The sequence below is a fragment of the Rhizobium freirei PRF 81 genome (assembly GCF_000359745.1).
Classification (GTDB): Bacteria; Pseudomonadota; Alphaproteobacteria; order Rhizobiales; family Rhizobiaceae; genus Rhizobium; species Rhizobium freirei.
Genome location: NZ_AQHN01000011.1, coordinates 226,867 through 281,836, shown reverse-complemented (window position 1 = coordinate 281,836; position 54,970 = coordinate 226,867). Strand labels below are relative to the sequence as shown.

General features: G+C 61.0%; 59 protein-coding genes (1 of these 59 cut by a window edge). 27 read left to right on the top strand and 32 right to left on the bottom strand.

Going from position 1 to position 54,970, the window contains the following annotated elements:
- Window positions 1-843, top strand: partial view of an MBL fold metallo-hydrolase gene (locus tag RHSP_RS05335; protein ID WP_037149732.1) — the 3' portion only. The gene continues 66 nt to the left of window position 1, outside the view; only the last 843 of its 909 coding nucleotides appear in the window; its start codon lies beyond the left edge, outside the window; the stop codon is at window positions 841-843.
- A gap of 7 nt (window positions 844-850) precedes the next feature.
- Here RHSP_RS05335 and RHSP_RS05330 read toward each other — a convergent pair whose 3' ends face one another.
- Entirely contained in the window at window positions 851-1,783 is a 933-nt protein-coding gene (locus RHSP_RS05330) for a DUF1499 domain-containing protein (protein WP_037149729.1), read from the bottom strand.
- Between the two features lie 241 nt (window positions 1,784-2,024).
- On the opposite strand from RHSP_RS05330, the gene RHSP_RS05325 reads away from it, so the two are divergent.
- Both RHSP_RS05325 and RHSP_RS05320 read left to right on the top strand, forming a co-directional pair.
- Window positions 2,025-2,441, top strand: coding sequence for a hypothetical protein (locus tag RHSP_RS05325; RefSeq protein WP_037149793.1), 417 nt, complete (start codon window positions 2,025-2,027; stop codon window positions 2,439-2,441).
- A 99-nt stretch (window positions 2,442-2,540) separates the two neighbouring features.
- Window positions 2,541-2,822, top strand: a complete 282-nt coding sequence (locus RHSP_RS05320) for a hypothetical protein (RefSeq protein ID WP_004110136.1) — start codon at window positions 2,541-2,543, stop codon at window positions 2,820-2,822.
- 27 nt (window positions 2,823-2,849) lie between these two features.
- On the opposite strand, the gene ppdK is transcribed toward RHSP_RS05320, so the two are convergent.
- From ppdK to RHSP_RS05285, 7 genes are all read right to left on the bottom strand, one after another.
- Window positions 2,850-5,516, bottom strand: coding sequence for a pyruvate, phosphate dikinase (ppdK, locus tag RHSP_RS05315; RefSeq protein WP_004110135.1), 2,667 nt, complete (start codon window positions 5,514-5,516; stop codon window positions 2,850-2,852).
- Between the two features lie 137 nt (window positions 5,517-5,653).
- Window positions 5,654-6,979 (bottom strand): hemolysin family protein, encoded by a 1,326-nt coding sequence (locus RHSP_RS05310; RefSeq protein ID WP_004110134.1) that lies wholly within the window; start codon window positions 6,977-6,979, stop codon window positions 5,654-5,656.
- A 139-nt stretch (window positions 6,980-7,118) separates the two neighbouring features.
- Complete coding sequence (locus RHSP_RS05305; RefSeq protein WP_004110133.1) at window positions 7,119-10,580, bottom strand: chromosome segregation SMC family protein; 3,462 nt, start codon at window positions 10,578-10,580, stop codon at window positions 7,119-7,121.
- A gap of 132 nt (window positions 10,581-10,712) precedes the next feature.
- A complete protein-coding gene (locus tag RHSP_RS05300) occupies window positions 10,713-11,402 on the bottom strand; it encodes a DsbA family protein (protein ID WP_004110132.1) in 690 nt (229 codons plus the stop codon).
- A gap of 181 nt (window positions 11,403-11,583) precedes the next feature.
- Window positions 11,584-11,856, bottom strand: a complete 273-nt coding sequence (locus RHSP_RS05295) for a type II toxin-antitoxin system RelE family toxin (protein WP_037149725.1) — start codon at window positions 11,854-11,856, stop codon at window positions 11,584-11,586.
- On the bottom strand, window positions 11,840-12,064 hold the full coding sequence (gene relB, locus RHSP_RS05290; RefSeq protein WP_037149722.1) for a type II toxin-antitoxin system RelB family antitoxin: 225 nt from the start codon (window positions 12,062-12,064) through the stop codon (window positions 11,840-11,842). The genes RHSP_RS05295 and relB overlap by 17 nt, the downstream gene beginning before the upstream one ends.
- An 85-nt stretch (window positions 12,065-12,149) precedes the next feature.
- The gene (locus RHSP_RS05285) at window positions 12,150-12,644 is read right to left on the bottom strand and encodes a DUF721 domain-containing protein (protein WP_004110128.1); all 495 of its coding nucleotides are present in this window, start codon (window positions 12,642-12,644) and stop codon (window positions 12,150-12,152) included.
- A 98-nt stretch (window positions 12,645-12,742) separates the two neighbouring features.
- Between RHSP_RS05285 and mutY the strand changes: the two genes are divergently transcribed.
- From mutY to RHSP_RS05270, 3 genes are read left to right on the top strand one after another with little or no spacing between them, the layout of a single operon-like run.
- Window positions 12,743-13,864 (top strand): A/G-specific adenine glycosylase, encoded by a 1,122-nt coding sequence (gene mutY / locus RHSP_RS05280; protein ID WP_420820086.1) that lies wholly within the window; start codon window positions 12,743-12,745, stop codon window positions 13,862-13,864.
- 3 nt (window positions 13,865-13,867) lie between these two features.
- On the top strand, window positions 13,868-14,482 hold the full coding sequence (locus RHSP_RS05275) for an HAD family hydrolase (protein ID WP_037149715.1): 615 nt from the start codon (window positions 13,868-13,870) through the stop codon (window positions 14,480-14,482).
- Between the two features lie 3 nt (window positions 14,483-14,485).
- Window positions 14,486-14,851 (top strand): nuclear transport factor 2 family protein, encoded by a 366-nt coding sequence (locus RHSP_RS05270; RefSeq protein WP_004110125.1) that lies wholly within the window; start codon window positions 14,486-14,488, stop codon window positions 14,849-14,851.
- A gap of 258 nt (window positions 14,852-15,109) precedes the next feature.
- Here RHSP_RS05270 and RHSP_RS05265 read toward each other — a convergent pair whose 3' ends face one another.
- From RHSP_RS05265 to RHSP_RS05255, 3 genes are all read right to left on the bottom strand, one after another.
- Window positions 15,110-16,240: a site-specific DNA-methyltransferase gene (locus RHSP_RS05265; protein ID WP_004110123.1), complete on the bottom strand. Its 1,131-nt coding sequence runs from the start codon at window positions 16,238-16,240 to the stop codon at window positions 15,110-15,112.
- 158 nt (window positions 16,241-16,398) lie between these two features.
- Window positions 16,399-16,746 (bottom strand): antibiotic biosynthesis monooxygenase family protein, encoded by a 348-nt coding sequence (locus RHSP_RS05260; RefSeq protein ID WP_004110121.1) that lies wholly within the window; start codon window positions 16,744-16,746, stop codon window positions 16,399-16,401.
- Entirely contained in the window at window positions 16,743-17,072 is a 330-nt protein-coding gene (locus tag RHSP_RS05255; RefSeq protein ID WP_004110119.1) for an NIPSNAP family protein, read from the bottom strand. Before RHSP_RS05255 ends, RHSP_RS05260 begins: the two co-directional genes overlap by 4 nt.
- 72 nt (window positions 17,073-17,144) lie before the next feature.
- Between RHSP_RS05255 and RHSP_RS05250 the strand changes: the two genes are divergently transcribed.
- Together RHSP_RS05250 and RHSP_RS05245 are read left to right on the top strand one after the other, a co-directional pair.
- On the top strand, window positions 17,145-17,870 hold the full coding sequence (locus RHSP_RS05250; protein ID WP_004110116.1) for an ArsR/SmtB family transcription factor: 726 nt from the start codon (window positions 17,145-17,147) through the stop codon (window positions 17,868-17,870).
- Between the two features lie 343 nt (window positions 17,871-18,213).
- Entirely contained in the window at window positions 18,214-18,906 is a 693-nt protein-coding gene (locus RHSP_RS05245) for an HAD family hydrolase (RefSeq protein ID WP_004110113.1), read from the top strand.
- A 110-nt stretch (window positions 18,907-19,016) separates the two neighbouring features.
- Here the strand turns inward: RHSP_RS05245 and RHSP_RS05240 are convergent, their stop codons facing one another.
- Window positions 19,017-19,637, bottom strand: a complete 621-nt coding sequence (locus RHSP_RS05240; RefSeq protein WP_004110110.1) for a hypothetical protein — start codon at window positions 19,635-19,637, stop codon at window positions 19,017-19,019.
- 313 nt (window positions 19,638-19,950) lie between these two features.
- Between RHSP_RS05240 and thrC the strand changes: the two genes are divergently transcribed.
- Genes thrC through RHSP_RS05220 form a run of 4 tightly spaced genes read left to right on the top strand, consistent with a single transcriptional unit; the run spans window position 19,951 to window position 26,241 of the window.
- Window positions 19,951-21,348: a threonine synthase gene (gene thrC, locus RHSP_RS05235; protein WP_037149711.1), complete on the top strand. Its 1,398-nt coding sequence runs from the start codon at window positions 19,951-19,953 to the stop codon at window positions 21,346-21,348.
- Between the two features lie 20 nt (window positions 21,349-21,368).
- Window positions 21,369-22,667 (top strand): M16 family metallopeptidase, encoded by a 1,299-nt coding sequence (locus RHSP_RS05230; protein WP_004110103.1) that lies wholly within the window; start codon window positions 21,369-21,371, stop codon window positions 22,665-22,667.
- A gap of 50 nt (window positions 22,668-22,717) precedes the next feature.
- Complete coding sequence (locus RHSP_RS05225; RefSeq protein ID WP_037149708.1) at window positions 22,718-23,332, top strand: GNAT family N-acetyltransferase; 615 nt, start codon at window positions 22,718-22,720, stop codon at window positions 23,330-23,332.
- Entirely contained in the window at window positions 23,329-26,241 is a 2,913-nt protein-coding gene (locus RHSP_RS05220) for a sensor domain-containing phosphodiesterase (protein ID WP_004110099.1), read from the top strand. The genes RHSP_RS05225 and RHSP_RS05220 overlap by 4 nt, the downstream gene beginning before the upstream one ends.
- Window positions 26,242-26,271: 30 nt before the next feature.
- Here RHSP_RS05220 and RHSP_RS05215 read toward each other — a convergent pair whose 3' ends face one another.
- The 3 genes from RHSP_RS05215 to RHSP_RS05205 all read right to left on the bottom strand — a co-directional run bounded on the left by RHSP_RS05215 (window position 26,272) and on the right by RHSP_RS05205 (window position 28,346).
- On the bottom strand, window positions 26,272-27,327 hold the full coding sequence (locus RHSP_RS05215; RefSeq protein ID WP_037149704.1) for a zinc-binding metallopeptidase family protein: 1,056 nt from the start codon (window positions 27,325-27,327) through the stop codon (window positions 26,272-26,274).
- A gap of 137 nt (window positions 27,328-27,464) precedes the next feature.
- Window positions 27,465-27,656: a CsbD family protein gene (locus RHSP_RS05210; protein ID WP_037149700.1), complete on the bottom strand. Its 192-nt coding sequence runs from the start codon at window positions 27,654-27,656 to the stop codon at window positions 27,465-27,467.
- A gap of 84 nt (window positions 27,657-27,740) precedes the next feature.
- Window positions 27,741-28,346: a YqgE/AlgH family protein gene (locus RHSP_RS05205; protein ID WP_004110094.1), complete on the bottom strand. Its 606-nt coding sequence runs from the start codon at window positions 28,344-28,346 to the stop codon at window positions 27,741-27,743.
- A 139-nt stretch (window positions 28,347-28,485) separates the two neighbouring features.
- Between RHSP_RS05205 and RHSP_RS05200 the strand changes: the two genes are divergently transcribed.
- Complete coding sequence (locus RHSP_RS05200; RefSeq protein WP_037149789.1) at window positions 28,486-29,325, top strand: protein-disulfide reductase DsbD domain-containing protein; 840 nt, start codon at window positions 28,486-28,488, stop codon at window positions 29,323-29,325.
- Between the two features lie 85 nt (window positions 29,326-29,410).
- Window positions 29,411-29,896, top strand: a complete 486-nt coding sequence (locus RHSP_RS05195) for a peroxiredoxin (RefSeq protein WP_004110090.1) — start codon at window positions 29,411-29,413, stop codon at window positions 29,894-29,896.
- A 46-nt stretch (window positions 29,897-29,942) separates the two neighbouring features.
- On the opposite strand, the gene RHSP_RS05190 is transcribed toward RHSP_RS05195, so the two are convergent.
- Both RHSP_RS05190 and RHSP_RS05185 read right to left on the bottom strand, forming a co-directional pair.
- The gene (locus RHSP_RS05190; RefSeq protein WP_004110088.1) at window positions 29,943-30,251 is read right to left on the bottom strand and encodes a type II toxin-antitoxin system RelE/ParE family toxin; all 309 of its coding nucleotides are present in this window, start codon (window positions 30,249-30,251) and stop codon (window positions 29,943-29,945) included.
- A gap of 61 nt (window positions 30,252-30,312) precedes the next feature.
- A complete protein-coding gene (locus RHSP_RS05185) occupies window positions 30,313-30,498 on the bottom strand; it encodes a type II toxin-antitoxin system ParD family antitoxin (RefSeq protein ID WP_338059877.1) in 186 nt (61 codons plus the stop codon).
- A gap of 183 nt (window positions 30,499-30,681) precedes the next feature.
- Between RHSP_RS05185 and RHSP_RS35825 the strand changes: the two genes are divergently transcribed.
- The 4 genes from RHSP_RS35825 to RHSP_RS05170 are packed head-to-tail and all read left to right on the top strand — an operon-like array spanning window position 30,682 to window position 33,380.
- Window positions 30,682-30,810: a hypothetical protein gene (locus RHSP_RS35825; protein ID WP_276307807.1), complete on the top strand. Its 129-nt coding sequence runs from the start codon at window positions 30,682-30,684 to the stop codon at window positions 30,808-30,810.
- Entirely contained in the window at window positions 30,807-31,589 is a 783-nt protein-coding gene (locus tag RHSP_RS05180) for a metal ABC transporter ATP-binding protein (RefSeq protein WP_004110086.1), read from the top strand. Before RHSP_RS35825 ends, RHSP_RS05180 begins: the two co-directional genes overlap by 4 nt.
- The gene (locus tag RHSP_RS05175) at window positions 31,586-32,458 is read left to right on the top strand and encodes a metal ABC transporter permease (RefSeq protein WP_004110084.1); all 873 of its coding nucleotides are present in this window, start codon (window positions 31,586-31,588) and stop codon (window positions 32,456-32,458) included. The genes RHSP_RS05180 and RHSP_RS05175 overlap by 4 nt, the downstream gene beginning before the upstream one ends.
- 19 nt (window positions 32,459-32,477) lie before the next feature.
- Window positions 32,478-33,380, top strand: coding sequence for a metal ABC transporter solute-binding protein, Zn/Mn family (locus tag RHSP_RS05170; protein WP_004110077.1), 903 nt, complete (start codon window positions 32,478-32,480; stop codon window positions 33,378-33,380).
- A gap of 181 nt (window positions 33,381-33,561) precedes the next feature.
- Here RHSP_RS05170 and RHSP_RS05165 read toward each other — a convergent pair whose 3' ends face one another.
- Complete coding sequence (locus RHSP_RS05165) at window positions 33,562-33,870, bottom strand: Dabb family protein (protein WP_004110075.1); 309 nt, start codon at window positions 33,868-33,870, stop codon at window positions 33,562-33,564.
- 267 nt (window positions 33,871-34,137) lie between these two features.
- Here RHSP_RS05165 and RHSP_RS05160 point away from each other — a divergent pair, with 267 nt between their 5' ends.
- The gene (locus RHSP_RS05160; RefSeq protein WP_004110072.1) at window positions 34,138-35,247 is read left to right on the top strand and encodes a sulfite oxidase; all 1,110 of its coding nucleotides are present in this window, start codon (window positions 34,138-34,140) and stop codon (window positions 35,245-35,247) included.
- Between the two features lie 67 nt (window positions 35,248-35,314).
- On the opposite strand, the gene rnhA is transcribed toward RHSP_RS05160, so the two are convergent.
- The 5 genes from rnhA to RHSP_RS05135 form a co-directional block, all read right to left on the bottom strand.
- Entirely contained in the window at window positions 35,315-35,755 is a 441-nt protein-coding gene (rnhA, locus tag RHSP_RS05155; RefSeq protein ID WP_004110070.1) for a ribonuclease HI, read from the bottom strand.
- On the bottom strand, window positions 35,752-36,717 hold the full coding sequence (locus RHSP_RS05150; RefSeq protein WP_004110068.1) for a homoserine kinase: 966 nt from the start codon (window positions 36,715-36,717) through the stop codon (window positions 35,752-35,754). Before RHSP_RS05150 ends, rnhA begins: the two co-directional genes overlap by 4 nt.
- Before the next feature lie 34 nt (window positions 36,718-36,751).
- Complete coding sequence (ispH, locus tag RHSP_RS05145; protein ID WP_037149695.1) at window positions 36,752-37,759, bottom strand: 4-hydroxy-3-methylbut-2-enyl diphosphate reductase; 1,008 nt, start codon at window positions 37,757-37,759, stop codon at window positions 36,752-36,754.
- A gap of 162 nt (window positions 37,760-37,921) precedes the next feature.
- On the bottom strand, window positions 37,922-38,683 hold the full coding sequence (locus RHSP_RS05140) for an SURF1 family protein (protein ID WP_004110064.1): 762 nt from the start codon (window positions 38,681-38,683) through the stop codon (window positions 37,922-37,924).
- Window positions 38,676-39,095 carry a DUF983 domain-containing protein gene (locus RHSP_RS05135; RefSeq protein ID WP_004110061.1) on the bottom strand — a complete coding sequence of 140 codons (420 nt, stop codon included), beginning with the start codon at window positions 39,093-39,095 and terminating at the stop codon, window positions 38,676-38,678. The genes RHSP_RS05140 and RHSP_RS05135 overlap by 8 nt, the downstream gene beginning before the upstream one ends.
- Window positions 39,096-39,242: 147 nt before the next feature.
- Here RHSP_RS05135 and RHSP_RS05130 point away from each other — a divergent pair, with 147 nt between their 5' ends.
- The gene (locus RHSP_RS05130) at window positions 39,243-39,896 is read left to right on the top strand and encodes a chloramphenicol phosphotransferase CPT family protein (RefSeq protein ID WP_004110060.1); all 654 of its coding nucleotides are present in this window, start codon (window positions 39,243-39,245) and stop codon (window positions 39,894-39,896) included.
- Between the two features lie 61 nt (window positions 39,897-39,957).
- Here the strand turns inward: RHSP_RS05130 and RHSP_RS05125 are convergent, their stop codons facing one another.
- The 6 genes from RHSP_RS05125 to coxB all read right to left on the bottom strand — a co-directional run bounded on the left by RHSP_RS05125 (window position 39,958) and on the right by coxB (window position 45,276).
- Complete coding sequence (locus tag RHSP_RS05125) at window positions 39,958-40,836, bottom strand: cytochrome c oxidase subunit 3 (RefSeq protein WP_004110058.1); 879 nt, start codon at window positions 40,834-40,836, stop codon at window positions 39,958-39,960.
- Window positions 40,837-40,899: 63 nt separating this feature from the next.
- The gene (locus RHSP_RS05120; protein ID WP_004110056.1) at window positions 40,900-41,511 is read right to left on the bottom strand and encodes a cytochrome c oxidase assembly protein; all 612 of its coding nucleotides are present in this window, start codon (window positions 41,509-41,511) and stop codon (window positions 40,900-40,902) included.
- 9 nt (window positions 41,512-41,520) lie between these two features.
- Window positions 41,521-41,661, bottom strand: a complete 141-nt coding sequence (locus tag RHSP_RS35075) for a hypothetical protein (RefSeq protein ID WP_037149692.1) — start codon at window positions 41,659-41,661, stop codon at window positions 41,521-41,523.
- Window positions 41,658-42,617, bottom strand: a complete 960-nt coding sequence (locus RHSP_RS05110; RefSeq protein WP_004110054.1) for a heme o synthase — start codon at window positions 42,615-42,617, stop codon at window positions 41,658-41,660. Before RHSP_RS05110 ends, RHSP_RS35075 begins: the two co-directional genes overlap by 4 nt.
- A gap of 58 nt (window positions 42,618-42,675) precedes the next feature.
- Entirely contained in the window at window positions 42,676-44,370 is a 1,695-nt protein-coding gene (gene ctaD, locus RHSP_RS05105) for a cytochrome c oxidase subunit I (RefSeq protein WP_004110053.1), read from the bottom strand.
- 15 nt (window positions 44,371-44,385) lie between these two features.
- Window positions 44,386-45,276, bottom strand: coding sequence for a cytochrome c oxidase subunit II (gene coxB / locus RHSP_RS05100; protein ID WP_037149688.1), 891 nt, complete (start codon window positions 45,274-45,276; stop codon window positions 44,386-44,388).
- Window positions 45,277-45,611: 335 nt separating this feature from the next.
- Between coxB and RHSP_RS05095 the strand changes: the two genes are divergently transcribed.
- Both RHSP_RS05095 and tldD read left to right on the top strand, forming a co-directional pair.
- On the top strand, window positions 45,612-46,226 hold the full coding sequence (locus RHSP_RS05095; protein ID WP_004110051.1) for an invasion associated locus B family protein: 615 nt from the start codon (window positions 45,612-45,614) through the stop codon (window positions 46,224-46,226).
- Between the two features lie 63 nt (window positions 46,227-46,289).
- Window positions 46,290-47,705: a metalloprotease TldD gene (gene tldD, locus RHSP_RS05090; RefSeq protein ID WP_004110048.1), complete on the top strand. Its 1,416-nt coding sequence runs from the start codon at window positions 46,290-46,292 to the stop codon at window positions 47,703-47,705.
- A 12-nt stretch (window positions 47,706-47,717) separates the two neighbouring features.
- On the opposite strand, the gene RHSP_RS05085 is transcribed toward tldD, so the two are convergent.
- Together RHSP_RS05085 and RHSP_RS05080 are read right to left on the bottom strand one after the other, a co-directional pair.
- Window positions 47,718-48,026, bottom strand: coding sequence for a nucleoside triphosphate pyrophosphohydrolase family protein (locus RHSP_RS05085; RefSeq protein WP_004110045.1), 309 nt, complete (start codon window positions 48,024-48,026; stop codon window positions 47,718-47,720).
- A gap of 108 nt (window positions 48,027-48,134) precedes the next feature.
- Window positions 48,135-49,445, bottom strand: coding sequence for a D-alanyl-D-alanine carboxypeptidase (locus RHSP_RS05080; RefSeq protein ID WP_037149685.1), 1,311 nt, complete (start codon window positions 49,443-49,445; stop codon window positions 48,135-48,137).
- A 227-nt stretch (window positions 49,446-49,672) separates the two neighbouring features.
- On the opposite strand from RHSP_RS05080, the gene RHSP_RS05075 reads away from it, so the two are divergent.
- A complete protein-coding gene (locus RHSP_RS05075) occupies window positions 49,673-50,731 on the top strand; it encodes a polysaccharide deacetylase family protein (RefSeq protein ID WP_004110039.1) in 1,059 nt (352 codons plus the stop codon).
- A 24-nt stretch (window positions 50,732-50,755) separates the two neighbouring features.
- Here the strand turns inward: RHSP_RS05075 and pdxH are convergent, their stop codons facing one another.
- Window positions 50,756-51,376 carry a pyridoxamine 5'-phosphate oxidase gene (gene pdxH, locus RHSP_RS05070; protein ID WP_004110035.1) on the bottom strand — a complete coding sequence of 207 codons (621 nt, stop codon included), beginning with the start codon at window positions 51,374-51,376 and terminating at the stop codon, window positions 50,756-50,758.
- Window positions 51,377-51,440: 64 nt separating this feature from the next.
- On the opposite strand from pdxH, the gene RHSP_RS05065 reads away from it, so the two are divergent.
- The 4 genes from RHSP_RS05065 to RHSP_RS05050 all read left to right on the top strand — a co-directional run bounded on the left by RHSP_RS05065 (window position 51,441) and on the right by RHSP_RS05050 (window position 54,922).
- Window positions 51,441-51,899, top strand: coding sequence for an RT0821/Lpp0805 family surface protein (locus RHSP_RS05065; RefSeq protein ID WP_037149682.1), 459 nt, complete (start codon window positions 51,441-51,443; stop codon window positions 51,897-51,899).
- 303 nt (window positions 51,900-52,202) lie between these two features.
- Complete coding sequence (locus RHSP_RS05060) at window positions 52,203-53,366, top strand: DnaJ domain-containing protein (RefSeq protein ID WP_037149679.1); 1,164 nt, start codon at window positions 52,203-52,205, stop codon at window positions 53,364-53,366.
- A 122-nt stretch (window positions 53,367-53,488) separates the two neighbouring features.
- On the top strand, window positions 53,489-54,307 hold the full coding sequence (gene fabI, locus RHSP_RS05055; RefSeq protein ID WP_004110026.1) for an enoyl-ACP reductase FabI: 819 nt from the start codon (window positions 53,489-53,491) through the stop codon (window positions 54,305-54,307).
- An 18-nt stretch (window positions 54,308-54,325) separates the two neighbouring features.
- A complete protein-coding gene (locus RHSP_RS05050; protein ID WP_004110022.1) occupies window positions 54,326-54,922 on the top strand; it encodes a histidine phosphatase family protein in 597 nt (198 codons plus the stop codon).
- The last annotated feature ends 48 nt before the right edge of the window (window positions 54,923-54,970 follow it).

Sequence of the window (54,970 nt, the reverse complement as noted above, 5' to 3'; positions counted from 1 at the left end):
GGCATCGAACGCATGACGGTCAACAATCCGAGCGCCTTCACCTTTCACGGCACCAACAGCTACATCGTCGGCGGCTCGTCGGTGGCGGTCATCGACCCCGGCCCCGAGAACGAGGCGCATTTCGCCGGTCTGATGGCGGCGCTGAGGGGGCGCGAGGTCACCCATATCTTCGTCAGCCACACCCACCGCGATCACTCGCCGCTTGCCAAGCGGCTGAAGGAGGCGACGGGAGCGCTCACCGTCGGCGAAGGGCCGCATCGCGCCGCGCGCCCCCTCTATCGGGGCGAGGTCAATCCCTTCGCCGAAAGCTCCGACATGGAGTTCCAGCCGGATATCGTGCTTGGCGACGGCCAAAGCGTCTCCGGAGACGGCTGGCAGATGACGGCGCTGCTAACGCCGGGCCATACGGCAAACCACGCCTGCTTCGCGCTCGATGGCACCGGCATCGTCTTTTCCGCCGATCATGTCATGGCCTGGGCCACATCCATCGTCGCGCCGCCGGATGGCTCCATGGCCGACTACATGGCCTCGCTGGAGCGGCTTCTCGCCCGCGAGGACCGGTTGTTCCTGCCCGGCCATGGCGGGCCGGTGAAGGAGCCGGCGTCTTTCATGCGCGGCCTTAGAACCCATCGGCGCATGCGCGAGCGCGCTGTGCTTGAGCGCATCAAGGCCGGCGACCGCCTGATCCCCGACATGGTGAAGGCCATCTATCGCGAGACGGACCCGCGTCTGCATGGCGCGGCCGCACTTTCGGTATTGGCGCATCTGGAAGATCTCGTCGAGAAAGGCCGCGTGGAAACGGACGGTCCTCCGGCATTGTTCGGAACCTACCGCCCCGTCTGAGTAGGCCTCAGCTTCCTGCTATGCCGAGCAGTTCGGCATCGAGCGCCTTCAGAAAACCATCTGCGGTGTCGGCGCTGACACCGAGATCATTCTGTCCGTAGCGGGAGGCGACGCGAATATCGACGAGCGTGGTTTCCGCCTCCTCGCGGATCCGGATCAGCACATCGCAGGGGAGACCAAGAATGCGGGTGCGCATCTCGCCCTGCAAGACGACATCGGTATTTTGGCGGATCAGATCGGCGACGCCATCGCGGAAAGGGCGTGGCGTCGGTACAGGGACAAAGTCGGGCACGTCGCCGACGGCGGTGTCATCCTGCGCCGGGTGGGTGGTCTGAATACGGGTGCGGCGTTTGGGCTTCGCAGCGCCGTTGGGATCGGCCACCTCGGCCCCCTCCGCCTTGACGATGGTGATGTGGCTATCCCGCACTACCTTGCGCACCGCCTCCAGCACGCGGTCGGCAGCGCCTTCATAGCGGCGGCTAATCAGGGCCGGATAGGCATCGAATTGCCCCTCGCGCTCCTGCGCCGTCACCAGATGGCGCGGCGGCAGCCAGATCTGCCTGGCGTCGGGCGTCGCCAGCCATTCCGGCGGGTCGTTGAGATCCGTCGATATCTCGTAGATCGGCGGCCGGCTCCAATAGCGCTCAATGCCGAAGCCGAGAATGGCAAGCGGCAAGGCAGCATAGAGGATCGCCTTGACGGCCGAGACGCCGCCGAAAGCGGCGCTTTGCCAAAGCTCGACAAGACCGATCGCCGCCAGAAACACAGCAACGGCGGCGCAACCTGCCGAGATCAGGATCAGCAGCACGAAATAGGGCATTTCCAAGGGCCCGAAACGATGGCCGATCAGCGTCACCCCGCAGAGCACCAGCGCAAAGGCGGCAATCAGGCGCGCGGCGCGGGCTGCATGTGAAACGGGACGGTCGAAGCGAATGGTCATCAAGGGCTCGGCGGCGCGTCGGATCGGAAGCCGGATGCACCGAATCCCGGAAAGTGATCTATGTTTAGAGCAAGAAACGATGAAAATAAATCGAATGTCATGTCGTCTGTAAGCAATGTCTCGTCGAAGCTGGGACCAGCTATGGCTAGCGTAAAAACGTGAGCGCTTGCTTAAATTCCCAAAAAAGGCCATTCTTTGGCGTTTTATCGAGGCTTCGAAGGGACTTGATGAGATGGAACCGATGCTTTCTCAAGATATCGCCGTAAAGCCGCTGGCGGCAGCGGCCATTGCCACGGCTGATACAGCAGACCCGGTCCTGCCGCTTGAGCTTCTTGAACTTGAGCTTTCACTCGAAGGTTTTTCTGGTGGCGAGCCCTCGTTCTGCGAAGCCGTACGGCGCGCGGCCTCGGCCGTACACGGCGACTTCCTGTTCGATCTCCCCGCTAGGGGCCTGATCCCCGATTGCCGCAGGCTGGCGGTGATCCGGATTCCCGAAGCGGACGCGACGATGCGCACCCTTTTTGCGGCGCTCGACGAAGACGGGGCGGAAATCCGCCTGCTGCAGCCGGATGAGGAAACCGAGCACCTGCTGCGTTTCGCCGATGCCTTCGTCAACCTGCTGCAGCGGCTGCCGGAAAGGCCGAGAGAAGCGGCTTAAGCGTTCCCCGGCCTGCGACGACGCGACGATAAGCCTTTCGCGCGCTTAGCCGCGACGCTATAATCCGTGATTGCATCTCTGCATTCAGGACATCAAGTCATGCGTATCGCCGCTTCCATCTTCTCCCTGCTCTCCATCGCCTTCGTACTCTCGTCGTGCCAGACGGCCGAGGAAATCCGAGCGGCCGACGAGGCGAGATGCGGCGGCTACGGCTTCAAGCGCGGCTCGGAGAATTTTGCCAATTGCCTGATGAATCAGGATCTTAGCCGACGCGCGGATCAGCGGGCCTTCATGGAAAGCAACAATGACTTCTTCTGGGGGCCGACAGTGGTGGTCGGCGGTCCGGGATATTACTATCATCGCGGCTACTGGCGTCACTGAACGAAAGCGGCATTGCAGCGCGCAATATCAGGCTCGTCCCTTGATCGCCGCCTGCGCGGCAGCAAGTCGTGCGATCGGCACGCGGAAGGGTGAGCAGGACACGTAGTCCAGCCCGATATCCTCGCAGAAATGGATCGAGGCGGGATCGCCGCCATGCTCGCCGCAGATGCCGAGCTTCATATCGTTGCGCGTGCGGCGGCCGCGTTCGGCAGCAATGCGGATCAGCTCCCCTACCCCGTCGAAATCGAGAGATATGAACGGGTCGTGCTCGATGATGCCCTTGCGCTGATAGGTCGGAATGAAGGCGGCGGCATCGTCACGCGATATGCCGAAGGTGGTCTGCGTCAGGTCGTTCGTGCCGAAGGAGAAGAATTCGGCGGCCTCGGCGATGATATGGGCACGCAAGGCCGCGCGCGGCAGCTCTATCATCGTGCCGACGAGATAATCGATCTTCATCTTCGCTTCGGACATGACGGCGCGCGCGACCTCGTCGATGCGGTCCTTGACGTAGTCGAGCTCCGAGCGCAGGCCGACGAGCGGCACCATGATCTCGGGCACGACGGCGGCACCCGTCTCGCGTGCTGCCAGAACCGCCGCCTCGAAGATGGCGCGCGCCTGCATCTCGACGATCTCGGGATAGGAAATCGCCAGCCGGCAACCGCGATGGCCAAGCATGGGATTGAACTCATGCAGGGCGTCGACACGCTGGCGCAGCATGGCCGGCTCCATGCCCATCCTGCCGGCAACCTCGGCAATCTCCTCATCCGTCTTCGGGAGGAATTCATGCAGCGGCGGATCGAGCAGGCGAATAGTCACCGGCAGGCCGTGCATGATGACGAACATGCCGGTGAAGTCGAGCCGCTGCATCGGCATCAGCTTGGCAAGGGCGGCGCGGCGCCCAGCCTCGTCTTCGGCAAGGATCATCTCGCGCATCACATGAATGCGGTCGCCCTCGAAGAACATATGTTCGGTACGACAAAGCCCGATGCCTTCAGCGCCGAAGGAGCGGGCGGCCCGCGCATCGGCCGGCGTGTCGGCATTGGTGCGCACCGTCATGCGGCGGGCGTGATCGGCCCAGGTCATGATGCGCCCGAAATCCCCGGAAAGCTCCGGCTGGATCATCGGCACCTCGCCCTTCAGCACCTGGCCGGTGGAGCCGTCGATCGTGATGATATCACCCCTCGTCAAGGTGACGCCGATGCCGATCAGCTTTTCGTTGCGCATATCGATGCGCATGGTTCCGGCGCCGACGACGCAGGGGATACCCATGCCGCGGGCAACGACGGCCGCGTGGCTGGTCATGCCGCCGCGGGTGGTCAGGATCGCCTCGGCCGCATGCATGCCGTGAATGTCTTCCGGGCTGGTTTCGATGCGCACGAGAATGGCCTTTCGGCCCTCCTCTTCGGCAACGATCGCTTCCTCTGCGGTAAAGACGATTTCGCCGGTAGCAGCACCCGGCGAAGCGGGAAGGCCGGAGCCGATGACCTCGCGGCGGACGCGCGGATCGATGGTCGGGTGCAGCAGCTGATCGAGCGTCATCGGGTCGATGCGGGCGACGGCTTCGTCTTCGGTGATCATCCCTTCGTCGACCATGTCGACGGCGATCTTCATGGCCGCCTTGGTGGTACGCTTGCCGGCACGGGTCTGCAGCATCCAGAGCTTGCCGCGCTCGATGGTGAATTCCAGATCCTGAACGTCGCGATAATGGGCTTCCAGCTGCGCGCAGATGCTCCGGAACTCCGCAAAGGCTTCCGGCATCAGCTTTTCCATCGACGGCCGCTCATAGCCGGAGGCGATGCGGGCAGCCTCGGTGATGCTTTGCGGTGTGCGAATGCCGGCGACGACATCTTCCCCTTGCGCATTGACGAGAAATTCGCCGTAAAGCTCCTTCTCGCCGGTCGACGGATTGCGGGTGAAGGCGACGCCGGTCGCGGAGGAATTGCCGAGATTGCCGAAAACCATCGCCTGAATGTTAACGGCGGTGCCCCAGGCCTCGGGAATATTGTGCAAATGGCGATAGGTAACCGCGCGCGGGTTCATCCAGCTGGAAAAGACGGCGGAAACGGCGCCCCATAGCTGGACTTCAGGCTCCTGCGGGAAGGCCTGGCCCAATTCCTCATGGATAACGGACTTGTAGAGCGAGACGACATGCTGCCATTCGACGGCCGTCAGATCGGTGTCGAACTCATGACCGAACCGAGCCTTCTCATCCTCGAGAATTTCCTCGAAAACCTCGTTGTCGAGGCCCATGACCACGTCGGCATACATCTGGATGAAGCGGCGGTAGCTGTCCCAGGCGAAGCGTGCGTCGCCGGCGTCGTGGCCAAGCGCCTGCACCGTGGTATCGTTGAGACCGAGATTGAGCACCGTATCCATCATGCCGGGCATGGAAGCACGCCCGCCCGAACGCACGGAGATCAGCAGCGGCCGCACGATATCGCCGAATTTGCGTCCGGTAATGGCCTCCATCTGCTTGAGGCCCTGCATGACCTGCGGTTTCAGCTCATCGGGGATGATGCGGCCATTCTTGTAATAGGACGTGCAGGCTTCGCAGACGATTGTCAGGCCCGGAGGGACCGGCATGCCGAGGCTGCACATCTCGGCAAGGTTCGCGCCCTTGCCGCCGAGCCTCGCATAATCTCCGGCGCCTCCCTCGGCCTTGCCGCCGCCGAATGTATAAACCCACTTCGTCATCGTCCCGTCCAACTCCCGGGGTTGAACTTAATTCACTGAGCGACAAATGAAAATCGGCAAATACGGCAAAATGTTGCGCTGCACAAAAAATATGGTGCACAGGCCTCATATTTCAATCGATTGATCCGAATCGGCGCCTAGGATTGCGTTTCTCGCTGCGCCAATATCTTGTCGATCCGCATGCCATCGAGATCGACGATCTCGAAATGCCAGCCGCCGAAGGTGAAGCTTTCACCGACTTCGGGCAGATGGCCGAGCTGGTAGAGGGCAAAGCCCGCAAGCGTATGGAAATTGACATCCTCCTCGCCCACACGCAACCCGAGCCGCGCGAAGGCATCATAGACCGGCATCATGCCTTCCATCAGCAGCGATCCGTCGGCGCGTTCGACGACATCGGGCGTCTCGTTTTCCATGTCGGGCAGATCGCCGGCGATCGCTTCCAAGAGGTCCGTCTGCGTGACGATGCCTTCCAGGCTGCCATATTCGTCGATGACCATGGCGAGGCGGACGGGCGCGCGCTTGAAATTCTCGAGCACTTTGAAGACGGCCGTGGACTCGTGGACAACAAGCGGCTGGCGGATGACGGCCATCGGATTCAGCGGCTCGCCGTTCAAAAGCTGATCGAGGAGATCCTTCTTCAGGATCATGCCGATCGGCTCATCGATCGATCCGCGACCGACAAGGAGCTGCTCGAAACGGCTCTCGCGGATGGTCTTCTGCATTTCCTCCGGAGGATCGTCGGCATCAATCCATTCGACCTCCAGCCGAGGCGTCATGATGTTCGACACATCGCGGTCGCCGATATTGAAGACGCGCTCGACCAGCTCCTGCTGGGCCTGCTCCAACAAACCGGCTTCCTGGCTTTCAGCGACCAGCAGCTTGATCTCGGCGGGAGAATGCAGCGAGCCCTCGCCCGCGCCGGGACGCAGCCCGAAGAGGCGCAGGACGAGATTGCCAAGGCCGTTCAGAACCGTGATCGCCGGGCGCAGAAGGAAGAGGAAAAGGCCGAGCGGGCGCACCACGCCAAGGGCCGTGCCCTCGCTGCGCTGCAGGGCCAGGCTCTTCGGCGCGAGTTCGCCGAGCACGATGTGAAGCGCCGTGATGATGATGAAGGAAATGGCAACGGCGACGGCATGCGATCCGGCTGCGGCCCATGTTCCGGGCAGGAAATCGAGAAGCGGCTCCAGAAGGTGGGCGAGTGCGGGCTCGCCGACCCAGCCGAGCGCGAGCGAGGAAATCGTAATGCCGAGCTGTGTGGCCGCCAGATTCGCGTCGAGATTATCGACCGCCCTCTGCAGCGCCTTGGCGTTCATCCGCCCTTCGGCAACCAGTTCCGTCACGCGGCTGCGGCGAACGGAAACGAGAGAAAACTCAGCCGCAACGAAAAAACCGTTGGCGGCAACGAGCAGCAGCACGGCGAGTATTCCGAGGAAATCGAAAATACCGCCACCAGATCCAGACATACTTCCCTTCCGGGCGGATTAGCGCCACATGTTGTTGATCGAAAACGAAACTATCACGCTTTCCGGCTGTACGGCAGCCGAGGCGGCAATTTCTTGTCTATATTGGAACAGTTTTCTTCCATTCTGGGCGGAAAGGGTCTCAGGCGATCTCGCGCAGCCGCTCGGCCGTCTGAAGATCGACGGAGACGAGCTGCGAGACGCCCTGCTCGGCCATGGTCACGCCGAAGAGGCGATCCATGCGGGCCATGGTGATGGGATTGTGGGTGATGACCACGAAGCGCGTCTCGGTCGAGGCCGCCATCTCATCCATCAGATTGCAATAGCGCTCGACATTGTGGTCGTCGAGCGGTGCATCCACCTCGTCCAGAACGCAGATCGGCGCGGGATTGGTGAGAAACACGGCGAAAATCAGCGCCATGGCCGTCAGCGCCTGCTCGCCGCCGGAAAGCAGGGTCATGGTTTGCGGCTTCTTGCCCGGCGGGCGGGCGAGGATCTCCAGGCCCGCTTCCAGCGGATCGTCGGATTCGATGAGCTGCAGTTCGGCCGTGCCGCCGCCGAAAAGATGCGTGAATAGCCGCTGGAACTGTGCGTTTACGATGTCGAACGCGACGATAAGGCGTTCGCGGCCCTCACGATTGAGGCTTTGGATCGCTCCGCGGAGCTTGCGAATGGCGTCGATGACGTCGTCGCGTTCCTTGATCAGTGCCTGCAGCCGCTCGGTCAGCTCCTTGCTCTCTTCCTCCGCGCGCAGATTGACGGCGCCGAGGCGCTCGCGCTCCATCTTCAACCGCTCCAGCTCGCGCTCGACTTCGCGCAGATCCGGCACGCCTTGCGTGGCCGACAGGCCGGTCAGGCGCATGGCCTCATGCGGCTCGACATTGAGGGCCTGGCGGATGCGCAGTTCGCTTTCCTGCCGGCGCTCGCGCGCAGACACCAGCCGCTCCTCGATGCGCCCGCGCTTCTCGCGGCTTTCGGCCAGTTCGGAAAGCGCGGTCGCCGCGTGGCGATCAGCCTCGCGTTGAACGACCTCGGCTTCGGCAAGGCGGTCAGCGGCCTGACGGCGGGCATCCTCGGCCTTCTGAAGCTCGTTCATCAAGGCGCGGCGCTTGTCGTCGAACTCATCCGGAGCGAGATCGAGCTCGGAAGCCTCGTCACGCGCTTCCTCTTCGCGGTCACGCAGCGTCTGGATATGTTCTTCGGCGCTGGCCGCGCGCTGGCGCCAGGTGTCGCGCTCCTGCCGGATCGACAGAATGCGGCGCTGCCGCGCCTCGTTTTCCCGGTTCAGACCTTCGTGACGGGCACGGGCTTCAGCCAGCGCGCCGCGATCCGTTGCGACCTCCGCCTGCTGGTCGCGCAGTCTCAGATCAATGGCCTCAAGATCCGGCGCATCTTTCAGTTCGATACGGACATTTTCGTCCTGCATCGCCACATCTTCCAGCTGCTCCTGCAGCCCGCTGACCGCCTCGGCGATCACGTCGCGGCGGCGGATAAGATCGCCGGAGGCCCGCTCGGCAGCAGCCAGGGCTTCCCGCGCTTCGGCCAGATGCCGGGCAGAAAGCCGGCTGGCATCGCGGGCGGTGGCCAGACGACCTTCTTCGCCCCTGATCGCATCCGCAGCTGCCGAAAGGCGCTCCTCAGCCTCCGTAAGCACATCGCGAGCGAGCTCAGCTTCGGCTTCCAGCTCGGAGAGACGGTTCTTCTGGGCCAGCCGCAAGGCAGCCGCACTCGGCGCATCGGCACCGGTCACATGGCCATCCCAGCGGAACACGGCGCCATCCTTGGTCACCAGCCGCTGTCCCGGCTTCAGCTCCGGCATCAGCCGTAGCGCGTCCTCGACCGAAACGATGCCGATCTGACGAAGGCACCTCGTCAACGCCGCCGGCGCGCCGACATGGGTGATCAACGGCGCAACGCCGCCGGGCAGCGCTGGGTCGCCCGCACCACTGCCATTGTCGGACCAATAGACCGGCGCCTGGGCATCGAGCGAGGATTCCAGATCGTCGCCAAGGGCGGCACCCAGAGCAGTCTCGAAGCCGCGGTCGACGCGCAGCTCTTCGGCAACAGGTGAAAAGGCGCCCGACGTATCGCCCGCCGCCAGCATCTTGGAAATGGTGCGTGCTTCGGTTTCGAGCGCATTCAGACGCGCCCGCGCCTGCTCGACGGGTCCGCGCGACAGAGCCTCGGTTTCGCGCGCTTTGGCAAGAACCGCTTCGATGCGCTGGATCTCGCCTTCCGCATCCGCAACGACGTTTTCCGCTGCCTCGACCACATCGCGCTTTTCGCCCGGATCCGGCAGATCGGCCATCTTCTCGTCGATGGCGGCAAGTTCGCGGTTTGCCTCGTCGGCCTGGCGTTCCAGCCTCATCTTACGGTCGGCAAGATCGCGAATTGCGCGCTCCAGCTGATTGCGGGCAGCCGCAGCCTCGGCACGTTCTGCGGTCAGGGCGGTAAAAATCCGCTCGCTGTCGGCGAGCTTGGCGGCGGCTTCCTCGAAGGCAAGACGCGTCTCCTCGGCAAGCCTGCCGGAATCGGCAAGAATGTCGGCAAGATCGGCATCTTCCGCGTCCAGTTTGGCAAGGATGGACGCGTTGTCGGCGACAAGGCGCTCCTCGCGGCGGATATCCTCGGCCAGCTGCGCCAACCGCCGGGTCAGCTCGTCGCGACGGCGCAGGATGCGGTTGGCGTCCTCTTCCAGCTGATTGCGGGCGAACTGCAGCCGCTGCAGGGCGGCGGCAGCCCTCGCCTCGTCATCGCGCAGTTCCGGCAGCTTGAAGCTGGCGATGCCCTGCGCCTTTGCCGCCTCCATCTGGATCTGCGCCTTTTCGGCGACGAGCACGGTTGCCTGGTTGAGCGCGCTATCGGCCTCGGCTTCGGCTTCCTTGGCCTGCACCCAGCGGATATGCAGCAGCATCGCTTCACGGGCGCGAATATCCGCCGAGAGCATCTTGAAGCGGTTCGCCTGGCGCGCCTGACGCTTCAGGCTCTCGATCTGGCTCTCGAGCTGCGACGTCACATCGTCCAGCCGCTCGAGGTTGCCTTCGGCGGCGCGCAGGCGCAACTCGGCCTCATGACGGCGCGAATGCAGGCCGGAAATGCCGGCGGCCTCTTCCAGCAGCTGACGTCGTGCCTGGGGCTTCGCCTGGATCAGTTCGCCGATACGCCCCTGCCCGACCATCGACGGCGAGCGGGCACCTGTGGAAGCGTCGGCGAAGAGAAGCTGCACATCCTTGGCGCGCGCTTCCTTGCCGTTGATGCGGTAGACCGAGCCCTGCTCGCGCTCGATGCGGCGCGTCACCTGGATCTCGTCGCTGTCGTTGAAGGCGGCGGGCGCGGTGCGGTCGCTATTGTCGAGGTAAAGGCCGACTTCGGCGGTATTGCGCGCCGGACGATTGCCCGATCCGGAGAAGATGACGTCGTCCATGCCGGAGGCGCGCATGTTCTTGTAGGAATTCTCGCCCATCACCCAGCGCAGGGCCTCGACGAGATTGGACTTGCCGCAGCCATTCGGGCCGACGACGCCGGTCAGGCCACGCTCGATGACGAATTCGCCCGGCTCTACGAATGATTTGAAACCGACGAGTCGAAGCCTGTTGAACTTCATAGGGAATGCCCCCTTCTCCTTCTGAAGGAGAAGGTTAGGGATGCCGAGGCGGCGTCCATAGGCTCGTACGTAGAGAAGTGCGTCACAGGCGCACGACCATGGCCGCCCGCCTGTGGTTCAAAAAGGCGCGGATCAGAGCAGGCTGTCGATAAGCTTCGACATGGCACCAATAGACATGTCCCCTGCATAGCGCTTGCCATTGATGAGGAAGGTCGGCGTTGCGTTGACGCCGAAATCCTTGGCTGCGCGTTCACGTACAGAGTTGACATCATCCAGAAGCTTCTGGTTCGTCAAGCATTTCGTGAAGCTATCCTCAGTAAAACCGGCGAGTTTCGACATTTGCAGCAATGCGGCGCGGCCGTCGACATCGGGCGAAGCCCAGGCGATCTGCTGCTTGAACAGCATTTCGACCATCGGCATGTACTGTTCCTGCGGCGCGCAACGGGCGAGCATGAAGGCGGCCGCCGCGCGCGGATCGAACGGGAATTCGCGGATGATGAAGCGCACTTTGCCGGTATCGACATACTTCTGCTTGATCGTATCGAAGGTCGTGACGGCGAAATGCGCGCAATGCGGGCAGGTCAGCGACATATATTCGACGATCTTGACCGGGGCATCTTCCTTGCCGAATGCGATTTCCGGCAGCGGGCCGGGCTTCAGCACGTCGTTCATGTCGACATTGCCATCCGACGGAGGAATGGCGTCGTCGCCGGACGCGGCGGATGCGGTGTCGGCAAAGGCAGCGAACGCCACGGAAAGGGCTGCAACGGCGGAACCGCCCAGCAGGTGGCGTTTGGTCAAGAGCAAGTCGGACATCGGCATAGAGTCACCCGTCGTTGAAAGAGGTCTTCGAATGTTTCATGCGATATAACGGCTGGTTGCCGCTAACAAGGCACGCTTGACCAACTTTCTTCAAAGAATTGTGACCTGGCAAAGACAAAGAGCCAAAATTGTCGTCGCATCCGCCTCAAATCAACGAACGCAAGCGAATGCGCATGTTGAATTACTTTCGGTAGACTTCGCGTCTATTCCCAACTCGAACAATCAGGATCCGCACGGCGCTATTCTCGATATGCGCGATCACTCGATAATCCCCCACTCGATATTTCCAGAAATCGCCGAGCTCCGAACCCTTCAGCGCTTCTCCGATTGCACGAGGATCATCCAGCTTCGCGACGCGGTCATAAAGAAATCTAAGAATCCGCTGGGCAACCTCGTGCCCTAACTTCTCTAGCTCGCGCTCCGCTGCCCGCTGAAACTCAATCCGCCAAGCCATACCGCGCCATCAGTTCGGCCAGCGAAACTGTATCGCCCTCTCCGCGGCGAAACTCTTCCAGGCGCTTTTCGGCCAAATAAATATCCTCAAGATCATCAAGATGTTCGAGGATTGCTTCGCGCGCATAAAAGCTCTTGCTGCGTCCTGTTCGCTTGGCGAGCTCGTCTAGTCTTGCTTCAATTTCCGGCGGAAGCCTAAGGGCCAACATCACATTCAACTCCATTTGCTATACAAGTATAGCATCCTGAATATCGATATACCAATCCATTTCGATAGCCCAGTGCCACTGCCTCCTAGCGCCGCTTCCAGACCATGGCGGTGCCCAGCCTCTGGATGGCGGCTCGCAGCTTCTCGTCCTCGATACCTTCCATCATTCCCGCAAGCTTGCGCGCCGCTTCACCCTTCAGCGGCGGGGGCGTGCGGGAGCGTTTGGATGCCACCGAAACCGGCTTCTGCACGATGCGGATCTGATGAACCGCATGAAAGCCGAAGAAGCTGTTAATGCGCTGGATGAGCTCTCCCTGAGCATGGGTGAGAAAGAGCGCCCGGGCGCCCTCGCAGGCGATCGTCAGCACGCCCGGCTGATAGCGGTCGTCCATTCCGGGGCCGCTTCGCTTGGCCCAGGCGATCTTTTCCGGCCGCGTACAATCGGCGAAATCCTCGCCGGCGATCTCGTCCCAGCAGCCGAGCAATGTCGTATTGATGCCGGCGCGCTTCGCCAGCACGGGATCGACGATGCCGTTGGTCAGCTCGGATATCTGCTTCTCGCCTTTTCGGGGATAACTCATCGCAATCGGGTTCCGGCACACGCTTTGTGCATTCGGGACCTTGATCGCCCGATGCAGCTTGGCCAAGTATAGAGCACTTCCCCTCAATGCGGCAAATCATGACCACGACATTAGCATCCCCAACGGCCGCATCGCTGCTTGCCTGGTACGACCGCCATCACCGCGACCTGCCCTGGCGCGTCTCGCCGCCGATGGCAGCGCGCGGCGTCAAGCCGGACCCCTATCGTATCTGGCTGTCGGAAGTGATGCTGCAGCAGACGACCGTGCCGGCGGTCAAATCCTATTTCGCGAAATTCCTGGAACGCTGGCCGACGGTCAACGATCTGGCGGCCGCGCCGAACGATGACGTTATGGCGGCGTGGGCGGGGCTCGGCTACTACGCTCGCGCCCGCAATCTGAAGAAGTGCGCCGAGGCGGTCGCTGCCGATCATGACGGCCGCTTCCCCGATACCGAGGACGGCCTGCGGGCGCTCCCCGGTATCGGCGATTATACGGCTGCCGCCGTTGCGGCGATCGCCTTCAATCGCCAGGCAGCCGTGATGGACGGCAATGTCGAGCGTGTCATTTCGCGCTTCTATGCGATCTCGACGCCCCTGCCCGCCGCCAAGCCGCTGATGAAGCAGAAAGTCGCGCGGCTCACGCCTGCCGACCGGCCGGGTGACTTTGCCCAGGCGATGATGGATCTCGGCGCGACGATCTGCACGCCGAAGCGCCCGGTCTGTTCCCTCTGTCCTTTCAACGGAGCGTGTCAGGCGCTGGCCGGGCATGATCCCGAACATTTTCCCGTCAAGGCCGCCAAGAAGGACAAGCCTGTGCGACAGGGTGCCGCCTTCGTTGCCGTCAACGACGAGGGCGAAATCTTTCTGCGCCGGCGTGTCGAAAGCGGTCTGCTCGGCGGGATGGCCGAAGTACCGACAACGGGCTGGACGGCCCGTATCGACGGCGAGACCGGCATCGAGGCGGCCCCCTTCCCCGCCGACTGGCAGCCGGCAGGGACCGTGACGCATGTCTTCACGCATTTCGAGCTGAGATTGTCGATCTGGCGAGCCAAGTCGATCTTGCAGAAGGGCAGCCATGACGGATGGTGGGCGCCGGTTGCAAATCTTGAAGAGCAGGCCTTGCCGACAGTCATGAAAAAAGCGATCGCTCAAGCTATTCCTAATGCGTTCGCAAAAACGCGCATCCCAGAAAAAATCAGGCAAGAGAAAATCAGGAACTGACTCATGACGACGGAAATACGGCATATCGTTTTCGATATCGGCAAGGTCCTCATCCATTACGATCCGAACATTCCCTACAGCCGCGTCATTCCCGACACCGCCGAGCGCGAATGGTTCTTCGCCAATGTGTGCACGCATGACTGGAACATCGAGCAGGATCGCGGCCGCACCTGGGAAGAGGCAGAGGCGCTGCTGATTGCCGAACATCCGGAACGCGAAGAGCAGATCCGCGCCTTCCGCAAGCATTGGCACGAGATGGTTCCGCACGCCTATGAAGACAGCGTCTCCATCATGGAAAAGCTGATCGAAGAGGGTCGCGATGTGACTATGCTGACCAATTTCGCTTCCGACACGTTTCGCGAGGCGCAAGTGCGCTATCCGTTCCTCGCCAAGCCGCGCGGCGTCACGGTATCGGGCGATATCGGGCTGATCAAACCGGATGTTGCCATCTACGATGCCCATGCTAGGAGTTTCGGCCTCGACCCGGCCGCGACGATCTTCATCGACGATTCGCTTCCGAATGTCGAAGGCGCACGCGCTGCCGGCTGGCATGCGATCCATTTCACCGGCACCGAGAAGCTGCGCAGCGATCTCGCTGCCTATGGCATAAAGGTTTGAACGATGATTTTCGATCCCGCAGAACGCATCGAGCTATTCCATGAGGCGATCAATCGTCTCGATTATGAGGCGATCGAGAATTTCTTCGCGGAGAACGCCACCTACGTCTCCAACGGCGTCGGCAGCCTTGCCGGGCGAGACGCGATCATGGAGGCCTTCCGCGGCTATTTCGACAAGTATCCCGATCAGACGGCGTCCAACTCGCTGGTCGAGACGCTGACGCCGCTTTCGGGCCGTGCCGTCTGGTCGGTTCGCGCCACCAACAGCAAGACGGGCCAGCCGCTGATCCGCGAAGGCGAGGAAACGATCACCTTCGACGAGGACGGCCGCGTCGTGCGCGTCGACGTCACCGACTATCAGGAATTCTAAGAGCAATTCGAGGAAAAGTGCGAAGCGGTTTTCCGTCCGGAATTGCTAGAAAACAAAGAGGTGGAGCTTAGACTCTTAAAACCAAAGACGCCCAGGGCCTTACCGTATGTTTCGTCGGTAAAGCCCTGGGCGTCTCGCCTTCTTCCCTAACTGGAGGTACACGACGGAAGAAGACGCATATGTCGATCAGGCCAGAGGCGCACCCCGGAAACCGTGGGGCGGTTTGCAACGGGGCTCGCTTGAGCTAGTGACTTGCGACTACTCCACCTTCGCCAGATCGCTGCGGATGATGGCTCTCAGTTCGTCGATCGGACGCAGGGAACGCCCATCGTCGACATGCCAGAACATCCATCCATTGCATGCATCAAGGCCCTGGACCTTCGCGCCGAGGCGATGAATGGAGCCGGCCTCGCCACCCGAGGCGACGGTGCCGTCGGCGCGCACGATGGCGCTGTAGCGACGCTTCGCATCCGTCAGCACCTGGCCGGGCTTGATAAGGCCACTCTCGATCAGAACGTTGAAAGCGACGCGGACCTCCGCCTTCTTGCCAGTCATGACGGTCAGTTCCGCCTTGCCGAGCGGCTCGACGGCGGCGATGCGGGCGCTTGCAGCATCGATATAGTCCTGCTCGCGCTCGATGCCGACGAAATGACGGCCGAGACGCTTGGCAACGGCGCCCGTCGTGCCCGATCCGAAGAAGGGATCGAGAATGATGTCGCCGGGCTTGGACGAGGCCATGATGACGCGGGCAAGCAGCGCTTCCGGCTTCTGTGTCGGATGCACCTTCTTGCCGTCGTCGCCCTTCAGCCGCTCATTGCCGCTGCAGATCGGGAACAGCCAGTCGGAGCGCATCTGCACGTCGTCATTGGCGGCCTTCATGGCGTCGTAGTTGAAGGTATAGCCCTTGGCCTTGGCATTCGGGCTTGCCCAGATCATCGTCTCATGCGCGTTCTGGAAGCGGCGGCCCTTGAAGTTCGGCATCGGATTGGTCTTGCGCCAGACGATGTCGTTGAGGATCCAGAAGTTCAGATCCTGCATCGTCGCGCCGACGCGGAAGATGTTGTGATAGGAACCGATGACCCAGATCGTGCCCGTCGGCTTCAGCACGCGGCGGCAGGCGAGCAGCCAGGCGCGGGTGAAGGCATCATAGGCTTCGAAAGAGGCGAACTGGTCCCACTCGTCATCGACGGCGTCGACGAGCGACTGGTCCGGACGATGCAGCGTGCCGCCAAGCTGGAGATTGTAGGGTGGGTCGGCGAAGATGACGTCGACGGATTGATTGGGCAGTGCCTCAAGAGCGGCCACGCAATCGCCCTTGATGATCGTGTCGATCCAGGACCCCGGAGCTGGAGATTTCCTGAGGTCGGCAAGCGGGAAAACTGACGCCATTTGATACTCGCTGTTACGCTGACTCGATGCTCTTAACTGAGTGTTATGGTTACCTAACTTGGTTACCAAAGGCTAAATCGGCGGCATATTTTCCAAATTCCGGAGGAAGCCCCCCGGGAATTCATGTTCGCTGAACGGCGTTATCCTGCTGAATCGTCCTAGACGTCGTGCACGGCATGACTGTCGTCGGGCGCTTCATCCCGTTGCATCATTCCATAGTCGCGAAGGACCTGCGCCACGCGCAGCCGATAATCGGCAAATACCGTCTTTCGGCCTGCCGTCTGTGCTGCGCGATGGGCCTCTCGATTTCGCCATTCGCGAACGGCCGTCTCGTCGCGCCAGAAGGAAAGCGACAGGAATTTGCCTGGCTGGCTCAGGCTTTCGAAGCGCTCGATGGAGATAAAGCCATCGATCGTTTCGAGTTCGGAGCGCAGCCTTGCGGCAATGTCGAGATAGTGCTGACGTTCGTCGGGATGCGGGACGACTTCGAAAATAACTGCGATCACGGCGATACCCTCGGAGCATGTGGCAGAGATACGTTTTTCAGGAAAATACGATCCTCCTGCAAGATGAAACGCTCGCGGCGGGCAAAATCGAGATTGGCTTGCGCCAACGGGTCGGCGGCGAGGCTCTTTCGATAGGCCTCGTAGGCGGCCAGATTCTCGATGCTATAGAGACCATAGGCCGTCGTCAGCGAGCCCTCGTGCGGCGCGAAGTAACCGATCAAATCGGCACCGTTGCGCGGGATGATCTGGCCCCAGGCCTTGCCATATTCGGCAAATTCCTGCTGCTTGAACGGATCGATCTGATAGCGGATGAAACAGGTGATCATTGGCTTTCTCCTTTGCTGACGGGGGTGTTTTCGCACGTTGCAGAGCGGAGATGCTTCGGTTACGATCGAAGTATGAAGGAAGGTCCAGACATAGCGCAGATCGGCTCGCTGATCGGCGATCCGGCAAGAGCGAACATATTGACGGCGCTGATGGGCGGCCGCGCGCTCACGGCGACGGAACTGGCGGCTGCGGCCGGCGTAACCCTGCAGACGGCCAGTGCCCATCTTGCCAAGCTCGAAGCGGGCAGCCTGCTGGCACAGCGCAAGCAGGGTCGCCACCGTTATTTCACGCTGGCTGACGACCGCGTTGGCAAGCTGCTCGAGGGCATCATGGGCTTTGCCGCAAGCCGCGGGCATCTGCGCCATCGCCCCGGCCCGAAGGAACCGGCCTTGCGCAAGGCACGCATCTGCTACGACCATCTGGCCGGCGATTATGGCGTGCGCATGCTCGACAGCCTGGTTGAGGCCGGCGCTATTTCCGTCATGGGAGAAGGCCTGAACCTGACGGCCCGGGGCGAAAAGCATTTGGGATCGATAGGCATCGATGTTTCCGGGCTGCGGTCGAGCCGCCGCCCGCTTTGCCGGTCCTGCCTGGATTGGAGCGAGCGGCGCGCGCATCTGGCCGGCAGCCTCGGCAAGGCATTGCTTTCGAACTTCTTCGACAAGGGTTGGGCGCGGCGAACCGAAAACAGCCGCTCGATCTTCTTCACGCCCGAGGGCGAGCGCCGTTTCCTGGCGCTCTTTCCCCTTGAGATAGGCGATGGCAAGCCGAAACCTGAACTGGACGAAAAGCACTAGGGCGCCCTCACCCCACACTGAAGCCATGAGCCGCTCTATCTCATTGTTTTTCCGAAATACGGACGGATAAGTCGAGCACGTCAACGCGAGATCTTCGCGTGCGGCCCGCATTTCGGCGACCGCACATACCTCCTCGAAATCGAGAGAGACGACGCAACCGACATCACGTCTGTCAGGCGTTTCGACCTTTTCGCTAATTGCAGTCCAGCCATGCCCGCCAACTGGTTGAGCTTTGTCGGCGTATCGTGTAAAGGCCGACGGTCGTTTTTCAGAGCATGTCCCGAAATACCAGTGGTTTTCCTGGAGCGTGCCGAACCCAGCCACATCAAGGGCAGCAATTTTCATGAGCAATGGCTTCGATCTCATCATCTTCGACTGTGACGGCGTTCTGGTCGATTCGGAAATCATCGCAGCAGAGGTCGAGTCGAAGTTGCTGACCGATGCGGGCTACCCGATCAGCACCGAGGAAATGGGCGAGCGCTTCGCCGGCATGACATGGCGCAACATCCTGTTCGAAGTCGAGCGTGAGGCCAGCATCCCGCTCTCGGCTTCGTTGCTCGACAAATCAGAGGCCCTGCTCGATCTGAAGCTCGCCAAGGATGTTCAGGCGATCCCCGGCGTGCCGGGTGCGCTTTCGCGACTGCCGATGCCGCGCTGCATCTGCTCGAATTCCAGCTCCGCCCGCCTCGACATGATGCTGACGAAGGTCGGCTACATCAACCTGTTTGCGCCGCATATCTACTCCGCCAAAGACCTCGGCGCCGACCGGGTGAAGCCCAAGCCGGACATCTTCCTGCACGGTGCCAAGCAGATGAACGTCAGCCCGGCCAATACGATCGTCGTCGAGGATTCGATTCACGGCGTCCAGGCGGCGCGTGCCGCCGGCATGCGCGTCATCGGCTTCACCGGCGCATCGCACACCTATCCTTCTCACGCCGACCGTCTAACCGATGCCGGCGCCGAAACCGTGATCAGCCGCATGACAGACCTGCCGGGCGTCGTCATGGCGCTCGCCGAATGGGAAGGCGTCCTCTAAGACCGATTGCCTCAACGGCCTAAAAGAAAAGGCCCCGCTGATCGGCGGGGCCTTTTCTTTTCAACTTTTCGCGGCCGAGCGCCTCTGCGCAGCGGCCACGATCGAATATTTTAGTGGCGCTTCTTGCGTACCGGTTTTGCGCCCTTCACAGGCTTCTGCGGTCCCTGGTCGAAGCCGATCTGCACGATCGTAAAGCCACCGGAGCCGCCGGCAACCTGGATATCGTCGTCGCTAAAGAGGAACTGCGCGGTGGTCTCGCCCGGCGGGATCTCGGCGACATAGTTGAAGGTCTTGCTGTAAAGGGCGTTGTCGTTGTCCATGACGGCGACGTGGATCGGCAGGGTCACCTTGCCAGAACTGCCCATCGGACCGGCAACCAGACGCCCCTGCGCTACGACATGAATGCCGAGGCTGGTGCCATCGCTCGTGCACTGGCGGGTCGCCTCTGCCAAGGAGGCCTGGTAGGTCAGTTGCTTCGGATCGTCCTTGGCGCCCTTGGCGTAGGTGCGATAGACCGAGTTCTCGTCGAGGATGGTCGCCTGGGGGCATTTGCCGGCGACATAGGCCTGACCACCCGTCGGCGTGGCGCTCGGAGCGCCGGCTTGCGGCGCAACGGTTACATCCGTTGCCGGCTGCTTGTCATTGTTGCCGCCGATACCCAGAGTGCTGCAACCCGTCAGCAATGCCAGAAGCGAAACGGAGAAAAGACGACGCGAAACCTTGCCAAACACTATTATTCCACCCTCTCCATATATTTCACATTATCGGCCTGCAGCCTGTCAAACGGGCCTTTTATGACACTTGGCGATGGTCTATACCAGCGACGCAGCGAAAAATCGATTGGGTAGACACCGTTTTGGCTCACTTTTCGAGATCGACAGATTGCCAGAAACAGCCGCCACTTGGCGCCGATCCCACGCGCCTTGCGCAAACGCGAAAACCACGCGGCTGATCCGACGCAAAAAGACAGGCCACCGTCGCTTCGTTCATCTACCCTCTCAATCGATCACTCAGGCAATTTTGCGACCAAAGGAATTCTAAACCGTGGACTACATTTCAACGCGGGGAGAAGCCCCTGCCCTTGGCTTCTGCGACGCCCTCCTGGCCGGTCTTGCTCGCGATGGCGGGCTCTATGTTCCTCGTGAATGGCCGACGCTGACGAAAAAGGAAATCCGTGCCTTTCGCGGCAAGAGCTACCAGGAGGTCGCTTTCGCCGTCCTGTCGCCCTTTACCAATGGCGAGATCCCGGCGGATGTCTTCCGCGGCATGATCGACGACGCCTACGCCACCTTCCGTCATCCAGCCGTGGCGCCGCTTGTCCAGACCGGACCGAACAGCTTCGTCATGGAGCTCTTCCACGGCACGACGCTCGCCTTCAAGGACGTTGCCATGCAGCTGCTTGCGCGGCTGATGGACTATGCGCTGGAAAAGCGCGGACAACGGGCAACCATTGTCGGCGCCACGTCGGGCGATACCGGCGGTGCGGCGATCGACGCCTTTGCCGGCCGCGAACGCACCGACATCTTCATCCTTTTCCCGCATGGCAAGGTCTCGCCGGTCCAGCAGCGCCAGATGACCACGTCGACGGCGGCGAACGTTCATGCACTGGCGGTCAAGGGCAATTTCGACGATTGCCAGAACCTCGTCAAAGCCATGTTCAACGATGCCGCCTTCCGCGACAAGGTCAGGCTGTCCGGCGTCAATTCGATCAACTGGGCGCGAATCATGGCGCAGGTGGTCTACTACTTCACCACAGCCGTCGCGCTCGGCGGCCCGGACCGGAAGATCTCGTTCACGGTGCCGACGGGCAATTTCGGCGATATTTTCGCCGGCTACGTCGCCAAGCGCATGGGCCTGCCGATCGAGCGTCTGGTCATCGCCACCAACGAGAACGATATCCTTGCGCGCTTGCTGAAGACCGGCCGCTACGAAATGCGCGAAGTGAAGGCCACCACTTCGCCGTCGATGGATATCCAGATCTCCTCGAACTTCGAACGGCTGCTCTTCGAAGCCAACGGCCGCGATGCCTCCAAGGTGCGCGCCGCCATGGAGAGCCTGAAGCAGTCGAACGGCTTTTCGATTAGCGAAGAGGCTCAGAAGTTCATCAAGAAGGACTTCCGCGCTGGCCGCGCCAGCGAGAAGCAGGTGGCCGAGACCATTCGCAAGACGCTTGCAGATACGGGCTATCTGCTCGATCCGCATACGGCGATCGGCGCCTTCGTCGCCGAGAAGAACGAGCGCGCGACGAGCCCGATGGTGACGCTCGCCACCGCGCATCCCGCAAAATTCCCTGCCGCAGTAAAATCCGCATCCGGTATTGACCCGGCGCTTCCGACGTGGCTTGCTGGCTTGATGACCAGGGAGGAGCGTTTCGACATTCTCGATCCGGAGCTTAAGGCCGTTGAAGACTTTATCGGCAAGCGCGCCCGGGCCGGCGAATAACAGACGCGGAAAGACAGGCGATGACAGTGGAGTGCACCCGGCTTGCGTCCGGGCTGACAGTAGCGACCCAATCGATGCCACACCTCGAAAGCGTGGCACTCGGCGTTTGGATCAAGTCGGGTTCGCGTAACGAGACCGAGGCAGAACACGGGATCGCCCATCTGCTCGAGCATATGGCGTTCAAGGGCACGGCGCGGCGCAGCGCCCGGCAGATCGCCGAGGAGATCGAGAATGTCGGCGGCGAAGTCAACGCCGCCACTTCGACCGAAACCACCTCTTATTATGCCCGCGTATTGAAGGACCATGTGCCGCTCGCCGTCGATATTCTTGCCGATATCCTGACCGAGTCCGCTTTCGAAGACGAAGAACTGGCGCGCGAAAAGCAGGTCATCCTACAGGAAATCAACGCTGCGAACGACACGCCCGACGACGTGGTCTTCGACAAGTTTTCCGAGGTCGCCTATCGCGGCCAGACGCTCGGCCGCGCCATCCTCGGCACGCCGGAGACCGTCGTCTCCTTCTCGCCGGAACAGATTCGCCACTATCTCGACCGCAACTATACGACCGACCGCATGTTCGTCGTGGCAGCCGGCGCAGTCGATCACGAAAGCTTCGTGCGTCAGGTCGAGGAGCGTTTCGCCAGCCTGCCGACGAAACCGTCCGTACCGCCCGTTATCGAGCCTGCCCGCTATATCGGCGGCAATATCCGCGAGACGCGCGACCTGATGGATGCGCAGATCCTGCTCGGCTTCGAAGGCCGTGCCTATCACACGCGCGACTTTTACTGTTCGCAGATCCTCGCCAATATTCTCGGCGGCGGCATGTCTTCGCGCCTCTTCCAGGAAGTGCGCGAGTTCCGCGGCCTTTGCTATTCGGTCTATGCCTTCCACTGGGGCTTCTCCGATACCGGCATCTTCGGCATTCATGCGGCGACCGGCGGCGAGAACCTGCCGGAATTGCTGCCCGTCATCGTGAGCGAGCTGCGAAAATCGTCCCACGACATCCAGCAGCAGGAAATCGAGCGCGCTCGCGCCCAGATCCGCGCGCAGCTGCTGATGGGCCAGGAAAGCCCGGCCGCCCGCGCCGGACAGGTCGCACGGCAGATGATGCTTTATGGTCGGCCCATCCCGAACCAGGAGATGCTGGAGCGCCTGGAAGGCATCACGATCGACCGGCTGACGGATCTTGCCGGCCGGCTGTTCTTCGATACAGTACCGACGCTTTCGGCGATCGGGCCGCTGGAACAGCTTGCACCGATGGAAGACATCGTCACGTCGCTGTCGTCACCCGCGCCTGCCTCCAAAAGCGCGAGCGGCTAGGGGCACGCCGCAAGCCAATGGGTTCAATTCTCGGGGGAGTGCTTGGCGGCATGCAAAAATCTGTCTTTCGGTTTCTCTCACGTCATCCGGACGCGGTTGAACTCGAAGACGACACATATTTGCTGCGACTGCCGCGCTATTCCGATTTCAACCAGTGGCACAGGCTGAGGGCCGAAAGCCGGCGCTTTCTGGAACCCTGGGAGCCGACATGGCGGCATGACGAGCTGACGGAGGGCGCCTACCGGGCGCGTATCATCAGGGGCAAGCAGGAATATAATTCCGGCCAAGCCATACCGCTCTTCATATTTCTGAGGGAAAACATGACGCTGGTTGGCGGCATCACGATCGGCTATATTCGCCGCGGTGCTGCACAGAGCTGCATGATCGGATATTGGATGGGCGAGCGCTATTCCGGTCAGGGCCACATGTTCGCCGCACTTCAGTTGGTTATACCCTATATCTTTTCCGGACTTGAGTTGCACCGTATTGAAGCAGCCTGTATTCCGGATAACGAGCGTAGCATGCGGCTTTTGGAAAAAGCCGGTTTCCAGCGGGAAGGTCATTTGCGCGGTTATCTTAAAATCAACGGTCAGTGGCGCGACCATGTGATGTTTTCAAGGCTGGCAGCCGACGCCGGCCCGAATCAAAGCAACGACCAGCGATGATCGCCGGATTCATGCAGACGAGGCTCATGGCCGGGCAGCTACGCGCGCTGATCGCAGCGCTTGCTGCCACCATGCTGTTGCTGATTGCCGGAATCGCGCACGCAGCCGAGCCCGTGAAGATTTCGCGCGACGATACCGCTCTAGATCTGACGGCGACGACGGAAATCTACACGAACCAAGGTGAAGCGTTCCAGGTTTCGACCGCTGCCGGCGCCGACGGCATTCGCCGACGCATCGAGGTCCGATCGTCTTCAGCGAACCACCAGGGCGACTGGGCGGTTTTTGCGCTGGCCAACGTTTCCGAAGAGCAGCTCGAGCGCGTCATCGTCGCCCCGCATTTCCGCCTGGTGAATTCCAAGGTGTTCTGGCCCGATCTTGGTTCGCAGCGCATCGTCGCGATCACGCCGAGCGAAGGCTTTGCGCTCGACCGACAGCCAAGCGACGAGGCGGACGTTTTCCGCATCACGCTGAACCCCGGCGCCGTCGTCACCTTCGTTGCCGAACTTTCGTCCCCGAACCTGCCGCAGCTCTATCTCTGGGAACCGAATGCTTACAAAGACACGGTCAACGCCTTCACGCTCTATCGCGGCATCGTGCTCGGCATCGCCGGCCTGCTGGCGGTGTTCCTGACCATCCTTTTCGTGGTCAAGGGGACCTCGATGCTGCCGGCGACGGCGGCACTTGCCTGGGCGGTGCTTGGCTATATCTGCGTGGACTTCGGCTTCCTCGGCAAGCTTATCAGCATAACGTCCAGCGATCAGCGAATATGGCGCGCCTGTGCGGAGGTGGCGCTCGCGTCGAGCCTTGTGATCTTCCTGTTCACCTATCTCAATCTCAATCGCTGGCATGCCCATCTCGGCTATGTGACGCTCGCCTGGGTCCTCGGTCTTGCCCTGCTCTTCGGCGTGGCGATCTACGATCCGTCGATTGCGGCCGGTATCGCGCGGCTATCGCTGGCGCTGACGGCAACGGCTGGCCTGCTGCTCATCATCTATCTCGGCTTCAGCCGTTATGACCGCGCCATCCTGCTCGTGCCCGCCTGGGCGTTGATCCTCGTCTGGCTGTTCGGGGCCTGGATGACGGTCATGGGCAAACTCGACAACGACATTATCCAGCCGGCACTCGGCGGCGGCCTCGTGCTGATCGTACTCTTGATCGGTTTCACCGTCATGCAGCATGCCTTTGCCGGCGGCGCCTTCCAGCAAGGCCTGTTCTCGGATCTGGAGCGGCAATCCCTGGCGCTCACCGGCTCCGGCGACACCGTCTGGGACTGGGACGTGGCGCGCGACCGCGTCGTGACGACGCCCGATATCTCGATGAAGCTCGGCCTTTCGCCCGGCACCATGCATGGCGCGGCGCGCAACTGGCTGCCGCGGCTGCACCCCGACGACCGCGATCGTTTCCGCGCTACGCTCGATGTGCTTTTGGAGCATCGGCGCGGCCGGCTGAACCACGAATTCCGCATTCGCGCGGAGGATGGGCACTTCCACTGGCTGTCGATCCGCGCCCGACCGGTGCTTGGGTCGAACGGCGAGATCATCCGCTGCGTCGGCACCATCGTCGATATCACCGAGCAGAAGAATTCGGTTGAACGGCTGTTGCATGATGCAGTCCACGACAATTTGACCGGACTGCCGAACCGCCAGGTCTTCCTCGACCGCCTGCAGTCCGTTCTGACGCTCGCATCCGATGGAAATCAGTTGCGGCCGACAGTCATGGTCATCGACATCGACCGCTACAAGCTTGTCAACGACACGCTCGGGGTTGCAGCAGGCGACAATATCCTGATTGCGCTGACCAGACGCCTTCGCCGGCTGATGAAACCCCAGGATACGCTGGCACGCCTTTCGGGCGACCAGTTCGGTCTCATCCTTGTGTCCGAACGCGATCCGGCCAAGGTCGCCGACTTTGCCGATGCGATCAGCAAGGCGATCATGGTGCCGATTAATTTTGCCAATCGCGAAATCATCCTGACCGCATCGGTCGGCCTGACATCATGGGTCGACCAGCAGGAAAATGCAGCCGGTATGCTAAGCGACGCTGAACTTGCCATGTACCGCGCCAAGCGCGCCGGCGGAAATCGCGTCGAGCCGTTCCAGCCGGCCTTCCGCAGCTTCGGCACCGATCGGCTGCAGCTCGAAACAGACCTGCGCCGCGCCGTCGAGCGCAAGGAACTTTCGCTCGTCTATCAGCCGATCGTCCGGCTGGAAGATGCTGAGGTCGCGGGCTTCGAGGCGCTGATGCGCTGGGAGCATCCGAAGCGCGGCAATATTCCGCCGTCGGAATTCATCCCGATCGCCGAAGCTTCCGACATCATTGGCCCGCTCGGCATGTTCGCCTTGGAGCAGGCAACCAACGATCTGAAGGCATGGCAGCGACAGACCGGCGACCTGCCGCTGTTCGTCTCCATCAACCTTTCCAGCGTCCAGCTGCTCAACAACGAGCTTTACGACGATATCCGCGCCCTGCTCGCCAAGACCCATTGCGATCCGCACCGGATCAAGCTGGAGCTGACGGAATCGCAGGTGATGGAGAATCCGGAACAAGCGCGGCTCGTGCTTGACAAGCTGCGCGACGCCGGCATCGGCCTGGCGCTCGACGATTTCGGCACCGGCTATTCCTCGCTGGCCTATCTCACCCGTTTCCCCTTCGACACCATCAAGCTCGACAAGGCGATGGTCCGCGACGACAGCGACAAGAAGGCGGTGCTGCTGCGCTCGGTCATTTCCATGGCGCGCGAACTCAACATGCGGGTCGTTGCCGAAGGCATCGAATCCGAAGAGGACGCGCTTGAGCTTGCCAAGATCGGCTGCACCTACGGCCAGAGCTTCATCTTCGGCCCGCCGATGGGGTCGGATTCGGTGATCAGGCTGCTCAAGGAACGCTTTCCGCTGACGAGGCGCGCTTAGATGACAGTCCTCGCCTGAGGCGACGGGACATCATGCGGTTTCAATCAGCTCGCGGATATGGTCGAGCTTTCCGACCACCGGCGGCGAGAGGATAAAGGGGTAAGAATCCGATTGCCCCATGCTGCGCTGGATAGAATTGATCGCCACGCTCAACGGGATCCAGGCTTTGACGAGCTGTTCGGCGCTTTCGGCTTTATATGGATCGAAATCCACTTCTACGGCCATGTCGTGATAGCGATAGGGATCGATCGCCAGACCGAAGGAACGCGCCGTTTCCAGCGTGTCGACGATATGCAGATAATGCGCGAAGCATTCGGCAAAGTCCTCCCAGGGATGGGAGCTTGCATAGGCGCTGATGAAGCTTTCCTGCCAGTTCGCAGGCGGGCCGTTATCATAATGTGCTTGAAGCGCCAGGCCATAATCGGCACGCTCGTCGCCGAAGACGGAACGAAAGGCATCGAACTGGCCGCGGTCGCGGACCAGCTTGTTCCAGATGAAATGCCCGGTCTCGTGGCGGAAGTGACCGAGCAATGTGCGGTAAGGCTCGTTCATCGAGGTGCGCGCCTGTTCGCGCGTCACATCGTCAGCCTCGGCGGCACGAATGGCGATCAGCCCTTCCTCGTGGCCGGTCATGGCCGGGACGACCGTGTTGCCCTGTACCTCATCCTCCAGGAAATCAAACACCAGCCCGCCTTGGGGATCCTCCATCCGATCGGGAGGCGGCAGATTCCAGCGCAGAAGGGAATAGAATAAATGACGCTGCGCCTGCCCGATGCGTCGCCAGCGATCTATGCCCTGCTCCGTGTCGGTGTTCGGCACGAGGCGATTGTGACGACAGGCGGTGCAATAGGGCTGCGGATCGCCCGCATCGATCAGCCAGTTGCAGATGTCGAGCTCCGCATTGGCGCAGAAACGGGCGTGCTGCTCCGGTTCGGAGACGAGATGCCATGTCGAACCGTCATCGGCTTCCAATGCAAAGATCGCCAGGCGATCCGGAACGAAGCCGAGCTGATGACCGCAGCGGATACATTGCCTATTGTCGAAATGCACAGGCTGACCGCAATGGTCGCAGGTGAAAAGCCGCATGCTCTCCTCGCAAAATATGTCGGCCACGGCAAAGAGCCTGCCACGTTTCCGTAACAGGCTCTTCCTCCCAGCATCCGCTGCGACAATGTCAACTCAAACGGCGCAGCGAGGACGGATTGGCAAATACGAGCAGCCGGTCACATCCGATCGACGGCGCCCTTGACCTTATCCTTGGCCTTGCCGACGGCGGTCCGCATCTTGCCCTTGGCTTGCCGGGCGGCACCCTTGGCGCGCATTTCCTTGTCGTTCGTCGCCTTGCCGGCCATTTGCTTGGCCTTGCCGGCAATTTCATTCACCTTGCCAGATACCTTGTCGGTCGTGCTGCTCATGTCTACGCCTCCTTGGCTGGCACGGCGGTATTGCCGTTGCTGCTTCCTGGAAACGTGACGAATGCTATTTCGTTCCGAAATGGCTCAGCTGTGACCCGCATGCGGCGACAGCATCGCGGCATTGATTCCCATCAGGGCCAAGGCACGTTCATACTTGTTGTCGAGGCTGCGATCGAAGATCAGTTCCTCCTTTGCCGGGCAATTCAGCCAGCCATTGTTGCCGATCTCCGCCTCGAGCTGCCCAGCCCCCCAGCCGGCATAGCCGAGTAGCATAGTGGCCCGTTTCGGGCCGCTTCCCTTGGAGATGGCCCGCACGATGTCCAGTGTCGCGGTCAGGCTGATATCGTCGCTGACCGGAATACTGCTGTCGCTGAGATAGTCGTCGGAATGCAGAACGAAGCCGCGGCCGCTTTCGACCGGACCGCCTGTCTGGATCGGGAAATCCCTGGCGTCCGCCGGAAGGACGATGGCATCGTCGTCCTTGATCATGTCGAGATGCAAAAGGACGTCCGTGAATGTCAACTTCTGCGGCCGGTTAATGACAAAGCCCATGGCCCCGGCATCGGAATGCGCGCAAATGTAAATGACCGTCCGATTGAAGTTCCGATCTTCCATGCCGGGCATAGCGATCAGGAACTGACCGTCAAGAAAACCTCTTTCGCGTCTATTCTTCAGCGTCGATAGGGACATCGTGCCTCCTGACCGCAGTTCATAAATGCACCGCTAAAAACAAGATGGGGCAATGTCATAAATCAATCAACTGAAAATGATCATTTCTTGTTTATGCGGCGCTGGCTCCATTGCGCCCGATCCGTTAAATCCTGTTTTCATGATCGGATTTGCCACCTTCACCCGCCTCTCGACCCTATCGGCCGCAGCGCTTGCCGTCCCTCTTTGCCTCGGCCTTCCCGCCCATGCCGCGATGAGCGATTGGGTTGATAACCAGGGCGGCCGCATGCGCCTTGTGGCGCTGGCGCCGGACGCGCAGGGCCACATCCGCGCCGCTCTGCAGATCGAACCGCAGCCCGGCTGGATCACTTATTGGCGCGAACCGGGCCAGAGCGGAATTCCGCCGCAGGTTACCCTCAAGCCCGAAAGCAGGGTCACGTTGGAGAAGGCCGGCTATCCCATTCCCAAGCAGATCATCGTCGGTAACATCCATGAGATCGGCTACGACGCGCCGGTAACGCTGCCGCTCGATTTCAAGGTCGAGGGCAAGCCGCCGGAAAAGCTGGAATTGACCGCCTTCATCGGCCTCTGCAAAGAGATCTGCATCCCGTTCCAGGCGGAATATTCCCTGTCGCTGGCGGCGGGCGAGCAACCAACGGCACATGAGTTGGCCCTGTTGGACGCGGCAAACGCGTCGCTGCCGCAGGCGCCATCCTCCGATTTCACCGTTCAGAGCCACAGCCTTTCGGCGGATGCTCAAAGCCTCTCGCTGCATCTCACCTTGCCGGAAGCGGCCGGAGCTGACCCGGCGGTCTATGTCACCGGACCTGCGGGCTATGTGTTCTTCCAGCAGGCGAATGCGAAGCGGGAAGGCACCGCCTACTCCACCGATATTGCCATCGGCAAGCTGCCGAAGAACTACGATATCAAGGGCAAGACCTGGGGCGTTCTGGTCGTCGACGGCGACCGCGCCATGGAAACCACCCTTGCGTTCAAATAGGCCGGATCTATAGTTCCGCCCGATAATTTCCGTCCAATCGGAGGCGGTTCAAGCGCCCCCGAAATCCTGTCCCAAGGAGAGAGCCATGACCATCGCAATCGGCGATAAACTGCCTGCCGCCACCTTCAAGGAAAAGACCGCCGACGGCCCGGTCGAGATCAGCACCGAGCAGCTCTTTGCCGGCAAGCGTGTCGTGCTCTTCGCCGTTCCCGGCGCCTTCACGCCAACCTGCTCGCTCAACCATTTGCCGGGCTATCTGGAAAATCGCGACGCCATCCTTGCCAAGGGTGTCGACGACATCGCCGTCATTTCTGTCAACGACTGGCATGTGATGGGCGCCTGGGCGCAATCCTCGGGCGGTATGGGCAAGATCCACTTCCTCGCCGACTGGGACGGCTCCTTCGCCAAGGCGCTCGGCCTCGATATCGATCTCTCCGCAGGTGGCCTCGGCGTCCGCTCCAAGCGCTATTCCATGCTGGTGGAAGACGGCGTGGTGAAGACGCTGAACATCGAGGAAAGCCCCGGCCAGGCGACGGTTTCCGGCGCTGCGACGATGATCGAGCAGCTGTAAGATTATTTAGCTGGAAAATGTAGAGCGCCTTAGAGGCGCTCTTTGTTTATTCTTCTCCGTTGAAATGGGTATCGAAATCGCGATGTCCTTCGAGCACATTCAAAACCTCGAAAGCATCATCGATATAGCGGAAGAAGATCACGTAACCACGGAAGGCGAAATTGCGCATATCATCTCTCAGCTCCGACCGCGGGCGACCCATTTGACCCGGCAAGGCCGCAAGATTTGCGCACTTTTGGCGTAGTTGGCCAGTGAACTGCAAAGCGACCTTTTGGCTGCCGCTTTGGTGCGTTATGAATACGAGAATATCAAGGATGTTATCTTGCGCCGCGGCTGTGTAGCGAAGCCGAGGCACTCAATGGCCTTCCTTTGCCAGTTCAGCAGCCCTGGCTTCCAAAGCGGCACCAAGCTCCTCGTCAGATATGTCGCCCCCCGCGAGCGATCGATGCCTCTAGAGTGAGCCGTAAAGCTGCCATTTTCGCTTCACGCTCCTCCACGAGCCGCAGGCCTTCCCGCACAACTTCGCTGGCGGAGCTATAACGGCCTTCTTCCACGGTTTTCTCAACGAATTTTTCCCAGCGCTCGCCGATAGAAACATTCATAGGCGCCTCCCTTGCAGGCCGATCCGGCGACCTAATAACAAATAATGCATCATATATAGCATCAACGACACAAAGCGCCAATCACCGGTGCTCAACGACCATCAATCCGCCATTCGCCTCTTTTTCGCCGCATTTCATCGGCTACAACATGTAATGTTATTACATAATCGGAAGCCCCCCGAAATGCCCTTTGATCGTGATCCCTTCGCGTCCTCCCTGATGGGGCGCTCCGCCTTGATGCGCCTTGCCTATGTCGCCGTCGGCATAGCAGTGCTTTGGGCGGTCATCGGCTGGGCGGTGGCCTTGGCATGAGCGACCTGATCCGCCTTCGCAACCTCACCGTCACCTACGAACGTCACCCGGCCGTGCACCATATTTCGGGCGGCTTTGCCGCCGGCAGCCTGACGGCGATCGCCGGGCCGAACGGCGCCGGCAAATCGACCCTTCTGAAAGCAATTGTCGGCGAATTGCGGCCGGCCGAGGGGTCGATCGATCGCGGCGCGCTAGCACGCAATGATTTCGGCTACCTGCCACAGGCGGCCGATATCGTCAGACGCTTTCCGATTTCCGTCGCCGATACCGTCATGCTCGGCGCCTGGAAGAGCGCCGGCGCTTTCGGCCGGTTTTCGCGCAAGGATGCAGAGCGGGCGCGCGATGCGCTTGACGTCGTCGGGCTCTCCGGCTTCGAAAACAGGCATATCGGTTCGCTTTCGGCCGGCCAGTTCCAGCGCGTGCTCTTCGCACGGCTGCTGCTGCAGGACGCACGCGTCATCCTGCTCGACGAACCCTTCACCGCCATCGATCAGCGCACGACGCGCGACCTGCTCGACCTCGTCCTACGCTGGAACAGGGAAGGACGCACCGTCATCACCGTGCTGCATGATTTCGAGCAGGTGCGCGCGCATTTTCCCGAGACGCTGCTGCTTGCCCGCGAACTCGTCGGCTGGGGCAAGACGCGGGAGGTGATGAGCCCCGCCAACCTCGTCAAGGCACGCGCGATGGCCGAACGCTGGGACGAGGCGGCCGAAGAATGCTTAACCGAGGATGAGCAGGACAACCGCAACGTGGCGAAGCGGGAGCCGGCGGAATGAGCCTTTACGACATCTTCCTTGCGCCGTTTGCCGATTATGGCTTCATGCGGCGTGCGCTGATCGCCTGCCTGTGCCTCGGCCTTGGGTCCGGCCCGATCGGCGTCTTCCTGATGCTCAGGCGCATGAGCCTGATGGGTGACGCCATGAGCCATGCCGTCTTGCCGGGGGCCGCGATCGGCTATCTCATCGCCGGCTCGCTGTCACTGACGGCCATGGGGCTTGGCGGGCTGATTGCCGGCCTTTCGGTGGCGCTTCTTTCCGGCCTCGTCAGCCGCATGACGGTGCTGCAGGAAGATGCGAGCTTTGCCAGCTTCTATCTGACTTCGCTGGCGCTCGGCGTTCTCATCGTGTCGCTGCGCGGCTCCAATATCGATCTGCTGCATGTGCTCTTCGGCACCATTCTCGCAATCGATGCGCCGGCCCTCTACCAGATCGGCGCGATCACGACCCTCACGCTGCTGGCGCTCGCCGTCATCTACCGGCCGCTCGTCATGGAATGTTTCGATCCCGGCTTCCTTCGTGCCGTCGGCGGCCGCGGGCCTGTCTATCATTTCCTCTTCCTTCTGCTGGTCGTGCTTAACCTCGTCGCCAGCTTCCAGGCGCTTGGCACGCTGATGGCCGTCGGGCTGATGATGCTGCCGGCGGCCGTCGCTCAGCTCTGGTCGCGCAGCCTGCCTGCGATGATGGCGATCGCCACGGCAACGGCGACGGCTTCCGGCTATATCGGGCTTATCGCCTCCTACCATCTCGAATTTGCGTCGGGGCCAACCATCATCATCACCGCAAGCCTGATCTACGGCTTCTCCATCCTCTTCGCACCCTCGGGCCTTGCCCGGCGGTTCTTCCCCCGTCCCCATCTCCGGGGCTAATCCGAACAAGGAGACTCGCATGAACAAACAGAGACTGCTTCTCTCAGCCGCTGCGGCAGCCTTCGTCGCCTTCGGCGTCGCCGGCCCGGCTTCGGCCGAGACACTCAATGTCGTCGCTTCCTTCACCGTGCTTGCCGATGTCGTCAAGCATGTCGGCGGCGACCATGTGAAAGTTTCGAGCCTCGTCGGCCCGAACGGCGACCCCCATGAATTCGAGCCTTCGCCTGCCGACGCCAAGACGCTGAATGCGGCAAAAGTCGTGTTCGTCAGCGGCGAAGGCCTGGAAGGCTGGATGGACCGGCTGATCACCGCATCGGGTTACAAGGGAACGCCCGTCGTCACCTCGGACGGCATCAATATGCGCACCATGGTCGATGACGGCAAGACCGTCACCGATCCGCATGTGTGGAACAGCCCCGTCAACGTGAAGGTCTGGGTCGCCAATATCGAGAAGGCTCTGTCCGCTGCCGATCCGGCCGACGCGGCCGATTTCAAGGCCAATGCCGAACGCTACACCAAGGTGCTGACCGAGCTTGACGCCTACGCGCACAGCAAGTTCGACAAGATCCCCGAAGACCGCCGCAAGGTGCTGACCAGCCACGACGCCTTCGGCTATTTCGGCCGCGAATACAAGGTCAGCTTCCTCGCCCCGCTCGGCTTCTCGACGGAAACGGAGGCCTCTGCCGCCAATGTCGCCAAGCTGATCGAGCAGATCAAAACCGAGCACGTGAAGGCTTATTTCTTCGAAAACTCGAACGATCCCCGCCTCGTCAAGCAGGTTGCCAAGGCGACCGGCGCCGAGCCCGGCGGTGAGCTCTACGTGGAATCGCTGTCAAAGGCCAACGGACCGGCTTCGACTTACGAAAAGATGTTCCGTTATAACGTTGATCAGATGGCTGCGGCGATGGCGAAGTCGAGCTAAGCCTGGAGCAAGTCCAGGAAAACTGCGTAGCGGTTTTCCTTCAGGACTTGCGTGAAAATAAAGAGATAGAGCGGTTCAGAGACTCCATGAAAAGCTGAACCGCTCCAGAATCGAGCAAGCGGCGACAAACCGGGTCGCAGGACTGTTTCACCTGCGACCTGCCTGCCTGAAGCCACTCTGCTTAGATATTGAGATCGAAGACGAGAATGCCAGCCAGGCCGCCATCGGTCGAAGAGACGATCCGCTCGCCGACGGCGACATGATCTGGATGGACGAGATAGGCATCGCGCGCTTCCGGGCTCTCGAATGTCACGGCAAAGCCATCGACGAAACCGCCATGCAGCCCCTCCGGCGAAACATTCGGCCCATATTTCACATCGACGATGCCGGGAATGACCTTTTGCAAGGCGACGACGGATTCGAAGAGCGCCCTCTTCTCCTCCTGTGTCATGGCGGATTTGAGCCGAAGAAAAACGCAATGCAGGATCATGAGTCAGCCTCCCTGGGTGTCGGGGGCAGCATAGAGGGAAAGGAGGATGGGGCAAGATGGGGGGTGGTGATGTTTGGTTTTTTTGGTGATCGCCTACCATGACTGCTTTCGGCCCATTGCAGCCGTTCGAGGTCGATCCAAGAGACGTTCGGTATGTGCTAGAATGCGGCCCGAAGGTGGAATGCGACAGACGCACTGCGAGTGACCGAACCGGAATTCGCGCGACTAAGAGCCGACGTTGTGCTCTTGGAAGGGGAGACGAGGACGATGCCGACACCACAGCAACCCAGCCTGATAGTTCGACAGAAATCCCCACCAAACATCGAGTTTCCGTTTGCGTCGCTCTCCGATTGGCTGATCCCGACCGAGCTGTTCTTCGTGCGAAACCATTTCCCGTCGCCGGACCTCGATGCGCGAGACTGGAGATTGCGCGTTGGCGGGGCGGTGGAGCGGCCGATCGAACTTGACCTCGACAGCATCAAGGCGATGCGGAGCACGACTTTGACCGCCGTCGTCGAGTGCGCAGGGAACGGGCGCGTCTACTATGAGCCGCCGAGGGAGGGGTTGCAGTGGCAGAACGGAGCCGTCGGCAATGCCGCGTGGACAGGTGTTCTTCTGCGCGAGATTTTGGAAATGGCGGGCGTCAAGCGAACCGCACGTGAGGTTCTGCTCGCAGGCGCCGACAGCGGCGTTGTCGACACGAACAAGAAAACGGCTTCTCCCGGCCCCATCGCTTTTGCGCGCAGTTTACCACTTGAGAAGGCCATCGCTGACAGCACGATCCTTGCCTATTCGATGAACGAAGAGCCGTTGACGCGCGATCACGGCTACCCGCTACGCGCGGTCGTGGGTGGCTGGTTCGGCATGGCTTGGGTCAAGTGGATCACGCATATCACGGTTGTGGAGCAACCGTTCCTTGGCTACTGGCAGGCGCGCGACTATTTCCGTTGGGAGCGCAGCCTCGGGGAACCCAGGCTGGTCCCCCTGGCGGAGATGGAGGTCAAAGCGCAGATCGCGCGTCCCGTACAGGGGGCACGTCTCATCGCCGGCCAACCGTACCGGATTTTCGGAGCCGCCTGGAGCGGAGAGGCTGCTATCCGGCAGGTACAGGTCTGCACCGGAGATGGCAGGGGCTGGCGCGAGGGAAGGCTCCTCGAAACAGAACATCCCTTTGCGTGGCGTTTGTGGGAGTACATATGGACCCCTGAAGAAGTGGGGCGATATATACTGCGATGTCGCGCGATCGATGGGGCGGGGTGCGTGCAGCCCGACCTCCAGCGTTCCGACTGCGAGAGCTACGCGGCCAATTGGATCGTTCCGGTGGAGGTTACGGTCGTTCCCGAGCCACAGACGTACGAGGAGGAATTCGTGATCTAATCACCCGCATGGGCGGAACGGCGGCTTTTGGCGCAAAGCGACTGTCCAAACATTGGCCCGCCGCCGCCTACTTCCGCTTAAACGGCTCCATCCCCTTGCGCGCCAGCTCATCCGCGCGCTCATTTTCGGGATGCCCGGCATGGCCCTTGACCCAATGCAGCGTCACCTTGTGCCTGTTATAGGCCTCGTCCAGCGCCTGCCACAGCTCGGCATTCTTCACCGGCTTCTTGTCCGATGTCTTCCAGCCGTTCCTCTTCCAGCCGAAGATCCATTTGGTGATGCCGTCCTTGACGTAGACGCTGTCGGTGTAGAGATCGACCTCGCAAGGGCTCTTCAGCGCTGACAGCGCCGAGATCGCCGCCATCAGTTCCATGCGGTTGTTGGTCGTCTCAGCCTCGCCGCCGGAGAGTTCCTTTTCCGCCTCGCCATAGCGAAGCACGGCGCCCCAGCCGCCGGGGCCGGGATTGCCGGAGCAGGCGCCGTCGGTAAAAATATCGACGTGCTTCATGCCTGCAGCCCGTATTCGGCTGATGAAGCGATCTGGCGGTGGAAGCGCAGCTTGCGCAGATATTCGATCGGGTCCTTCTTGGTAACCATCGCGCCGGCCGGCGTCGTCAGCCAGTCGTAGAGCCGCGTCAGGAAGAAGCGCAGCGCCGAGCCGCGCGCCAGCATCGGCAAGGCGGCGATTTCGGCCGGATTCAGCGGCCGTACGCTCTGATAGCCTTCGAGCAGCGCCTTGCCCTTGGTGATGTTATAGGCGTGATCCTTCTCGAAGCACCAGGCGTTGAGGCAGATCGAGACGTCGTAGGCGAGCTGATCGTTGCAGGCGAAATAGAAATCGATCAGGCCCGACAGCTTGTCGCCGAGGAAGAAGACATTGTCCGGGAAAAGATCGGCATGGATGACGCCTTCGGGCAAGTTCTTCGGCCAATGGCGCGCGAGGAAATCGAGCTCGCCGCGGATCTCGTCCTGCAAGCCGGCTTCGACTTCATCGGCACGGGCCTCGGACTTCTCCCAGAGACCCTGCCAGCCCTCGAGCGACAGTGCGTTCGGGCGGCGGATGGCGAAGCCTTCGCCGGCGATGTGCATGGCGGCGAGCGCCTTGCCGACCTCGCGGCAATGATGCGCCTCGGGCTTGCGAAGCCACATGCCCTCGAGGAAGGAGATCAGGGCGGCAGGGCGGCCGGAGAGATGGCCGAGCAATTCGCCGTCACGGCGCGGCAAAGGCAGCGGACAGGACAGGCCGCGGCTTGCCAGGTGCTGCATCAGCCCCAGGAAGAACGGCAGATCGCCCTTGTCGACGCGCTTCTCATAAAGCGTCAGGATGAGCGGATCGCGCGTCGTGTGCAGCAGGAAGTTCGAATTCTCGACGCCCTCGGCAATGCCCTTGTAGGAAAGCAATTCGCCGACCTCGTATTCCGTCAGGAACCACTTCAAATCGTCTTCAGTAATATCGGTATAAACAGCCACGAAATAATCCTGCGCTTGGGCACTTAGGGATCGGTCATTCGCCGTTGACGAAAGCCATGTCAGCGGTCGTCAGCTCGATGCTGCGCAGCTCGCGATTGACGAGGAAATTCTCGGTTTCCTTGACGGTCTCGGCAAGCTCCACGACGGCATCATAGCGGGCGCGGAACGCTTCGATGATCTCGTTGACGATGACTTCTGGCGCAGATGCACCAGCCGAGAGGCCGACGGTTTTGATATCGCCGATATTGTCCCAGTCGATCTCCGACGCGCGCTGGACGAGCACGGATTTCTTCGCCCCTGCCCGCAGCGCCACTTCGACGAGGCGCTTGGAATTCGAGGAATTCGGCGCGCCGACGACGATGAAGAGATCGCAGCCCGGAGCCGCCTCCTTCACCACTTCCTGGCGGTTGGTGGTGGCATAGCAGATCGAATCGGCGGCCGGTGCCGTGAGATTGGGGAAGCGCTCCTGCAGCCTCGCAATCACGCCGGCGGTATCGTCGACCGACAGCGTCGTCTGCGTGACGAAGCCGAGATTATCGGGATCGGCAGGCTCGTAGGCATCGGCGTCCTCGACCGTTTCGATCAGCGACACCGCACCTTCAGGAAGCTGGCCCATGGTGCCGATCACTTCCGGATGCCCGGCATGGCCGATCAGGACGACGTGGCGGCCAAGGCGATTGTGGCGCATGGCCTGCTTGTGGACCTTGGAGACCAGCGGGCACGTCGCATCGAGATAGAAAAGATTGCGCGCGTCGGCATCGGCCGGCACGGATTTCGGCACGCCATGGGCGGAGAAGACGACGGGCTGGGCGCGGTGTTCGGCCGGGATTTCGTCCAGCTCCTCGACGAAGATGGCGCCTTTGGCCTCCAGACCTTCGACGACATAGCGATTGTGCACGATCTCGTGACGGACATAAACAGGCGCGCCATAGGCCTTCAGCGCGAGCACGACGATCTGGATGGCGCGGTCGACGCCGGCGCAGAAGCCGCGCGGCCCGCAAAGCCGGATGGTCAGGTCAGGTTTGGAAACGGCTATGTTCATCTCTCTTCCGAAATCCGCAATGGTGGCTTGAGCATGGACAGGTGCGCCTTGCCGCCTGCTCCATTTAGTCCGCATGATCTTATCCAAGAACCACTGCGCACTTTTTGGGACCATGCTCTAGCCGAATATTCCATCAAAATGAAGCTATTCTATTGCATGTCCCTATTGTGCGGGGGCATCCGGATGATGTTTGCGCCACCATGAAATGGCGACGATTGCGACCAGTGCCACTGCCAGCCCATACCAGGTCACCGCATATTGCAGGTGATTGTTGGGCAGATCGATGATGGTGACGCCACCCACTGGCAGGCCTGCCGGGTTGGGCGTCTTGTCGGCATCGATAAAGAAAGGCAGCACCTTGTCCTTCGGCAGCCCGACGCTGGATGCCATGGCGTCCAGATCCCTCCAGAAGAAAAAGTTCTTGACGAGATCGTTGTCCGGCATGCCGTCGGGCCGACTTGTGAGCCTGGCGCGCACAAGGCCCGTAAGGCTCTGTTCGCCGGTCAATTCTCCCTGCTTGCGCATCTCCGGCTCCTTGGCCGCAGAAGGGACAAAGCCCCTGTTGACGAAGAGGTAGCGACCGTCGTCGAGCTGCAAGGGCGTATAGATGTAAAAGCCGGGCTCGTCGCCATAGGTGGCGAGGAAATGGCGTTCCTTGTTGTTGAGATAGCGGCCGCGCGTGGTGATGACGCGATATTCGATATCGCCGCCTGACGCAGCCATCGCCTCAATGGCTGACAAGGCCACAGCCGGTGCATCCTTGCGCGCGGCAATGTCGGCCAGCAGGCCTTCCTTCCATTGCAGCCGCTCGACCTGCCAAGTGCCAAGCCCTAGGAGGATGACAAGGGCGGCGAGCAGGATCAAAGCCTTGCCGATCTGCCACAAAGGATTGGCGCGGCGAGCAGGCACGGCGATCTCAGTCACCGCTGATGCGCCCTTCGGCGGCATTGTTGCGATATTGCAGAGCGATGAGAATGCCCTTGCACCAGCGCAGGGAAAGCAGCGACAGAATGATGGTCAGTGGCGCAAACAGCACTATGTAGACCCAGATCGGCGGCGCGTAATTGACCTGCATCCAGAGGACCAGGCCGATAACGATGAAGCCGACGATCAGGATGACGAAGACTGCCGGGCCATCGCCCGCATCGGCGAAGGCATAGTCGAGATTGCAGGCGGAACAGCGCGGCTTGATCGACAAGAGCCCGCTGAAAAGCTTGCCATGGCCGCAGCGCGGACAGCATCCCTGGATGCCGACCTTGAACGGATCGACGGGCGCATAGAGAGCGCCATCACTATGTGGCGCCCCGGTGGAGTTTTTGTCTTGCTCTGAGCTCAAAGTTCGATCTCGATCAGTCTGCAATTGTGGGCAAGCATCGTGATCCCGCCCCTGTCATAATCAGTAGCCGCGATGCGTCCATTCGTCCAATCGAAAAGCTCGGTTATCGTTGCTCGGACCCAGATATCAGCAAAGAGGACCTGTCTCATGGAACATGGCGAGGGCGAGACCGCTGGCCAGATCATCATCCTGAACGGTGCGCCGCGATCCGGCAAATCGAGCATTGTCGAAGCCGTCCAGGCCGGATTTGACGGTGTGTGGGTCAATCTCGGCGCCGACGCCTATGTACGGCATGTCACGCCGGCGCGCTATCGCCCGGGCATCGGCCTGCGTCCCGGCGGCGAGCGGCCTGATCTGGAGCCGTTGGTTCCGCGCTTTTATGCCGCACTCTACGATTCGATCGCTGCCCATAGCCGTCTCGGCTTCAATATCGTTGCCGAGTTCGGACATCACGACGCCTATTCGCGCCCCCTTGGCATTCTGGCCGATTGCGCAAGACAATTGGCAGGATTGCCAGCCTTCTTCGTTGGGGTGCGCTGTCCGCTCGACGTGGTGATGCAGCGCCGGCTTGCGGAGGGGCCGGAAAGGCGGGGCGTTTATGTTGCCGTTGAAGCCGGCGCGCCCATCCCAGCGCCAGTTATCGCCTGGCAGGAGCATGTCCACCGGCCAGGCATCTACGATCTGGAGGTCGATACTTCAATGAAAAGCCCGCAGGCATGCGCAGAAGAGATCAAGCAGGCGCTTGAGCGTGGTATTCCACGTCCTTCGGCATTCGAGCAGCTGGCAGCCGGCGGTTGCTAATGCAAAGAAAAAAAGGCGGACGCCGGGCGCCCGCCTTCTATTCTCAAACGATCGAGGCCGATCAGCCAGCTGCGACCGGTGCGCCCCAGCTGCCCCAGATGTAGATGCAGAAGAACAGGAACAGCCAGACGACGTCGACGAAGTGCCAGTACCAGGCGGCTGCCTCGAAGCCGAAATGCTGCTTCGGGGTGAAATCGCCCCTGATAGCGCGCACGAGGCAGACCAGCAGGAAGATCGTCCCGATCAAGACGTGGAAGCCATGGAAACCGGTCGCCATGAAGAAGGTCGCGCCATAGATCGAGTTCTTGAACGCGAAGGGAGCGTGCGCATATTCGTAAGCTTGCACGCAGGAGAACAGCGCGCCAAGCAGCACGGTGAGCGTGAGGCCCTGGACCAGCCCCTTGCGGTCGCCGTGCAGCAGCGCGTGGTGTGCCCAGGTGACCGTCGTGCCCGACAGCAGCAGGATGATGGTGTTGTAGATCGGCAGGTGCCAGGGATCGAGCACCTCAAGACCCTTCGGCGGGAACTGGCCGCCAAGGAAAGCCGTGCGCGATGCCTGGATCGCCTCGCTCGGGAACAGGCTGACATCGAAATAGGCCCAGAACCAGGCAACGAAGAACATCACCTCTGAGGCGATGAACATGATCATGCCGTAGCGCAGATGCAGGGATACGACGCGGGTATGCGCGCCCTCATGCGCTTCCTTGATCGTATCGGCCCACCAGCCGTACATGACGTAGAGGATCAAGGCCAGGCCGATGAAGAACAGCCAGGGCTGCGCGAAATTGAGGCCGAACAGGTGCAGCGCACCGCCATTCAGGTAGCGCATGAAGCCGACGCCGCCAAACGTGATCACGAAGGCACCGAGGGCCGCGACGATCGGCCATGGGCTGGGATCGATAATGTGATAGTCGTGTTTTTTCTGATGCGCTTCGGCCATATCAGCAATCCCCGAATAACTTTTTCCCATATTGCTTCCGGTCAAACCGAAAAGCACTCTCCATCAAAGCTTTTTTTCCGCCGGCCGCACTGCGCCGTCGTTGGATGCCACGGGCTTTGCGCCTTCCCGTGGGTAGTAGGTGTATGACAGTGTCAGCGCGTTGATCGTCTTGGTCTCCACTGCCTTGGCGATCTCAGGATCGACGTAGAAAACCACCGACATGTCACGCTTTTCCCCCGGCGCGAGATTCGTCTCATTGAAGCAGAAGCACTGGACCTTGTTGAAATAGACACCGGCTTCGAGCGGCGAGACATTGAAGATCGCCTGACCGCGCTCCGTCTTGTCGGACTTGTTCTCGATCTGGAACTTGACCTCGATCGTCTCGCCGATCCTCGGGTTTACCGATTTCTGCAGCGGCTTGAAACCCCATGGCAAACCGGGCGCGACATTGGCGTCGAAGGAAACCTGGATCCGCCGGTCGAGAATGAGGTTGGACACCTGCTCGACGCGCTGCGTCGTGCCGTTATAGCCCGTCACCTGGCAGAAGAGGCGATAGAGCGGCACTGCTGCCGCGCACATGGCGCTCATGCCGATAACGAAGCTGAGGCACATGGCAACGACCAGCCCGTTGTTCCGGCTGCCGGCTCCTGCCTTCTTCGTTGCCTCCCCCTCCATCACGCCTCCTCAAACGTGTCCGGAACCGACCTTGATGATGGTGATCGCGTAGAACAGGATCACCAGGCCGGCCAATACCAGGCCGAGCGCTATGTTGCGCCCGCGCCGCGATTTCTTCTGCGCTTCCGTCAGCTTGACAAGCTCGATCATAGCCAGCCTCCTGCGCCGCCCGACATCAGCACAACGGCGAGCCGGTCGATCAGCAGCGCGGAAAAGATCGCAAAGAGATAGAAGATGGAAAAGCCGAAGAGCTTCTTTGCCGGCACCATCTTTACGTCGCCATCGGCCATGCGCCAGACGGCGATCGAACAGTGTATGAAGGTCACGCCAAGAATAGCGGCGACGATGCCGTAACCGAGGCTCGCAAAGCCCATGAAGGCGGGCACGACGCCGATGACGGCGGTCAGAACGGCATAGACGACGATCTGGTTCTTCGTCGACGGAATGCCGGCGACGTTCGGCAGCATCGGCACGCCGACGGCCTCGTAGTCGCCCATCTTGAACAGGGCCAGCGCCCAGAAATGCGCAGGCGTCCATAGGAAAATGATCAGGAAGAGAACGATGCTCTCGACCGTGACGCTGCCCGTCACGCAGGCCCAGCCGATGACGGGCGGGAAAGCGCCGGCGGCACCGCCGATGACGATGTTCTGCGGCGTCGAGCGCTTCAGCCACATCGTGTAGATGACGGCATAGAAGAAAATGGTGAAGGCGAGAATGCCGGCAGACAGCCAATTGACGGCAAGGCCGAGGATCGTCACCGAGAAGCCCGACAGCACCAGGCCGAACGCCAGAGCTTCGGACGGGGTGATGCGGCCAGACGGGATCGGCCGGCGCGCGGTACGGCTCATGACCGCATCGATATCGGCGTCATACCACATGTTCAATGCGCCGGATGCGCCGGCGCCGACAGCAATACAGAGGATGGCGATGAAGCCGAGAACCGGATTGATATGGCCGGGAGCCAGCACGAGGCCGGTAAAAGCAGTGAAGACGACCAGCGACATCACGCGCGGCTTCAAAAGCTCGAAATAATCGCGCGCACTTGCCTCCGACAGGCCGCTTTCGGCTTGTTTTGCAAGTGCTTCGTGATTGTCGATGACCGTCATTCTTTTTCCAATTACTCAGTTGAGACGGACGCCGTTTATCACGGCGTCCGGAAACAGGCTACTTGATGCGCGGCAGCTCTTCCCACTGGTGGTGCGGCGGCGGCGACGAAAGCTGCCATTCGAGCGTGGTTGCGCCCTCGCCCCAGGGATTGTTGCCGGCAACGCGCTTCTTTGCGAAGGCATCTATAACGCCCCAGAAGAAGAAGCAAAGGCCAACGGCTGCGACATAGGAGCCGATGGAGGACACGTAGTTCCATCCAGCATAGGCATCCGGATAGTCGATGTAGCGGCGTGGCATGCCCGCGCGACCCAGGAAGTGCTGGGGGAAGAACACCATGTTCACACCGATAAAGGTGATCCAGAAGTGCCAGTTGCCGATCCGCTCATTGTACATGTAGCCGGTCATCTTCGGGAACCAGTAGTACCAGGCGGCGAAGATCGCGAAGACGGCGCCGAGCGACAGAACGTAGTGGAAGTGTGCCACCACGAAATAGGTCGCATGCAATTCACGGTCGAGGCCGGCATTGGCGAGCTGAACGCCGGTGACGCCACCGAGCGTGAACAGGAAGATGAAGCCGAGCGCCCAGATCATCGGCGTGCGGAACTCGATGGAGCCGCCCCACATCGTCGCGATCCATGAAAAGATTTTCACACCCGTCGGGACAGCGATGACCATCGTCGCGAAGACGAAGTAGCGCTGCGTGTCAAGCGAAAGGCCGGTCACGTACATGTGGTGAGCCCAGACGACGAAGCCGACGGCGCCGATCGCGACCATGGCGTAGGCCATGCCGAGGTAGCCGAAGATCGGCTTGCGCGAGAAGGTCGAGATGATGTGGCTGATCATGCCGAAGCCGGGCAGGATCAGGATGTAGACTTCCGGATGGCCGAAGAACCAGAAGAGGTGCTGGTAGAGCAGCGGATCACCGCCGCCTTCCGGCGCGAAGAAGGTCGTGCCGAAGTTGCGGTCCGTCAGAATCATGGTGATGGCGCCTGCCAGAACCGGCAGCGACAGCAGCAGCAGGAATGCGGTGATCAGAACCGACCAGGCAAACAGCGGCATCTTGTGCAGCGTCATGCCCGGAGCGCGCATATTCAGGATCGTGGTGATGAAGTTGATCGCACCGAGGATCGAGGATGCACCGGCGATATGCAGCGCGAAGATGACCAGATCGATCGCCGGGCCAGGATGGCCGACGGTTCCAGACAAGGGCACGTACATCGTCCAGCCACCGCCCGCGCCGTAAGCACCTGCCGGGCCTTCGACGAACATCGACAGGATGAGCAGCAGGAAGGCGGGAACGAGCAGCCAGAAGGAGATGTTGTTGAGGCGCGGGAAGGCCATGTCCGGCGCGCCGATCATGATCGGCACCATCCAGTTGGCGAAGCCGCCGATCATCGCCGGCATGACCATGAAGAAGATCATGATGAGCGCGTGGGCGGTGACGAAGACGTTGTACATCTGCTTGCCGCCATCGATGGCAGCATCGCCCGAATAGCCATAAACCATCGACGCCAGACCGCTGAAGATCTGAATGCCGGGCTCCTGCAATTCCATGCGGATGGCGACGGACAGGAGGAAGCCGATCACACCTGCAAAGATCGCGAAGATCAGATAGAGCGTACCGATATCCTTGTGATTCGTCGAAAACAGCCAGCGATCGACGAAAGATTGCTTGTGGGCGTGATGATCGTCATGCGCATGCGCGTCTTGAAGAGCGTGCGAGTGATCGTCGTGTGCCTTGGATCCAGCCATTGTTCCTACCCCCTCTTACTTGGCCGTGTTTTCGGCGACCTTGACGGTTGCCGGTTGGTCGACAGCGGCCATCAGAGCCTTGTTCGCCTTGTTCAGATCGGTTGCAGCGGCAGCGAGCCACTGCTTGTACTGATCGTCGGAGACGACACGGATTGCGATCGGCATGAAAGAGTGATCCTTGCCGCACAGCTCGGAACACTGGCCGTAAAACAGGCCTTCGCGGTCGGCCTTGAACCAGGTCTCGTTCAGACGGCCCGGAATGGCGTCGATCCTGACGCCGAAGGACGGCACTGCGAAGGAGTGGATGACGTCGGCCGGCGCGGCGGTGACGAGAACGCGGACATTCTTGCCGACTGGCACGACCATCTCGTTATCGACGGCGAGCAGCCGAGGATATTTCGATTTGTCGTCCTTGCCGGCGGCAGCGCGATCCGGCTCTTTCAGCATGAACGAATCGAAAGCGACCGGCGTCGCGCCGGCGTTTTCATATTCGTAGTTCCACTGCCACTGCGTCGCCGTCGCCTTTACGGTCACGTCGGTCTGCTGCGGAAAAGTCAGCTGGTCGGTGAGAAGATTGAAGGAGGGAATTGCCAGAAACAGCAGAACGAGAACGGGACCGATGGTCCAGATCACCTCGATCAGCGTGTTGTGGCTCGTCTTGGAGGGTACTGGGCTCTTGGAGGCCCGGAACTTCACCATGACGACCACGAGGAGGATGAGAACCAGCAGCGTGATCGGAATGATAAACCAAAGCGTGTATGCCTCAAACCAGCGGATTTGATGCATGATGCCGGTTGCCGCTTCCTGCATACCGGTTTCCCAAGGTTTCGGCTGATCGGCGTAGCTACCTGTCGCAAAAAGCAGACAGATCATAGCCGCCAGAGCCGCGTAAGCTCTCTTTATCACGATGTCTCTCCCTCCAGCGTTTGATCCCAGATCTTCCTCAAACGCAGTATCCCTACAATCCATTGCGCTTCAAACCACAGTTTGGGGTGCTCCGCAACAACTCAAGACATTTGTTAGTGCGGCATTTTTGCGCGAAGTTCCTCCCCCGCCGACCGAACATGGCAATCATTTCATCATCATACGAAAAATTGCATCGCGGTCCATGGCGCCACCCGGACAAAATGGAGTAGATGTCGTATTTCCGCCGTAGTCGATTGGAATCCAGCACCCGGGGCTTTTCATTTGCCGGTCTGGGCTTCAACAATAGCGGCACTGATTCGAATCTAGAGGTTTCCATGGGTTTTCGTTCCCTCGCCCGGCTTTTGCTTGTTACCGGCAGCGTCGTTGCCGCAGTCGCGGCGCCTGCATGGGCGCAACAAGCACAACAGACGCAGCCGCCGGCGCAGCAGCTACAGCCCCAACAGCAGGGCCAGCCGCAGCCTCATACGCAACAGGTTCCCACCAGCCAGGTTCCGCAACCACCCGGCACGGTGCGTTCGAGCCACGGCGCATGGTCCGTCGTCTGCGACAAGCCGGCAGGCGCCTCGACCGAGCAATGCGCTCTGATGCAGAACGTGATCGCCGAGGATCGTCCCGAGATCGGCCTTTCCGTCGTCGTGCTCAAGACCGCCGACCGCAAGTCCAAGATCCTGCGCGTGCTTGCGCCGCTCGGCGTTCTGCTGCCGAACGGCCTCGGCCTCAACATCGACGGCAAGGATATCGGCCGCGCCTATTTCGTCCGCTGCTTCTCCGATGGCTGCTATGCTGAAGTCGTGCTTGAAGACGAGCTGCTGAAGACGCTGCGCAGCGGCGCGACGGCAACCTTCATCGTCTTCCAGTCGCCGGAAGAAGGCATCGGCATTCCTGTCGATCTGAAGGGCTTCGCCGAGGGCTACGACTCCCTTCCCTGACGGGATGGGCTTGCTCTTGCGCCGTGCGAAACCTACATCGGCTCTGAACGGAGCAACTGACCCATGAATACCGATCTCCTAACTCTTTTCGACGCCGACGAAGCCAAGCTGCGGACCATCGTGGCCGAGGCGCTTTCGGGTGCCGACGACGGCGAGCTCTTCGTCGAACATGTCCAGGCCGAATCGCTGACCTTCGACAACGGCCGGATGAAGGGCGGAAGCTTCAATACCGAACAGGGCTTCGGTCTTCGCGCCGTGGCGGGCGAAGCGGTGGGATACGCCCATGCGGGCGATCTTTCGGAAGCTGCGCTGAAGCGCGCCGCCGACGCTGTGCGCGCCGTCACCTCGGGCTACGCCGGCTCCTATGCCGCCGCTCCTCAGCGCACCAACAAGATGCTCTACGGCGACGAGAACCCGATCGGTGCGCCGACCTTCGAGGAGAAGGCAACGCTTCTGCAGCAGATCGACAGTTACTTGCGCGATAAAGACGACAAAGTGCGGCAGGTGACGGCATCCATCGCCGCGAGCTGGCAGGTGGTCGATATCCTTCGCGCCGATGGCCACCGCGTGCGCGATATCCGCCCGATGACGCGAATCAACATTTCCGTGGTCGTTGGGGACGGCGACCGCCAGGAGTCCGGCTCCTTCGGCACCGGCGGCCGCATCGGCTTCGGCGATTTCGTGACCCAGGACAATTGGCATAGCGGCGCTGACGAAGCTTTGCGGCAAGCGCTCGTCAACCTCGAGGCGATCGATGCGCCGGCGGGGACGATGGACGTCGTACTCGGCTCGGGCTGGCCGGGCGTCATGCTGCACGAGGCCGTCGGGCACGGGCTGGAAGGCGATTTCAACCGCAAGAAGACATCGGCCTTCGCGGGCCTGCTCGGCCAGATGGTTGCCGCACCCGGCGTGACCGTCGTCGATGACGGCACGATCGAGAACCGCCGCGGCTCCATTACGGTGGACGATGAAGGCACTCCCTCGGCCTATAATGTGCTGATCGATAACGGCAAGCTGGTCGGCTATATGCAGGATCGGCAGAATGCACGGCTGATGGGCATGAAGGCGACCGGCAATGGCCGCCGCCAGGGCTACGCCCACACGCCGATGCCGCGCATGACCAATACCTACATGCTCGGCGGCGACAAAACGCCGGAAGAAATCATCGCCTCGGTGAAGAAGGGCATCTATGCCGTCTCCTTCGGCGGCGGCCAGGTTGACATCACGTCCGGCAAGTTCGTCTTCGGCTGCACCGAGGCCTATCTCATCGAAAACGGCAGGATCGGCGCTCCGATCAAGGGCGCCATGCTGATCGGCAATGGGCCGGAGGCCATGAAGCGGGTTTCGATGATCGGCAACGACATGAAGCTCGATACCGGCATCGGCAATTGCGGCAAGGCCGGCCAATGGATTCCCGTCGGCGTCGGCCAGCCGCATCTGCGGATGGATCAGGTCACGGTAGGCGGCACCAAAGCATAAGCCGCCAAGCCATTAAGTCTCCCGAGGCTGGAAATACCATTTGCGCTCGACGGCAGCAGCCAGATCGAGGCCGTTGCGGTGTGCGAAGAGAAGGACATGGCCGAGCACATCGGCCGTCTCGTCGGCCAAAGCCGTTGCCAGCTCCGTTTCGGTCATGCCCTTGCGACGCCCGCGGCCCGTGACCCTGTTCCAGATCTGGATCAATTCGCCCATCTCCTCCTGGAGTTTCAGAACGAACCAGTCGTCGTCGCGTTCAAGGCCATTGTCGGCGGCATAGCTTGCCGAAGCCGCTTCGAACTGCTGCATCAGATCTTCCAGCATCGATATCGTTCCTCTTATGTTCTAGACAGAAATGAACGATTCCGACAAAAAAGTCGAGCCGGCGGAGGCTTTCCCCGCCGGCTCGCATCTATCCGTTTGGTTCTATGCTCAGCCCTTGTTCGGCAGCAGCATGCAATCGAAGTCCTTACGCTTCAGAGCCGAGCAGGCGGAATTCGCATCGTCGCGGCTCGCAAAGCCGACAAAGCGGGCACGGTAGACCGTGTTGCCGCCCTTGCCGACGGCTTCCGTGTATGGCGAGGCGTTGGCGAGCGCATTGCCAGCTCTGGACTTCGCCTCGGACAACAGATCCTTGGCGGCCTGTGCGGTTGGCGTAGCGGCGATCTGCACCTGCCAGCCGCCGGTCGCCGCCGGCTTGTTGGCCACGAGGATCTGGTCCATGGCAACGGGGCGATCCATCGGAACGGTGACGTTAGAGGCCGCGGCAAATGCCAGAGGAGCAGACTCGACACGCTTGCGGGCGATCGTCGTTGTGGTTGTCGTCGCGGTGACGGGCGTCGCGGTGGCAGTGGTCTGCGTATCGACATCGTCGGATGCGGAGGCCACTTCGACCTGCTTTACCACCTTGCCGCCGCCGACGCTGGCGAGCAGTCGCGATGTCGCGGCCGGGCTTGCCTTCGGCACGTAGCGGTCGAGCAGTGAGGCCATCAACGCGTCGCGGCCGCGTGCGGTGGCGCCGCCCATGACGACGCCGATCACCCGGCGATTGCCCTGACGCACGGCGCTGACGAGGTTGAAGCCGGAGGCATTGGTATAGCCGGTCTTGATGCCGTCCATGCCTTCGTAGCGATACATGAGGTTATTGTGGCCGCGAACGCGATGGCCGCGATAGGTAAAGCTCGGCTGCGAGAAGAGCCGGTATTCCTCGGGGTAGTTGTTGATGAGCGCAACGGCAAGCGTCGACATATCGCGTGCGGTTGTCACCTGCTGCATGCTCGGGAGGCCGGACGCGTTCACAAAGACAGTACGGCGCATGCCGATCTCGCGTGCCTTCTGCGTCATCAGCCGGGCAAAGCCGCTTTCGCTGCCGCCGAGCGCTTCCGCCATCGCGGCGGCGGCATCGTTGGCGGACTTGATGATCATACCGTCGACGGCTTCGCGAACGGTCACCGTGCCGCCCGACTTCAGGCCGAGCTTGGTCGGCGGCTTGGTGGCGGCAGCGCGCGATACCGGTATGCGGGTGTTCCAGCTGAGCTTGCCGCGATGGATAGCCTCGAAGGTCATGTACAAGGTCATCATCTTGGTCAACGATGCGGGATGGTTGAGGTCATCCGCATTGTTGGAAGCCAGCACATTGCCGGTCTTCGCATCCATGATGAAATAGGCGCCGCCGGCGAAGCTCGCCACAGGGGCGCTCACCAGCAGGACGGCCGCAGACAGGGCCATCAAAAGTCTTTTCATATTCGTCCCCAACCGAAAGAATGCCAACACACCGCATCAATCCCTGTATGATTTTGCGACAGAAAACCTGATATCAGTGCGATATTGAGGCAACAGCCTCCATAGTTCTCCAATTTTGCCCTTCCTGGTAAAATAACTATTAACGCATTGGAAATTATGGCAAAGATTCAGTAAGGTTTAATGGGGATGGGCTACAGCCTCGACATTCGTCAACCGGATCGACCCGCATGGAACAGGGCATCAAGGTCCGCCTGAAGCGCAGGCTGATCTCCAGCGGACTTGAGGCGGCCGCAATTCTTAAGGGCGCCGGCCTGATGCGGGACGTCGCCGGCATGGGCTGCATATTCACGCTGCATCATGTCCGCCCTGCCCTTCCCCGCCGCTTCGCACCCAACGCCCATCTCGAAGTCACTCCCGATTTCCTCGACCGGGCGATCGGACGTCTGAAGAAGGACGGCTACGAGTTCATCCCGCTTGGCGCATTGCCGGCGCGCGTCGCGAACGCCGACGGCAAGCCGCCCTTCGTCGCCTTCACGCTCGACGACGGCAACCGCGACAATCTCGACCACGCCCTGCCGATCTTCGCCCGCCACGATGCGCCCTTTACAATCTTCGTTGCTCGGGGCCTTTCGGAACGGACCCATAGCCTATGGTGGGAGACGCTGGCGGAACTGCTTGAGCGGCTGGATCGGCTGTCATTCGATTTCGGGTCCGGCGAGGAATTCCTGCCGCTCGGCAAGCACGGCCAGAAGCAGGCTGCCTTTTCCCGTTTTGCGGCTTTCGTTCATGGCAATGACGAAAGCGAGGCCGTGGCGCGGATCGACGATCTCGCCAGACGGAATGGCCTGGAGCCGCTGGATATCGTCCGCGCATCGATCATGGATCGGGCGGAGTTGCGGGACCTCGCCCGCCATCCCCTCACTTCGCTTGGCGCGCATACTGTGAGCCATCGGGCGCTGGCGCGGCTGCCCGAAGCAGAGGCTGCGGCGGAAATGGCGCTTTCAGCCGATTATGTGGCCGATATCACGGGGAAACGACCGATCGCGATCGCCTATCCGTATGGAACGATCGATGCGGCCTCATCGCGAGAGGGCAGGCTCGCTGCCGAACTCGGCTTCTCGCTCGGCGTCACGACGCGACCTGGCATGATCACGGCGGCAAGCGGCGGCGCCCCTACCCTGCTGCCGAGGCTGTCGCTAAACGGTCATTTTCAGAAGGCGCGCTATGCCTCGGCGCTTGCCTCCGGCATCCCCATGCGGCTGCTGGGACGCCGGGAGGCGATGTAGCTCCGCCGGACGGCGGCGCGGATCTTACGGGTACATGCGTACCTTTTGCCAGGCGCCTTCCGGCACATCGCGGCGAAATTCGATGCGGTCATGCAGACGAAACTGGCGGTCGTGCCAGAATTCGATCGACAGCGGACGAATGCGGAAGCCGGACCAGTAGGGCGGCCGCGGAATGTCGCCAATGGCATAGCGGGCGGTATATTCGGCAACCGCCTTTTCCAAAGCGAACCGGCCCTCGAGAGGGCGAGACTGCTTCGAAGCCCAGGCGCCTATGCGGCTGCCGCGAGCTCTCGTCTTATAATACTCGTCTGCCTCCTTGTCGCTGACCACCTCAACCACGCCGCGCAGGCGCACCTGACGGCGCAGCGATTTCCAGTGGAAACACATGGCCGCTTTCTTTTGGGAAAGAATTTCTTGGCCTTTCTGGCTTTCGAAATTCGTATAGAATACGAATCCATCGCTATCGAAACCCTTCAGAAGGACCATGCGGACATTTGGCAACCCATCCGTATCAACCGTTGCCAGAGCAACCGCATTCGGATCATTGGGTTCAGTGGTCTCCGCCTCCCGCAACCAGGCTGCAAAAAGAGTGAAGGGTTCGTTCTGCTCGGTGAAGTCACCGCTTGTTAACTCGTTTTCCGACATATTAGTTCAAATACTCCGCAATTCCTAAAAACAGTCGGCCTCTCAGGCTGGCCGAAATATTCGGGTGGAAGTCATAGCAAAGTCGACCGTTCATACAAAGCGCAAGCTTGCAAAAGACGTAACGATGGCTATCGCCCTTGTCTCCCTTTTCACCCTTGGCGGCTGCGTTGGCGGCGGGATGGACTATCTCAGCTCGGCGAAAGTGGACCGCAGCGTCTCGACCGGCACAGTGCCGACCGCCCCTGTAACCACCGATAGTATCTCCGACGAAACCACAGTGCGCAACGCCGTAACTTCGGCGGATCTTCACAAGCTTAACGGCCAGTCGGTTCCCTGGGCCAATGCTTCCACGGGCAGCGCCGGCGTCATTGACATGATCGTCGAAAACAACACCTCGGGCGTGGTCTGCCGCCAGTTCCGCACGACCCGCCACTCCTACGACGGCATCGCCAACTTTTCCGGCAGGACCTGCCTCGTCGGCCAGGGCGAATGGCAATTGCTGAGCTTTCAACAAGCCGGCTGATATAGCGCTTCTCCAGCTCCCTGAGGCAAGCCGATCCAGCTCGACGGCCCCAATAGTGCGTGTGGTATCGTACTCCAGTTTCGCGCGCACGTCGTTAGCAATCGGCTAACCATTTCGTAAAATGGCCATTGTCCGCTCCCACCAGGCGTAACGCCTGATTAGCAACTTTTCCCGCAGGATCATTTTATACGCGCAGGAACCTTGCCTCCCAGGAGGCGTAGGAGAGCGAAGCGCGAACCTTGGATTTATTTGTTGGGATGCTCCTACGGTGCCGGGCACGCCCATGAAACAGTGGCGGGGAAGATGCGTGATCCTTACAAGGTGCTGGGCGTGAAGAGGGACGCCGGGGCGGACGAGATCAAGGCCGCCTGGCGCAACCTCGCCAAAACGGCCCACCCCGATCACAATATGGGCGATCCAACGGCCACGGAGCGGTTCGCCGAGATCGGCCGGGCATACGAGACGCTGAAAGACCCGCAGAAGCGCAGCCGCTACGACCAGATTGCCCGCATGGCCGAAGCAAAGGGCCAGAGCACGGAACAGACCATCATGCAGCAGCGCCAGGCTGCGCGTGAAATGGCCGAGCGCGCCAAGGCCGCACGCGCCAATGCAGAAAAAGTCATGGAGGAACTTGCCCGGGCAAACGCGCGCAAGGCGGCGGCTGCTGCCGCGTCCAACCAGCAGTCGGCCGCAAACGAGTCGCCCGAGGACATGGTCGAGCGCATTTTTGGCGCGAAGGCGAGCCGTAGCACGCAACAGGAGCAGGCCACGGTCGAGACGGTGGCACCGCAAGCCGCCAAGCAGCAGGAATCCGAGCCGACCACGACGGAAGAAGCACATGGGGAAGAAGAGCTGCTGGCGACGGGAACCGGCTCGGTAAGCTCGCGCTCAGCCTTCGGCATTCTAAGCTCGTTCGTGCGGCGCATCACCGGAAGCAACGCTCCGGAGAAACCACCGGAAAAGACGCCGGAAGTGGCGGCCGAAGCAACCGTGACGCTCGACGACATGCTGAAGGCCCGCTGGATTACGGTTCCCCTGTCGGAAGGCCGCGAGGCACGCTTCCAGGCGACGACGGATATCAGCAACGGCCAGGTGCTTCATCTGAAGGGCCAGGGATTGAAGCTTCCAGGAATGCTGCGCGGCGATGTCGCCGTCACCATCCATCTCTCCACCGATACCCGCTTCACGCTCGACGGCCACGACATTCGCGCGACGCTGCCCGTGACAATAGAGAATGCCGTGCTCGGCTGCGAAACCACGGTCGAAGGACTGAACGGTCCGGTCAAGCTCACGGTGCCCGCATGGTCCGGCTCGGATCAGATCGTTCGCATTCCCGGCGAGGGATTGCCTGACGGCAAGGGCGGCAAGGGCGATCTTGTCGTCGAATTGCGGCTGATGCTTTGGGAAAAACCGGACGACAAGATTACGGACCTGATGCGCAGCATGCGCGAAGGGCTTTTCCTGTGAAATTTTGGTGACAACAGCACCCTTTGTTACGATCCCTAACAGTTGATGATCTTTACGATGCTTGAACAGGGGAACGGCCTATGCCATAGGCAGGGTCATTCGAAAGTTCAAGGGAGCAGAATATGGCTCAATCCACTGGCCTCATGGCAGGCAAGCGCGGCGTCATCCTCGGCGTAGCAAACAACCGTTCGATAGCGTGGGGTATTGCCAAGGCCTGCTCGGATGCCGGAGCCGAAATCGCACTGACGTGGCAGGGCGACGCTCTGAAGAAGCGCGTCGAGCCGCTCGCTCAGGAACTCGGCGCTTTCATGGCAGGCCATTGCGACGTGACCGAGCCGGCAACGATCGATGCTGTTATCGACGCGCTGGAAGCAAAGTGGGGCAAGATCGATTTCATCGTGCACGCGATCGCCTTCTCCGACAAGGACGAGCTGACCGGCCGTTACCTCGATACCAGCCGCGACAACTTCACGAAGACGATGGACATCTCCGTCTATTCCTTCACGGCGGTTGCACAGCGCGCCGAGCGAATCATGAATGACGGCGGCTCGATGATCACCCTCACCTACTACGGTGCGGAAAAGGTCATGCCACACTACAACGTCATGGGTGTCGCCAAGGCTGCCCTGGAAGCAAGCGTGCGCTATCTTGCCGTGGATCTCGGCGGCCGCGGCATCCGCGTCAACGCGATTTCCGCAGGCCCGATCAAGACGCTCGCAGCCTCCGGCATCGGCGATTTCCGCTACATCCTGAAGTGGAACGAGTATAATGCGCCACTGAAGCGCACCGTCACGATCGACGAAGTCGGCAACTCCGCTCTGTATCTGCTGTCCGATCTTTCGACAGCCGTTACCGGCGAAGTCCATCATGTCGATTCCGGCTACCATACGGTCGGCATGAAGGCCGTGGACGCGCCCGATATTTCCGTCGCGAAGGACTGATCAACAGGAAGACTGACCGTGTCGCCCATCCTCTATGTGATACGTCACGGTCAGACCGACTGGAATGCCGAGCGCCGCCTGCAGGGGCAGAAGGATATCGATCTCAACGCCATCGGCCGCGAACAGGCGCGGCAGAACGGCATAGATCTCGCCGAAATCCTAGCATTCGAAAACCAACCCTTCGATTTCATCGCCAGCCCGATGCGGCGCACGCGCGAGACCATGGAAATCGCCCGGCAGGCCATCGGCCTGCCGCCCAAAGACTATCTCACCGACGACAGGCTGATCGAGCTGTCGTTCGGCGCCTGGGAAGGCTTTACCCTCAAGGAACTGAAGGCGACGCAGCCTGACCGGCTTGCAGAGCGCAAGGCGAATAAATGGGATTTCATCCCACCCGGCGATGATGCCGAAAGCTACGAAATCCTTTCGTGGCGCGTGGGCTCGTGGCTCGCCTCCGTCGACCGGCCAACCGTCTGCGTCACGCATGGCGGTGTCATCCGCACGCTGTTCCGTCTGATCGGCGATGTTGCAAAGGAAGAGGCGGCCGAAATCCCGATCCATCAGGACCAGATCCTGAAGGTCGATCCACAAATGAAGATTATCGGCTGGATCTAGGATATTTCCGGCAGGAGCCGGCGCTTTTCCGACGGGAACTGGATGAAA

What these genes read in the sequence shown, in the direction of transcription:
- rnhA (WP_004110070.1), bottom strand. Translation starts at nt 35,755, where the DNA reads ATGAAGCACGTCGATATTTTTACCGACGGCGCCTGCTCCGGCAATCCC.
- RHSP_RS05245 (WP_004110113.1), top strand. Translation starts at nt 18,214, where the DNA reads ATGAGCAATGGCTTCGATCTCATCATCTTCGACTGTGACGGCGTTCTG.
- relB (WP_037149722.1), bottom strand. Translation starts at nt 12,064, where the DNA reads ATGTTGGCCCTTAGGCTTCCGCCGGAAATTGAAGCAAGACTAGACGAG.
- RHSP_RS05295 (WP_037149725.1), bottom strand. Translation starts at nt 11,856, where the DNA reads ATGGCTTGGCGGATTGAGTTTCAGCGGGCAGCGGAGCGCGAGCTAGAG.
- RHSP_RS05200 (WP_037149789.1), top strand. Translation starts at nt 28,486, where the DNA reads ATGATCGGATTTGCCACCTTCACCCGCCTCTCGACCCTATCGGCCGCA.
- RHSP_RS05255 (WP_004110119.1), bottom strand. Translation starts at nt 17,072, where the DNA reads ATGATCACCTGTTTCATCCGCTATCAGATCGATCCGTTCAAGCAGCAG.
- RHSP_RS05060 (WP_037149679.1), top strand. Translation starts at nt 52,203, where the DNA reads ATGCGTGATCCTTACAAGGTGCTGGGCGTGAAGAGGGACGCCGGGGCG.
- RHSP_RS05310 (WP_004110134.1), bottom strand. Translation starts at nt 6,979, where the DNA reads ATGTCTGGATCTGGTGGCGGTATTTTCGATTTCCTCGGAATACTCGCC.
- mutY (WP_420820086.1), top strand. Translation starts at nt 12,743, where the DNA reads ATGACCACGACATTAGCATCCCCAACGGCCGCATCGCTGCTTGCCTGG.
- RHSP_RS05265 (WP_004110123.1), bottom strand. Translation starts at nt 16,240, where the DNA reads ATGGCGTCAGTTTTCCCGCTTGCCGACCTCAGGAAATCTCCAGCTCCG.
- RHSP_RS05305 (WP_004110133.1), bottom strand. Translation starts at nt 10,580, where the DNA reads ATGAAGTTCAACAGGCTTCGACTCGTCGGTTTCAAATCATTCGTAGAG.
- RHSP_RS05320 (WP_004110136.1), top strand. Translation starts at nt 2,541, where the DNA reads ATGCGTATCGCCGCTTCCATCTTCTCCCTGCTCTCCATCGCCTTCGTA.
- RHSP_RS05175 (WP_004110084.1), top strand. Translation starts at nt 31,586, where the DNA reads ATGAGCCTTTACGACATCTTCCTTGCGCCGTTTGCCGATTATGGCTTC.
- RHSP_RS05170 (WP_004110077.1), top strand. Translation starts at nt 32,478, where the DNA reads ATGAACAAACAGAGACTGCTTCTCTCAGCCGCTGCGGCAGCCTTCGTC.
- RHSP_RS05120 (WP_004110056.1), bottom strand. Translation starts at nt 41,511, where the DNA reads ATGGAGGGGGAGGCAACGAAGAAGGCAGGAGCCGGCAGCCGGAACAAC.
- RHSP_RS05270 (WP_004110125.1), top strand. Translation starts at nt 14,486, where the DNA reads ATGATTTTCGATCCCGCAGAACGCATCGAGCTATTCCATGAGGCGATC.
- ispH (WP_037149695.1), bottom strand. Translation starts at nt 37,759, where the DNA reads ATGAACATAGCCGTTTCCAAACCTGACCTGACCATCCGGCTTTGCGGG.
- RHSP_RS05160 (WP_004110072.1), top strand. Translation starts at nt 34,138, where the DNA reads ATGCCGACACCACAGCAACCCAGCCTGATAGTTCGACAGAAATCCCCA.
- RHSP_RS05220 (WP_004110099.1), top strand. Translation starts at nt 23,329, where the DNA reads ATGATCGCCGGATTCATGCAGACGAGGCTCATGGCCGGGCAGCTACGC.
- RHSP_RS05180 (WP_004110086.1), top strand. Translation starts at nt 30,807, where the DNA reads ATGAGCGACCTGATCCGCCTTCGCAACCTCACCGTCACCTACGAACGT.
- RHSP_RS05285 (WP_004110128.1), bottom strand. Translation starts at nt 12,644, where the DNA reads ATGAGTTATCCCCGAAAAGGCGAGAAGCAGATATCCGAGCTGACCAAC.
- pdxH (WP_004110035.1), bottom strand. Translation starts at nt 51,376, where the DNA reads ATGTCGGAAAACGAGTTAACAAGCGGTGACTTCACCGAGCAGAACGAA.
- RHSP_RS05275 (WP_037149715.1), top strand. Translation starts at nt 13,868, where the DNA reads ATGACGACGGAAATACGGCATATCGTTTTCGATATCGGCAAGGTCCTC.
- RHSP_RS05125 (WP_004110058.1), bottom strand. Translation starts at nt 40,836, where the DNA reads ATGGCCGAAGCGCATCAGAAAAAACACGACTATCACATTATCGATCCC.
- RHSP_RS05325 (WP_037149793.1), top strand. Translation starts at nt 2,025, where the DNA reads ATGCTTTCTCAAGATATCGCCGTAAAGCCGCTGGCGGCAGCGGCCATT.
- RHSP_RS05215 (WP_037149704.1), bottom strand. Translation starts at nt 27,327, where the DNA reads ATGCGGCTTTTCACCTGCGACCATTGCGGTCAGCCTGTGCATTTCGAC.
- tldD (WP_004110048.1), top strand. Translation starts at nt 46,290, where the DNA reads ATGAATACCGATCTCCTAACTCTTTTCGACGCCGACGAAGCCAAGCTG.
- RHSP_RS05075 (WP_004110039.1), top strand. Translation starts at nt 49,673, where the DNA reads ATGGAACAGGGCATCAAGGTCCGCCTGAAGCGCAGGCTGATCTCCAGC.
- RHSP_RS35075 (WP_037149692.1), bottom strand. Translation starts at nt 41,661, where the DNA reads ATGATCGAGCTTGTCAAGCTGACGGAAGCGCAGAAGAAATCGCGGCGC.
- ppdK (WP_004110135.1), bottom strand. Translation starts at nt 5,516, where the DNA reads ATGACGAAGTGGGTTTATACATTCGGCGGCGGCAAGGCCGAGGGAGGC.
- RHSP_RS05195 (WP_004110090.1), top strand. Translation starts at nt 29,411, where the DNA reads ATGACCATCGCAATCGGCGATAAACTGCCTGCCGCCACCTTCAAGGAA.
- RHSP_RS05095 (WP_004110051.1), top strand. Translation starts at nt 45,612, where the DNA reads ATGGGTTTTCGTTCCCTCGCCCGGCTTTTGCTTGTTACCGGCAGCGTC.
- RHSP_RS05300 (WP_004110132.1), bottom strand. Translation starts at nt 11,402, where the DNA reads ATGCCGATGTCCGACTTGCTCTTGACCAAACGCCACCTGCTGGGCGGT.
- RHSP_RS05250 (WP_004110116.1), top strand. Translation starts at nt 17,145, where the DNA reads ATGAAGGAAGGTCCAGACATAGCGCAGATCGGCTCGCTGATCGGCGAT.
- RHSP_RS05225 (WP_037149708.1), top strand. Translation starts at nt 22,718, where the DNA reads ATGCAAAAATCTGTCTTTCGGTTTCTCTCACGTCATCCGGACGCGGTT.
- RHSP_RS05210 (WP_037149700.1), bottom strand. Translation starts at nt 27,656, where the DNA reads ATGAGCAGCACGACCGACAAGGTATCTGGCAAGGTGAATGAAATTGCC.
- RHSP_RS05185 (WP_338059877.1), bottom strand. Translation starts at nt 30,498, where the DNA reads ATGAATGTTTCTATCGGCGAGCGCTGGGAAAAATTCGTTGAGAAAACC.
- RHSP_RS05080 (WP_037149685.1), bottom strand. Translation starts at nt 49,445, where the DNA reads ATGAAAAGACTTTTGATGGCCCTGTCTGCGGCCGTCCTGCTGGTGAGC.
- RHSP_RS05110 (WP_004110054.1), bottom strand. Translation starts at nt 42,617, where the DNA reads ATGACGGTCATCGACAATCACGAAGCACTTGCAAAACAAGCCGAAAGC.
- ctaD (WP_004110053.1), bottom strand. Translation starts at nt 44,370, where the DNA reads ATGGCTGGATCCAAGGCACACGACGATCACTCGCACGCTCTTCAAGAC.
- RHSP_RS05205 (WP_004110094.1), bottom strand. Translation starts at nt 28,346, where the DNA reads ATGTCCCTATCGACGCTGAAGAATAGACGCGAAAGAGGTTTTCTTGAC.
- RHSP_RS05085 (WP_004110045.1), bottom strand. Translation starts at nt 48,026, where the DNA reads ATGCTGGAAGATCTGATGCAGCAGTTCGAAGCGGCTTCGGCAAGCTAT.
- RHSP_RS35825 (WP_276307807.1), top strand. Translation starts at nt 30,682, where the DNA reads ATGCCCTTTGATCGTGATCCCTTCGCGTCCTCCCTGATGGGGCGCTCC.
- RHSP_RS05230 (WP_004110103.1), top strand. Translation starts at nt 21,369, where the DNA reads ATGACAGTGGAGTGCACCCGGCTTGCGTCCGGGCTGACAGTAGCGACC.
- RHSP_RS05330 (WP_037149729.1), bottom strand. Translation starts at nt 1,783, where the DNA reads ATGACCATTCGCTTCGACCGTCCCGTTTCACATGCAGCCCGCGCCGCG.
- fabI (WP_004110026.1), top strand. Translation starts at nt 53,489, where the DNA reads ATGGCTCAATCCACTGGCCTCATGGCAGGCAAGCGCGGCGTCATCCTC.
- RHSP_RS05130 (WP_004110060.1), top strand. Translation starts at nt 39,243, where the DNA reads ATGGAACATGGCGAGGGCGAGACCGCTGGCCAGATCATCATCCTGAAC.
- RHSP_RS05165 (WP_004110075.1), bottom strand. Translation starts at nt 33,870, where the DNA reads ATGATCCTGCATTGCGTTTTTCTTCGGCTCAAATCCGCCATGACACAG.